Origin of the sequence: Amycolatopsis ultiminotia (genome assembly GCF_039536925.1) — a bacterium.
Taxonomy (GTDB): domain Bacteria; phylum Actinomycetota; class Actinomycetes; order Mycobacteriales; family Pseudonocardiaceae; genus Amycolatopsis; species Amycolatopsis ultiminotia.
In genome coordinates this window covers 227373-283582 of the sequence record NZ_BAAAZN010000012.1, presented here as the reverse complement: position 1 = coordinate 283582, position 56210 = coordinate 227373, and the positions used below count along the sequence as shown (strand labels likewise).

Annotated in this window: 58 protein-coding genes (2 of these 58 cut by a window edge); 30 read left to right on the top strand and 28 right to left on the bottom strand. The window is 71.1% G+C overall.

Annotated features, from left to right (window positions below):
- The 3 genes in view from ABD793_RS26790 to ABD793_RS26780 are tightly spaced (at most 23 nt apart) and all read left to right on the top strand, a layout consistent with a single transcriptional unit that may run on beyond the window.
- Positions 1-1501 carry the 3' portion of an amidohydrolase gene (locus tag ABD793_RS26790; protein WP_344864850.1) on the top strand. 107 nt of this gene lie to the left of the window's left edge, so only the last 1501 of its 1608 coding nucleotides appear in the window; the start codon falls outside the window, past its left edge; its stop codon occupies positions 1499-1501.
- Positions 1502-1511: 10 nt separating this feature from the next.
- Positions 1512-3131: an apolipoprotein N-acyltransferase gene (gene lnt / locus ABD793_RS26785; RefSeq protein WP_344864778.1), complete on the top strand. Its 1620-nt coding sequence runs from the start codon at positions 1512-1514 to the stop codon at positions 3129-3131.
- 23 nt (positions 3132-3154) lie between these two features.
- The gene (locus tag ABD793_RS26780; protein ID WP_344864776.1) at positions 3155-3919 is read left to right on the top strand and encodes a polyprenol monophosphomannose synthase; all 765 of its coding nucleotides are present in this window, start codon (positions 3155-3157) and stop codon (positions 3917-3919) included.
- A gap of 270 nt (positions 3920-4189) precedes the next feature.
- Here the strand turns inward: ABD793_RS26780 and ABD793_RS26775 are convergent, their stop codons facing one another.
- The 3 genes from ABD793_RS26775 to ABD793_RS26765 form a co-directional block, all read right to left on the bottom strand.
- Positions 4190-4537, bottom strand: a complete 348-nt coding sequence (locus ABD793_RS26775) for an RNA polymerase-binding protein RbpA (RefSeq protein WP_091613651.1) — start codon at positions 4535-4537, stop codon at positions 4190-4192.
- Positions 4538-4760: 223 nt separating this feature from the next.
- Positions 4761-5537, bottom strand: coding sequence for a thymidine kinase (locus ABD793_RS26770; protein ID WP_344864767.1), 777 nt, complete (start codon positions 5535-5537; stop codon positions 4761-4763).
- A 22-nt stretch (positions 5538-5559) separates the two neighbouring features.
- Positions 5560-6960: an MFS transporter gene (locus ABD793_RS26765; RefSeq protein ID WP_344864765.1), complete on the bottom strand. Its 1401-nt coding sequence runs from the start codon at positions 6958-6960 to the stop codon at positions 5560-5562.
- A 246-nt stretch (positions 6961-7206) separates the two neighbouring features.
- Between ABD793_RS26765 and ABD793_RS26760 the strand changes: the two genes are divergently transcribed.
- Complete coding sequence (locus tag ABD793_RS26760; RefSeq protein WP_344864763.1) at positions 7207-7908, top strand: transglycosylase family protein; 702 nt, start codon at positions 7207-7209, stop codon at positions 7906-7908.
- A gap of 230 nt (positions 7909-8138) precedes the next feature.
- On the opposite strand, the gene ABD793_RS26755 is transcribed toward ABD793_RS26760, so the two are convergent.
- Positions 8139-8924, bottom strand: a complete 786-nt coding sequence (locus ABD793_RS26755; RefSeq protein ID WP_344864761.1) for a glycerophosphodiester phosphodiesterase family protein — start codon at positions 8922-8924, stop codon at positions 8139-8141.
- Between the two features lie 66 nt (positions 8925-8990).
- On the opposite strand from ABD793_RS26755, the gene ABD793_RS26750 reads away from it, so the two are divergent.
- Positions 8991-9371, top strand: coding sequence for a hypothetical protein (locus ABD793_RS26750; protein WP_425548776.1), 381 nt, complete (start codon positions 8991-8993; stop codon positions 9369-9371).
- A gap of 1316 nt (positions 9372-10687) precedes the next feature.
- On the opposite strand, the gene ABD793_RS26745 is transcribed toward ABD793_RS26750, so the two are convergent.
- Positions 10688-11671, bottom strand: a complete 984-nt coding sequence (locus ABD793_RS26745) for a tyrosine-type recombinase/integrase (RefSeq protein ID WP_344864759.1) — start codon at positions 11669-11671, stop codon at positions 10688-10690.
- A 704-nt stretch (positions 11672-12375) separates the two neighbouring features.
- The gene (locus ABD793_RS26740; protein WP_344864757.1) at positions 12376-13251 is read right to left on the bottom strand and encodes an NmrA family NAD(P)-binding protein; all 876 of its coding nucleotides are present in this window, start codon (positions 13249-13251) and stop codon (positions 12376-12378) included.
- A 57-nt stretch (positions 13252-13308) separates the two neighbouring features.
- Here ABD793_RS26740 and ABD793_RS26735 point away from each other — a divergent pair, with 57 nt between their 5' ends.
- The 9 genes from ABD793_RS26735 (at position 13309) to ABD793_RS26695 (ending at position 20488) form a co-directional block, all read left to right on the top strand.
- Positions 13309-13605, top strand: coding sequence for an ArsR/SmtB family transcription factor (locus ABD793_RS26735; protein WP_344864755.1), 297 nt, complete (start codon positions 13309-13311; stop codon positions 13603-13605).
- Positions 13606-13870: 265 nt separating this feature from the next.
- Positions 13871-14278: a YciI family protein gene (locus tag ABD793_RS26730; protein ID WP_344864753.1), complete on the top strand. Its 408-nt coding sequence runs from the start codon at positions 13871-13873 to the stop codon at positions 14276-14278.
- A complete protein-coding gene (locus ABD793_RS26725; RefSeq protein WP_344864751.1) occupies positions 14275-15429 on the top strand; it encodes an RNA polymerase sigma factor in 1155 nt (384 codons plus the stop codon). Before ABD793_RS26730 ends, ABD793_RS26725 begins: the two co-directional genes overlap by 4 nt.
- A gap of 80 nt (positions 15430-15509) precedes the next feature.
- Entirely contained in the window at positions 15510-16133 is a 624-nt protein-coding gene (locus tag ABD793_RS26720; RefSeq protein ID WP_344864749.1) for a dihydrofolate reductase family protein, read from the top strand.
- 29 nt (positions 16134-16162) lie between these two features.
- Entirely contained in the window at positions 16163-16768 is a 606-nt protein-coding gene (locus tag ABD793_RS26715) for a TetR/AcrR family transcriptional regulator (protein WP_344864747.1), read from the top strand.
- The gene (locus tag ABD793_RS26710) at positions 16752-18368 is read left to right on the top strand and encodes an acyl-CoA dehydrogenase family protein (protein WP_344864745.1); all 1617 of its coding nucleotides are present in this window, start codon (positions 16752-16754) and stop codon (positions 18366-18368) included. The genes ABD793_RS26715 and ABD793_RS26710 overlap by 17 nt, the downstream gene beginning before the upstream one ends.
- 51 nt (positions 18369-18419) lie before the next feature.
- A complete protein-coding gene (locus ABD793_RS26705; RefSeq protein ID WP_344864743.1) occupies positions 18420-19061 on the top strand; it encodes a class I SAM-dependent DNA methyltransferase in 642 nt (213 codons plus the stop codon).
- A gap of 4 nt (positions 19062-19065) precedes the next feature.
- Complete coding sequence (locus tag ABD793_RS26700; protein ID WP_344864742.1) at positions 19066-19650, top strand: DUF4865 family protein; 585 nt, start codon at positions 19066-19068, stop codon at positions 19648-19650.
- A 73-nt stretch (positions 19651-19723) separates the two neighbouring features.
- Entirely contained in the window at positions 19724-20488 is a 765-nt protein-coding gene (locus tag ABD793_RS26695; RefSeq protein WP_344864740.1) for an SDR family NAD(P)-dependent oxidoreductase, read from the top strand.
- A 3-nt stretch (positions 20489-20491) separates the two neighbouring features.
- Here ABD793_RS26695 and ABD793_RS26690 read toward each other — a convergent pair whose 3' ends face one another.
- The 3 genes from ABD793_RS26690 to ABD793_RS26680 form a co-directional block, all read right to left on the bottom strand.
- On the bottom strand, positions 20492-21139 hold the full coding sequence (locus ABD793_RS26690) for an SWIM zinc finger family protein (RefSeq protein ID WP_344864738.1): 648 nt from the start codon (positions 21137-21139) through the stop codon (positions 20492-20494).
- Positions 21136-23607 carry a DEAD/DEAH box helicase gene (locus ABD793_RS26685; protein ID WP_344864846.1) on the bottom strand — a complete coding sequence of 824 codons (2472 nt, stop codon included), beginning with the start codon at positions 23605-23607 and terminating at the stop codon, positions 21136-21138. The genes ABD793_RS26690 and ABD793_RS26685 overlap by 4 nt, the downstream gene beginning before the upstream one ends.
- A gap of 327 nt (positions 23608-23934) precedes the next feature.
- Complete coding sequence (locus tag ABD793_RS26680; RefSeq protein ID WP_344864736.1) at positions 23935-24531, bottom strand: ClpP family protease; 597 nt, start codon at positions 24529-24531, stop codon at positions 23935-23937.
- 147 nt (positions 24532-24678) lie between these two features.
- On the opposite strand from ABD793_RS26680, the gene ABD793_RS26675 reads away from it, so the two are divergent.
- From ABD793_RS26675 to ABD793_RS26665, 3 genes are all read left to right on the top strand, one after another.
- Positions 24679-25425: a hypothetical protein gene (locus tag ABD793_RS26675; RefSeq protein ID WP_344864734.1), complete on the top strand. Its 747-nt coding sequence runs from the start codon at positions 24679-24681 to the stop codon at positions 25423-25425.
- A gap of 72 nt (positions 25426-25497) precedes the next feature.
- The gene (locus ABD793_RS26670) at positions 25498-26046 is read left to right on the top strand and encodes a Chromate resistance protein ChrB (RefSeq protein WP_344864732.1); all 549 of its coding nucleotides are present in this window, start codon (positions 25498-25500) and stop codon (positions 26044-26046) included.
- Between the two features lie 161 nt (positions 26047-26207).
- Positions 26208-27407: an MFS transporter gene (locus ABD793_RS26665; RefSeq protein WP_344864730.1), complete on the top strand. Its 1200-nt coding sequence runs from the start codon at positions 26208-26210 to the stop codon at positions 27405-27407.
- A 201-nt stretch (positions 27408-27608) separates the two neighbouring features.
- Here ABD793_RS26665 and ABD793_RS26660 read toward each other — a convergent pair whose 3' ends face one another.
- Positions 27609-28553, bottom strand: a complete 945-nt coding sequence (locus ABD793_RS26660; RefSeq protein WP_344864728.1) for an SDR family oxidoreductase — start codon at positions 28551-28553, stop codon at positions 27609-27611.
- A gap of 124 nt (positions 28554-28677) precedes the next feature.
- Here ABD793_RS26660 and ABD793_RS26655 point away from each other — a divergent pair, with 124 nt between their 5' ends.
- Positions 28678-29280 carry a TetR/AcrR family transcriptional regulator gene (locus ABD793_RS26655; protein WP_344864726.1) on the top strand — a complete coding sequence of 201 codons (603 nt, stop codon included), beginning with the start codon at positions 28678-28680 and terminating at the stop codon, positions 29278-29280.
- 208 nt (positions 29281-29488) lie between these two features.
- Here ABD793_RS26655 and ABD793_RS26650 read toward each other — a convergent pair whose 3' ends face one another.
- Complete coding sequence (locus ABD793_RS26650) at positions 29489-30340, bottom strand: hypothetical protein (protein ID WP_344864724.1); 852 nt, start codon at positions 30338-30340, stop codon at positions 29489-29491.
- Positions 30341-30955: 615 nt separating this feature from the next.
- Between ABD793_RS26650 and ABD793_RS26645 the strand changes: the two genes are divergently transcribed.
- The 3 genes from ABD793_RS26645 to ABD793_RS26635 all read left to right on the top strand — a co-directional run bounded on the left by ABD793_RS26645 (position 30956) and on the right by ABD793_RS26635 (position 32077).
- On the top strand, positions 30956-31165 hold the full coding sequence (locus tag ABD793_RS26645) for a hypothetical protein (RefSeq protein WP_344864722.1): 210 nt from the start codon (positions 30956-30958) through the stop codon (positions 31163-31165).
- A gap of 406 nt (positions 31166-31571) precedes the next feature.
- Positions 31572-31826 (top strand): hypothetical protein, encoded by a 255-nt coding sequence (locus ABD793_RS26640; RefSeq protein ID WP_344864720.1) that lies wholly within the window; start codon positions 31572-31574, stop codon positions 31824-31826.
- Positions 31814-32077 carry an ankyrin repeat domain-containing protein gene (locus ABD793_RS26635; RefSeq protein WP_344864718.1) on the top strand — a complete coding sequence of 88 codons (264 nt, stop codon included), beginning with the start codon at positions 31814-31816 and terminating at the stop codon, positions 32075-32077. The genes ABD793_RS26640 and ABD793_RS26635 overlap by 13 nt, the downstream gene beginning before the upstream one ends.
- A gap of 21 nt (positions 32078-32098) precedes the next feature.
- On the opposite strand, the gene ABD793_RS26630 is transcribed toward ABD793_RS26635, so the two are convergent.
- Positions 32099-32530, bottom strand: coding sequence for a MerR family transcriptional regulator (locus ABD793_RS26630; RefSeq protein WP_344864716.1), 432 nt, complete (start codon positions 32528-32530; stop codon positions 32099-32101).
- A 55-nt stretch (positions 32531-32585) separates the two neighbouring features.
- On the opposite strand from ABD793_RS26630, the gene ABD793_RS26625 reads away from it, so the two are divergent.
- Positions 32586-34076 (top strand): MFS transporter, encoded by a 1491-nt coding sequence (locus ABD793_RS26625; protein ID WP_344864714.1) that lies wholly within the window; start codon positions 32586-32588, stop codon positions 34074-34076.
- 88 nt (positions 34077-34164) lie between these two features.
- Here ABD793_RS26625 and ABD793_RS26620 read toward each other — a convergent pair whose 3' ends face one another.
- Positions 34165-35376 (bottom strand): tyrosine-type recombinase/integrase, encoded by a 1212-nt coding sequence (locus ABD793_RS26620; RefSeq protein WP_344864844.1) that lies wholly within the window; start codon positions 35374-35376, stop codon positions 34165-34167.
- A gap of 78 nt (positions 35377-35454) precedes the next feature.
- On the opposite strand from ABD793_RS26620, the gene ABD793_RS26615 reads away from it, so the two are divergent.
- Entirely contained in the window at positions 35455-36258 is an 804-nt protein-coding gene (locus ABD793_RS26615) for a pentapeptide repeat-containing protein (RefSeq protein ID WP_344864712.1), read from the top strand.
- 71 nt (positions 36259-36329) lie between these two features.
- Here ABD793_RS26615 and ABD793_RS26610 read toward each other — a convergent pair whose 3' ends face one another.
- Positions 36330-36506, bottom strand: coding sequence for a hypothetical protein (locus ABD793_RS26610; RefSeq protein WP_344864710.1), 177 nt, complete (start codon positions 36504-36506; stop codon positions 36330-36332).
- A 25-nt stretch (positions 36507-36531) separates the two neighbouring features.
- Here ABD793_RS26610 and ABD793_RS26605 point away from each other — a divergent pair, with 25 nt between their 5' ends.
- Entirely contained in the window at positions 36532-37056 is a 525-nt protein-coding gene (locus tag ABD793_RS26605) for a CGNR zinc finger domain-containing protein (protein WP_344864708.1), read from the top strand.
- On the opposite strand, the gene ABD793_RS26600 is transcribed toward ABD793_RS26605, so the two are convergent.
- The 3 genes from ABD793_RS26600 to ABD793_RS26590 are packed head-to-tail and all read right to left on the bottom strand — an operon-like array spanning position 37046 to position 39609.
- On the bottom strand, positions 37046-37822 hold the full coding sequence (locus tag ABD793_RS26600) for an SGNH/GDSL hydrolase family protein (protein WP_344864706.1): 777 nt from the start codon (positions 37820-37822) through the stop codon (positions 37046-37048). The two genes, ABD793_RS26605 and ABD793_RS26600, sit on opposite strands and share 11 nt — an antisense overlap.
- Positions 37823-37831: 9 nt before the next feature.
- On the bottom strand, positions 37832-38524 hold the full coding sequence (locus tag ABD793_RS26595) for an ABC transporter ATP-binding protein (protein ID WP_344864704.1): 693 nt from the start codon (positions 38522-38524) through the stop codon (positions 37832-37834).
- The gene (locus ABD793_RS26590; protein ID WP_344864702.1) at positions 38521-39609 is read right to left on the bottom strand and encodes an ABC transporter permease; all 1089 of its coding nucleotides are present in this window, start codon (positions 39607-39609) and stop codon (positions 38521-38523) included. Before ABD793_RS26590 ends, ABD793_RS26595 begins: the two co-directional genes overlap by 4 nt.
- Positions 39610-39779: 170 nt before the next feature.
- On the opposite strand from ABD793_RS26590, the gene ABD793_RS26585 reads away from it, so the two are divergent.
- Positions 39780-41006 (top strand): sensor histidine kinase, encoded by a 1227-nt coding sequence (locus ABD793_RS26585; protein ID WP_344864700.1) that lies wholly within the window; start codon positions 39780-39782, stop codon positions 41004-41006.
- The gene (locus ABD793_RS26580; RefSeq protein ID WP_344864698.1) at positions 41003-41638 is read left to right on the top strand and encodes a response regulator; all 636 of its coding nucleotides are present in this window, start codon (positions 41003-41005) and stop codon (positions 41636-41638) included. The genes ABD793_RS26585 and ABD793_RS26580 overlap by 4 nt, the downstream gene beginning before the upstream one ends.
- On the opposite strand, the gene ABD793_RS26575 is transcribed toward ABD793_RS26580, so the two are convergent.
- Positions 41625-42215: a TetR/AcrR family transcriptional regulator gene (locus ABD793_RS26575; protein ID WP_344864696.1), complete on the bottom strand. Its 591-nt coding sequence runs from the start codon at positions 42213-42215 to the stop codon at positions 41625-41627. The two genes, ABD793_RS26580 and ABD793_RS26575, sit on opposite strands and share 14 nt — an antisense overlap.
- A gap of 208 nt (positions 42216-42423) precedes the next feature.
- Here ABD793_RS26575 and ABD793_RS26570 point away from each other — a divergent pair, with 208 nt between their 5' ends.
- The gene (locus ABD793_RS26570) at positions 42424-43767 is read left to right on the top strand and encodes an MFS transporter (RefSeq protein ID WP_344864694.1); all 1344 of its coding nucleotides are present in this window, start codon (positions 42424-42426) and stop codon (positions 43765-43767) included.
- Positions 43768-43827: 60 nt separating this feature from the next.
- On the opposite strand, the gene ABD793_RS26565 is transcribed toward ABD793_RS26570, so the two are convergent.
- The 8 genes from ABD793_RS26565 to ABD793_RS26530 all read right to left on the bottom strand — a co-directional run bounded on the left by ABD793_RS26565 (position 43828) and on the right by ABD793_RS26530 (position 51286).
- Positions 43828-45192 (bottom strand): SPFH domain-containing protein, encoded by a 1365-nt coding sequence (locus tag ABD793_RS26565; protein WP_425548778.1) that lies wholly within the window; start codon positions 45190-45192, stop codon positions 43828-43830.
- 110 nt (positions 45193-45302) lie between these two features.
- The gene (locus ABD793_RS26560) at positions 45303-45737 is read right to left on the bottom strand and encodes an NfeD family protein (protein WP_344864692.1); all 435 of its coding nucleotides are present in this window, start codon (positions 45735-45737) and stop codon (positions 45303-45305) included.
- Positions 45738-45828: 91 nt separating this feature from the next.
- Positions 45829-46635 (bottom strand): DUF3097 domain-containing protein, encoded by an 807-nt coding sequence (locus ABD793_RS26555; RefSeq protein ID WP_344864690.1) that lies wholly within the window; start codon positions 46633-46635, stop codon positions 45829-45831.
- Between the two features lie 65 nt (positions 46636-46700).
- Complete coding sequence (locus ABD793_RS26550; RefSeq protein WP_344864688.1) at positions 46701-47888, bottom strand: hypothetical protein; 1188 nt, start codon at positions 47886-47888, stop codon at positions 46701-46703.
- Positions 47879-48856, bottom strand: coding sequence for a hypothetical protein (locus ABD793_RS26545; protein ID WP_344864685.1), 978 nt, complete (start codon positions 48854-48856; stop codon positions 47879-47881). Before ABD793_RS26545 ends, ABD793_RS26550 begins: the two co-directional genes overlap by 10 nt.
- Positions 48857-49019: 163 nt before the next feature.
- Complete coding sequence (locus ABD793_RS26540) at positions 49020-49898, bottom strand: aminoglycoside phosphotransferase family protein (protein ID WP_425548777.1); 879 nt, start codon at positions 49896-49898, stop codon at positions 49020-49022.
- On the bottom strand, positions 49895-50701 hold the full coding sequence (locus tag ABD793_RS26535) for an SCO1664 family protein (protein ID WP_344864681.1): 807 nt from the start codon (positions 50699-50701) through the stop codon (positions 49895-49897). Before ABD793_RS26535 ends, ABD793_RS26540 begins: the two co-directional genes overlap by 4 nt.
- Before the next feature lie 9 nt (positions 50702-50710).
- Positions 50711-51286: a DUF3090 domain-containing protein gene (locus tag ABD793_RS26530; RefSeq protein WP_344864679.1), complete on the bottom strand. Its 576-nt coding sequence runs from the start codon at positions 51284-51286 to the stop codon at positions 50711-50713.
- Positions 51287-51404: 118 nt separating this feature from the next.
- On the opposite strand from ABD793_RS26530, the gene ABD793_RS26525 reads away from it, so the two are divergent.
- The 3 genes from ABD793_RS26525 to ABD793_RS26515 are packed head-to-tail and all read left to right on the top strand — an operon-like array spanning position 51405 to position 54656.
- Positions 51405-53336 carry a S9 family peptidase gene (locus ABD793_RS26525; protein WP_344864677.1) on the top strand — a complete coding sequence of 644 codons (1932 nt, stop codon included), beginning with the start codon at positions 51405-51407 and terminating at the stop codon, positions 53334-53336.
- Positions 53333-54238, top strand: a complete 906-nt coding sequence (locus tag ABD793_RS26520) for a S66 peptidase family protein (protein WP_344864674.1) — start codon at positions 53333-53335, stop codon at positions 54236-54238. The genes ABD793_RS26525 and ABD793_RS26520 overlap by 4 nt, the downstream gene beginning before the upstream one ends.
- A gap of 4 nt (positions 54239-54242) precedes the next feature.
- Positions 54243-54656, top strand: a complete 414-nt coding sequence (locus ABD793_RS26515; RefSeq protein ID WP_344864672.1) for a TIGR03668 family PPOX class F420-dependent oxidoreductase — start codon at positions 54243-54245, stop codon at positions 54654-54656.
- 301 nt (positions 54657-54957) lie between these two features.
- Here ABD793_RS26515 and dhaL read toward each other — a convergent pair whose 3' ends face one another.
- Both dhaL and ABD793_RS26505 read right to left on the bottom strand, forming a co-directional pair.
- Positions 54958-55587 (bottom strand): dihydroxyacetone kinase subunit DhaL, encoded by a 630-nt coding sequence (dhaL, locus tag ABD793_RS26510; RefSeq protein ID WP_344864670.1) that lies wholly within the window; start codon positions 55585-55587, stop codon positions 54958-54960.
- Positions 55584-56210: the 3' portion of a dihydroxyacetone kinase subunit DhaK gene (locus tag ABD793_RS26505; RefSeq protein ID WP_344864667.1), read on the bottom strand. The gene runs 381 nt beyond the window's last position; 627 of the gene's 1008 nt are visible here — the last part of the coding sequence; its start codon lies off the right edge, out of view — the gene reads right to left on this strand; the stop codon is at positions 55584-55586. The genes dhaL and ABD793_RS26505 overlap by 4 nt, the downstream gene beginning before the upstream one ends.

Here is a 56210-nt window from a genome sequence, read left to right as displayed (position 1 = left end):
CCAGGACGCACCTGCCCGCGCCCTGCACCCGGACGCCGAAGTGGTCGACCTCGACGGTGCATTCGTCGCACCGGCGTTCGTCGACGCCCATGTGCACGCCACCGCGACCGGACTGCACCTGAGCGGCCTCGACCTCACCACCGTGCGCAGCGCCGCGGACCTGCTCACCGCGGTACGCACCGCCGTCGTGCCCGGCCAGGTGCTGCTCGCGCACGGCTGGGACGAATCCACCTGGGCCGACCCCCGGCTGCCCAGCCGGACCGAACTGGACGACGCCGCCGGTGGCAACCCGATCTACCTGAGCCGCGTCGACGTGCACTCCGCGCTGGTCACGACCGCACTCGCCGCATTGACCCCCGGCGTCGACTCGGTCCCCGGCTGGTCCGCCGACGGTCCCCTCACCAGGGACGCCCACCACCGCGTCCGCGCGGCCGCCCGCACCGCGATCACCCGCGCCCAGCGCCAGAGCGCCCAGCGCACGTTCCTCACCACTGCCGCCGCCCGCGGCGTCGTCGCGGTCCACGAATGCGGCGGCCCGGACATCGGCGGCCAGGAGGACTTCACCGACCTGCTGGCACTGGCAGCCGAACCGGGGCTGCCGGACGTCGTCGGCTACTGGGGCGAGCTCGGCCCGGACACCGCCCGTGCGCTCGGCGCCCGCGGGGCGGCAGGCGACCTGTTCGTCGACGGCGCGCTCGGCTCCCGCACTGCCGCGCTGACCGCCCCGTACACCGACGACCCGACGACCTCCGGCGCGCGTTACGCCGACGCGACCGCGATCGGCGAACACTTCGCGGCCTGCACCGAAGCCGGGTTGCAGGCCGGATTCCACGTGATCGGCGACGCCGCCGTCGCCGAGGTGGTGGAGGGATTCCGGCTCGCCGAGAAGCAGGTCGGCCAGCGCGCCCTCGTCGCCGGGCACCACCGGCTCGAGCACCTGGAGATGGTCACCGCCGAGCAGGCCCACGCCCTGGCCGAATGGGGAGTCGTCGCGTCCGTGCAGCCGTTGTTCGACCATGCCTGGGGAGGTACTTCCGGTATGTACGCCGAACGGCTCGGCACCGACCGCGCGGTCGGGCTGAACCCGTTCGCCACGCTTGCCGCCGAGGGAGTCGTGCTCGCCTTCGGCAGCGACACACCGGTGACCGCACTCGATCCGTGGGCCGCGGTCCGTGCAGCGGTGCACCACCGGAGTCCCGAAGCCCGGCTCTCCGCACGGGCGGCGTTCACCGCGCACACCCGGGCCGGATACCGTGCGGCCGGCATCAACGACGGCCGCACCGGCACCCTCGTCCCCGGCGCACCCGCGCACTACGCGATCTGGGACGCCACGGACCTCGTGGTCGCCACCGCGGACACACGCGTGCAGCGCTGGTCCACCGATCCGCGCTCCGGCGTACCCCCGCTGCCCCGGCTGGACCCGGCCGGCCGGCTGCCGCACTGCCTGCGCACTGTCCGCGCCGGGACGGTCGTCTACGACGAGTTCACACCTGCCTCCTAGAGTTCCAGGCGTGGCAGTGACGGTGGCGGACCCGGAACCCGGCGTTCCGCACGAAGCAGAAACCCCACGTGCGAAACGCGCGTGGCGAGCCTGGCTGATCCGGCTCGTCGCCGTGGCAGCGGCCGGCGTCCTCTACTACCTCAGCTTCGCGCCACGTCCACTGTGGTGGCTCGCGCCGATCGCGTTCGCGGCATTCGCCCTGGTCCTTCGTGGCCGGAAGTTCCGCGGCGCATTCGGTTACGGCTTCGTGTTCGGTCTCGCCTTCTTCCTCACCCAACTGCTGTGGATCCAGGACTTCCTCGGCCGCGAATTCGGCCCGTGGCCCTGGCTGGGCCTGAGCTTCGCGCTGGCGCTCTACTTCGGACTCGGCGGCTTCTTGATCACAGTCGTGTCCCGGCTGCCGCCGGCGCCGCTGTGGGGCGCGCTGGTCTTCGTCGCACTGGAAACCCCGCGCACCTGGTTCCCGCTCGGCGGCTTCCCGTGGGGCCGCGTCGCATTCAGCCAGCCCGAAGGTGCGTTTCTGTCGCTGGCTTCGGTCGGCGGGGCGCCGCTGGTCGGATTCGCCGTCGTGCTCACCGGCTTCGGCCTGGCCGCGCTGCTCGCCCGGCTGTACACCACCCGCCGAGTCCGCGACCGCGCGCTCGCCTGGCCGGTGGCGTTCACCCTCGTCCCGGCCATCGCCGGGCTCGCCGTGTGGCCCACCATCGGCACCGCCGCGCAGGACGGTTCGCTCACCGTGGCCACCGTGCAGGGCAACGCTCCGGACATCGGTATCGCGCTCCAGGGGCAACGCGACGTCCTGCGGAACAGCCACCTCGCCGAAAGCGCCCGGCTCCTGCAACAAGTACGCAGCGGCGCAGTGGCCCGGCCCGATCTGCTGGTCTGGCCGGAAACCGCGACCGCGATCTACGACGACGACCCCGGTCTGGACCGGATGGTGTCCGCGTTCGGGGTGCCCGCGATCATCGGCGCTCTCGTCCGGCTGCCGGACGGGCAGGACGAGAACGACGCACTGGCCTGGGATCCGCGCACCGGCCCCGGCGCGCGCTACACCAAGCAGGAGCTGGTGCCCTTCGGCGAATACGTGCCCGCCCGTGCGCTCGCCCGTCTGGTCACGCCGTTCGTGGACAACACCCCGGAGATCCGCGCGGGCGACGGCACGAACGCGGCGCTGTCGGTGGCAGGCACAAAGGTCGGCGTCTTCATCTGCTACGAGACCGCCTTCGACGGCCCCGCCCGCGACGCCGTGGACCAGGGCGGCGAACTGCTCGTCGTCCCCACGAACAACGCCTGGTACGGGCCGGGGGAGATGAGCTACCAGCAGCTGGCGATGTCGCGGCTGCGGGCGGTCGAGCACGGCCGCGCGGTGGTGGTCTCGGCCACCACCGGGGTGAGCGCACTCGTCGCCCCGGACGGGACGATCACCAGCTCAACCGGACTTTTCACGGCGGACGCCCTGGTCGGGCGCGTGCCGCTGCGCACGCAGACTACGCTGTCGGATCGACTCGGTGCGTGGACGGAGTACGGCCTGCTGGCACTGGCGATCGCGGGTGTCGCCGGCGGGGCCGTGCTCCGTTTTCGCACCCGGCGCGCCAGCGCCGGCACGACAGCAGGGGAACCGGCGGGCTGAACCCGCGGATTCGGAGGAGACGGATGGCGCAGGCGCCGCGGGGGGCCGAAACGATCGAGCCGGTGCTGGTGGTGGTCCCGACCTACAACGAACGGGACAACCTCGGCCCGGTGCTGGACCGGCTCCACAAGGCACTTCCGGACGCGCACGTCCTCGTCGTCGACGACGGCAGCCCGGACGGCACCGGGGAGCTGGCCGACGAGCGTGCGGCCGCGGACGAGCGCGTGCACGTTCTCCACCGGACCGAGAAGGCCGGACTCGGCAAGGCTTACATCGCCGGCTTCCGCTGGGGGCTGGCCCGCGGCTACGCCTCGCTGGTCGAGATGGACGCGGACGGCTCGCACGCACCGGAGGACCTGCCCCGGCTGCTGGACGCGGCCGGTGACGCGGACCTGTCGATCGGCTCGCGCTACGTGCCCGGCGGCAGCACCGTCAACTGGCCGCTGCGGCGCCGGGTGCTCTCCCGCGGCGCGAACCTCTACTCCCGGTTCGCACTAGGGCTCAAGATCTCGGACATGACCGCCGGCTACCGCGTCTACCGCCGCGCGGTGCTGGAGAAGCTGGAACTCGACGGGATCGCCTCACACGGCTACTGCTTCCAGATCGACCTCACCCGCCGCACCGCAGACGCCGGCTTCGACATCGTCGAGGTGCCCATCACGTTCACCGACCGCGAGATCGGCCAGTCCAAGATGAGCGGCTCGATCATGCAGGAGGCGTTCTTCCGCGTCGCGGAATGGGGCGCACAACGACGGCTCGGCCAGCTGCGCAAGCTGCTCGGCCGCTGACCCGGTCCCGTGCTCTTCCGGCGGGCAGGCCTCGCGCCGCCGGGATGACCTGTCGGTGCGGGGATCCCGCGCCGGACGTGAACTGTGGCGCCGGAGGCGACTGTGGCCGCCGGACGGCACCTTGGCGTGCGTGCGGGCCCGGCGGACCCACGGCAGCCGCGTTCGGCGTCCCAAGCGCGCAACAAGCCTTGAAACGCGGAACGGCCCCCGTGGAGCAAAGCTCACGGGGGCCGTTCCGATCGGTGGTGGGAGCCAGCTACGGGCCGAGGTTCAGGCGGACCGGCTGGTCCGGCGTCCCTTGAGCTCGGCGAGACGTTCGTTCAGCAGATCCTCGAGCTCCGGAATGGAGCGGCGCTCCAGCAGCATGTCCCAGTGCGTCCGGGGTGGCTTGGTCTTCTTCTGCTCGGGTTGCCCGCCGTCGACGATCTCGGACTCGCTGCCGTGCAGCCTGCACTCCCAGACCGTGGGGATCTCGGCGTCGTCGGAGAACGGCACCTCGAACTCGTGGTTCTTGGGGCAGGCGTAGCGCACGGTCCGGCGCGGGGCGAGGTCGTGATTGCGGTCGGTCTCGTAGCTGACCGCCCCCAGCCGGCTTCCACGGAGAACACGGTCGGCCATGTTGGGTCCTTTCAGTCAGCTCCGGGTGGAGCCAGGGTGATGCTCACCCTATGCAACGAACGAGGCGCCCGGGGGATTCCCGATACACCATGTCTCTGCTCACGATGAGCTGCGTCACCCCTGGTCTTCAGCTTCCTCCAGTGGGACGCATTTCGCGCTTTGTCGTGACGCGGATACCGCCTTCTTAGTGCGGATATCCCCCAGTTGGGCTACCGGCGCCCTCCTACGACAACCGTAACTGACCGTGCTGCGCGGTCGCAGGCCCCAGGTCCCCCGCGCGGAAATGTCGTCGGCACAGTACCTGATAACGGAACGTAGCCAAATCACCATCGGAACGTGCTGAAGATGAAGTTTCAACTACGGAGTGTTCGGCGTGTTGGCCCAGCGTGTCCGCGACGACCACGGTGTCCCCCTCCCGGATGATCTCGTCATCCCGTACCCGCGCGTTGAACCGCCCCGGCAGCCCGCACCAGCACAGCACCTCCACCTGCACCGGCTGCAGCTCGTCGGCCAGCTCGAACAGCCGCCCCGCACCGGGGAACAGCCTGCTGCGGAAATCGGTCGCGATGCCGAAGCAGTACACGTCGACGCCCACCTCGTCGGCCAGCTCGGCAAGCTGGTCCACCTGTGCGGGGGAGAGGAACTGCGCCTCGTCCACGATCACGTAGTCCACGTGCCTGCCCTGCGCCCACTCCTCGCGCACCAGGTCCCGCACATCGGTGGCGGTGCCCACCTCGGTGGCCAGGCGGGTGATCCCGATCCGGCTGGTGATCTGCGGCGCGCCCGAGCGGTCGTGCCGCACCAGCACCAGCCCGCGCCTGCCCTGGCGCGCGTGGTTGTGGTCGATCTGCAATGCGAGCGTCGACTTCCCGCAGTCCATCGGGCCGTAGCAGAACTTCAGCCTGCCGTGCGGGGCGACACTCCGCCGCATCCCGGCCGGTGGGGCCGCGGAAAGCGCATCGGTGGGGTCGCCGGGCACGGCGTCGTCGAGTGCGGTCACGACGCCCGACCCTATCGGGACCTCACAGCAGCTCCGGCGGACGGTTCCCGGCGGCCACGATCGCCCGCCGCACCGGCACCATTGCCACGAACACGAAACCGAGCACGAAGAACACCACCAGCGCCACGATCGCCAGCCGGAACGATCCGGTCGCCTGCCCCACTCCGGCGAACACCAGCGGGCCGAGCCACGACGTGCCCTTCTCGCCGACCACGTAGAGCGAGTAGTACTGCGCGTCCTTGCCTGCCGGGATCATCTGGCTGAACAGCGAACGCGAGAGCGCGTTCGTCCCGCCCAGCACCAGCCCGATGCCGACGGCGACCGCGTAGAACTGCAGCGCCTGCGCCGGCTGCACGAAATAGGCGCCGCCGAGTACCACCACCCACAGCACCAGGCTGCCCAGGATCGTCCGCTTCGCACCCACCCGCCGCGCGACCAGACCGTGCAGCACCCCGCCCGCATAAGCAACGAACTGGATCACCAGCACGGTGATGATCAGCACCTCGTCGGAAAACCGGAGCTCGTCCTTCCCGTACTGCGCCGACACGGTGACCACCGTGTTGATCCCGTCCGCGAACAGCAGGTAGCTGCCGAGGAAGGCCAGCGTCAGCGGGTACTGGCGGGCCGCGGCCACCGTCTGCCCCAGCTCGCGGAATCCGGCCCGCAGCGGGGAGCCACCCGGTCGCGCGGCGGCAGGCACGTGCACCCGGGGGAGTGCGCGCAACGTGGGGATCGTGAAGACCGCCCACCACAGGCCCGAGGTGAGAAAGCAGATCCGCACCGCCGTCCCGGTGTCCACCCCCAGCGCGTCGCGGCTGAGGTAGAACGCCAGCTGCAGGGCGAGCGCGAGACCACCGCCGAGATACCCGAACGCCCAGCCCTTCGCCGACACGTCGTCGCGCTCGTCCGGACCGGCGATATCCGCCAGAAACGAGTAGTACACGACCAGCGAACCGCCGTAGCCGATGTTCGCCACCACGAACAGCGCGGCACCCAGCTGCCAGTCCGAGCCTGCCATGAAGAACATCAGCGCCGAGGCGAGCGCGCCCAGCGCGGCGAACCAGCCCAGGATCCGCCGCTTGTTCCGGCTGCGGTCGGCGACCGCCCCGGCGATCGGCAGCACCAGCACCTGCACCACGGTCGCCACCGCGAGCAGATACCCCCACAGCGAACCGGCCGGGAAATGCAGCCCGAACAGCGACACGTCGCAGTGATTCAGCTTGTCGTCGATTCCGGATGCGTCCCGGCACGCGCCGTCCCCGTTAAGGGTGATGTTCTGCTTGGCGTCGGCGGCCGCAACGGTGCTCATGTACAGCGCACCGAACACCGTCGTCACCGACGAATAGAACGGCGAATTCGCCCAATCGTAGAAGTACCAGCCCCGCCGTTCGCGCTTGCTGTCTCTGGCCGGCGCCAGCGTCATCCGGTGCTCCTCGTCGGTCCCGAACCTCCAGGTCAGGACGCACGTTACTGTGCCACCCGAACCCGGTGCCGCAAGCTCGGCCGACCGTGTCCGGTTCGTCTCCTCCTTCCGGTGCGCACTGTTTCCGGCTGCCCTCCGACGGCATTGCCGGGCGTGTCGTTACGGCGAATTCAAGCCGTTTCATGTGAGACTGATGTGCGTCGTGTGACTCTTGTGGTCAAAGGGTCGCGTGCTTAGTGTGCAGCCATGACCAACCGCGTTCGCACCGTCCGGCGCGCGGCCACCAGGGCCCTGCTCCTCGTGGTCGCCGTATTGGGCTTGGAGCTCGTCGTGACCGGGGCCGCGTCCGCGGACCCCAGCTCCGGCGCCTGGACGAAACTGCGGATGTGCGAGTCCAGCGGCCGCTACACGATCAACACCGGCAACGGCTACTACGGCGCCTACCAGTTCAACCTGCCCACCTGGCGCAGCGTCGGCGGCCAGGGCCGGCCGGACCAGGCCAGCCCTCGCGAACAGGACTACCGGGCGCTCTACCTGTACCGGATGCGTGGCTGGCAACCCTGGGAATGCGGCGGCAAGCTGAACCTCACGGCCGACGGCGACGCCCGCAGCAAGCGGGTCCCGTCCTACGACGACTCCGCCTACATGGGCGGCGGCGGCCTGCCCACACCGCCGGCACCGAAACCCACCCCACCGCCGGCACCCCCGTCCGGCGCGATGCCCGCCTGGCCCGGCCTCGTCTACGCCTACGGCGACTGCGCACCCGCGCTGCGAACCTTCCAGCTGCGGATGAACGCTTACGGCTACGGCTTCAGCGGCACCGGCTGCTACTACGACAAAACCCGCACCGCCGTACTCGACCTGCAACGCGCCAACGGCATCAACGACTCCGGCCGCCTCGGCCCGAAAACCTGGAAGGCCGCCTGGCAGGGCAAAGCGCCACGATGACCGGGCCGCGCGGCGGTGCCGAGCTGGAACGCACCCGGTGTGGTCCGCAGCGCCCGTCGCGTGCTTGATGCACGTCATCGCCGAAACCGCCCAGCACGCCGGGCATCCCCCGCGAAACGATCGGAGGACAGAAGACGGGCTGACCACCCCGGTGTGATACCGGAGCACGGATTGGCACTACACCGCGCGGGCCCGGCCTGTTGTCCGCCGAGCGTGTGCTGACCTGCCGGTCAGCCGTCCCGGCCCCAGCTGCCGCGCTCCCGCAGCACCGCACGCAGCAGATCCGGCCGGTCCGTGACGATCCCGTGCACCCCGAGGTCCAGCAGCACCCGCATCTGGTCCGGATCGTCGATCGTCCACGTGTGCACCTCGAACCCACCACGCACCGCGGACTTCACGAACGAACGATCCACCACCGTCAACGGCCCCTGCCGCACCGGCACCTGCGCCAGCCACCCCCGCGCGAACCGGCTCACCGGCAGCAACGGCACCCATCCGTTCATCCACAGCAGCAACGCCGACCGCGGCCCCATCGCGGTCAGCAGCTTCGGCCCGGCCAGCCGGCGCAACCGCGCGAGCCGCGCGTCCGAAAACGAAGCCGCCGCCACCCGGTCGAACGCACCCGCGCGCTCCAGCACCCGCACGAACGGGGCCACCGCCGGATCGGCCTTCACATCGACGTTGAAGCACGCCTCCGGCAGCTCCTCGAGCACGTCCTCCAGCCGCGACACGGTCGCCCGTCCGCCGATCTTCGCGTGCTTGATCTGCTCCCAGGTCTGCGCCGCGATCGATCCGCCGCCGTCGGTGGTGCGGTCGAGCGTGTCGTCGTGGTGCACGACCACCACGCCGTCCGAGGTCGCGTGCACATCCGTCTCCACGTACCGGTAGCCCTCGGCGACCGCCTGCCGGAACGCAGGCAACGAGTTCTCCATCCCCTCCAGATCGCCGAGATGCCATCCGCGATGGGCGAACGCACGGGGGAGCGGGTCGGCGAGGTACGGAAACGGCGGGCGCATGACCCCAGTCTGCCTCTCCGGCATGGCCCCGGCAGGAAAACACGATGGACAGCTAGAGTCCGGCGGGTGAGGGAACTGGCCGAACACCCCCCGACCGGCGACGAACGCGTGGTGCCGCGCCGCACCAACGCCCCGAAACACTGCGGCTGGTGCGGCCGCCGCCTGCCCGAAGCAGGCAACGTCGGCCGCCGTCGCCGCTACTGCGGGCAGTCCTGCCGCCAGCGCGCCTACGAACGCCGCACCGCACTCCAGCGCAGCGGACTCCCGGAAGACGCGGTCGTCCTGTCCGACACCGAGATCGCCGCCCTGCAAGACCGACTCTTCCAGCTGCGGTGCGCTGCCGAAGACATCGTGACCGCCGCAGAAGACGGCGCCGAAACCGCGGAACTGCACCGCCTGGCCGAGGAAATCGCGCACGCGGCCAAGGACCTCGAACAACTCCGCTGACAAGCCGGCCGGCAAAACCCCGCTGGGCAACCCCAGGGACCAACCGGACTGACGAACCCGGCCGGCACACTCTGCGGACCCGACCGTGCCGCCCCGGTACACCGCTCAACGGCCGGCAGCTCCCGACGCCCGCCGTGGAGGCGTCCACTCGACCAGCCGGCCCCGCACAAGGCAACACCCGCGCAGCGCCCACGGCCGACGCGGACTTCACCCAGCCCACCGCCCGACGCCGCAGCGCGCTGTTCTCGCCACTGACACCCGGCCACCTCGTACGCGGAGCGTGCCACGGCAAGGAACGCGGGCGTACCGACACCAGGCCCACCGGTCTCGCCCGCCACTCCACCTGCGCCCGCCACTCCACCTGCGCCCCGCTATGTCGCCCGCCGCGCCACCTGCGCCCCGCTGCGTCGCCCGCCGCGCGATCAAGCGCCCGGGACCCGAGGCCTCGCGCGACCCGGACGTCGCGCGACCCGGACACCGCGCAACCCGGCACGCTCCGCGTACAAGAAGGCCTCCCGCTATCCGAGGCGCCGCGACGGTGCTGGCCGGCGCCAGACGGTTCCGTCTGGCGTGCACCGCTGGCTGGCGGGCCGCGCCCCACAGCCGAGGCGGTCGCGACATTGCCCAGCCTCGGTCTTGGGCACGCTCCGCGTACAGGACCTCGCGGACGACCACGCTGGCTCGGTTAACTGCGCACGCTCCGGACACAAGAGTGCTTCCTCGACTGCCGCAGGCCCTCACGGCACCCGTCGCCGGGACCCATCCGTCATCAGACGGACGGCCCCACCGGGTCACCTTTCGCTGCGGTGAGTCGGCCTTGGCGAGTTCCGCCAGGTTGTCCGGCGAAGCACACAGGTGATCGGGTGTCATCGCGCGCGTTTGAGGCGGACGGTTTCCTCTCCGGGCAGGGCGGTCCAGTCGTAGGTGTGCGTCACTCGCGTGCGCGCGACACCGAGCGGTCCGAGTTCCCAGCGCCACAGATGTCCCAGCGCCACAGATGTCCCAGCGCCACAGATGTCCCGGCGAGGCACTGTCCGGTTCGGACGGACGCCAGGCGATCCAGCGGGCCACCTCGGACTCCGCACGTGGTTCGCCCGCAGTGGCACCGATGGTCGGCACCGTGGCGAACACGCCGCAGACCCGCTCTATGTCGCGACGGAGAGGTCCGTCGCCGCGCCACCGCGGTCGCCACACCACCGCGGTGGCTGGGCGGGATCCGCGCTCAGCTCGAAGATCCGTGCCCGCGGAGTTTTCCCGGTCGGCCGCACCATCCGGATCGTCTCGTTGCCGTCCGCTCGCTCAGGCCAGCACAACTCTCACCCCTCTCGTGCCAGACCGTCGAGCGCGCGGTAAGTGCGGTTGCTCGCTACCGCGGCGCGTTGCTCACGGCCGGTCGCCTCGATGTAGTTCTGGCTCGTGGCGAGGCTCGCGTGTCCCAGGAGCGCCATGATTTCCGAGGCGGTCGCGCCGTCCTCGGCCAGCCGCGTGGCGAAGGTGTGCCGGAGCGCGTGCAGATTGGCCCCGGACGGTACCCGGTCGTGCAGACCAGCCCACCGGTAACACGACTTCACCAGGTACTCCAGCGCGCCGCGTCCGATCGGATTCCCTGCACGGTCCCGCAGAAGCGGTTGCCCGGCCGGAAACCGCTGCCCGGGGAACCGCCGCCGGCAGGACGCGAGGTAGTCCGCGATCAGCCGTTCCACCGCAGGCTGCACCGGGATGGAACGGTCCCGGCTGCCCTTGCCGTGCACGTGCAACCGCAGCTCGCCGGAGCGTCCCACCACCGACCGCCGCGTGAGCGCCCGGATCTCCGCTGCCCGCAACCCGGCGACCAGCCCGAGCGCGAGCACCAGCACGTCCCGCTCGGGCCACGGATCCCGCGTGCGCCGAGCGCCCTCCGCGGCCGCGGCGAGCAACCGCTCCGGCGTTTCCTCGCCCCGCAACGGTTTCGGGGTGAGCGGGGGAGTACGGGGCCGCGCGATCGCGCCCATCGGGTTGCCCGCCAGCAACCCGTCCGCCACGCAGAAAGTGAGGAACTGGTTCCACGTCGACCACGCGCGCAGCACCGAACTCTTGGCGTGCGTATCGGCGAACACCCCGAAGGCCGCGCGCAACGCGGGTGCGGTGAGCTCTTCGACGACCAGCTCGGCACCGGCCGACTCGGCGACCAGGAGAGTGGTGATCCCGGCAAGATCGCGCCGATAAGCGGCGGTGGTGTGCGGCGAGTCCTTACGCGGCCGCCGTGCCGCGAAGAACGCTTGCTGCGCCTCGGAAACAAGCATGAGAATCTTGTACCGCACAGCACCGACAGTTTCGCCGCACGCCGGTTCTTGCGCTACTGTCATGCATAATAGCAATTATGCATGACAAGGCCGCGCGAAAGGAGATGAACCCGTTGGGGGACAACAGCTTCCGCCTACCATGCCCACCGTCGAACCAGTCGATGCTGCCAGTCCGGATGCATCCCGCAGGCACGCGCGGCAGGGCTTCAGCGGCGACCGTTCATCTGTTCGAGTGGTGATCCCAGGCAGGCCGGACGACTGCCGACGCGGTGAGGTGCCGACAGAAGCCCTCCAACAGCCAGATCTCGACACCCGGACGGTCTCGGTAGTTACGTCACGGTGACGAAATGACCGAGACCGTCCGGGTCGACCACTCGGGGATCTCCGGCCCGGTGACGGACTTGCCGACTCGATCCGTGATGGGCGACGGCTGCCACCAAGCCGGTCACGTCGCACGTAGTCCCGCCGAAGACGGCACACGGCGGATCGTCCGGCCGGGTTGGATGCACAACACCCGGCGCTGTGCCCGTCGTCCGACCAGGCTGCACTCCAGAAGTCCCGACTCGGACCGCCTGACGAGGTTCCATGGCCTGTCCGGTCGTCTTCGGCGGCCATCGAACCGCTCTTCGAGCCCCTGGCCAGCGCGGCGGCATTACACCGATAATGTACATTATGTCAAGTAACGGACAGGAGGCCGCCTGCGCGTAGAGACCGCGCTCTCCCTACGCCCAAAACGAACGTGCCGGACTCCCGCGTAGCTGGTCGCGATGCTCGGCGATGAACGCTTCGATCGAGCGCGGCGAGTTGCCGGTGAGGTCGGTGACCGCGGTCGTGACGTCGGCGAGTGCGCCGGCGGTGACAAGCCTGGTGAGCTCGACGAAGTGCTTGATGTACGACTCCGGCATCCCCTGGTCGGCAAGGATCGGCTCGAGCTCGTCGACAGCAGGCTGAACCAGTCCGATCTCGCGATCGAGTCCGGCGGACAGGGCCGCCGCCAGCTCCGCGGCCGTCAACGCCCCAGGCCCGGTGAGGTCGTGCGCCCCGCCCCGGGGTGCCGACCCGGTGAGCACTGCGTAGGCGCAGTCCGCGACGTCCCGCGCATCGACATAGGCGATCTTCCCGCCGAAGGCCTCGAAAAGATCGCCTTCGGGCGTGAATCTGGTGATCGCGCGAACCAGGTTCTGCATGACGGTGTTCGGCCGCAGCACGGTTCCGGCAAGTCCCGAGTCTGCAAGGTAGGCCTCGATCTTCGCGTGCGTCCCGAACGGCATCGGCCCGCCCGTCCTCGCCCCCACGGCGGACACCTTGACGATATGCTCGGCTCCGGCCGCCACCGCGGCGTCGATCGCGGCAAGCTGCTGAGTGATCACCGGTCGCTCGTCCGGGTAAGGCCCGGCGGTGTTCAGAAAGAACTGGTCGACATCCGCGAATGCCTCCGGCAGCGTCGCCGGATCGTCGAGGTCGCCGACGATCACCTCCGCACCGGGGATCGCGACGCTCCCCCGGCGCACCAGTGCGCGGAACGGAATACCGTCCGCCGCGAGACGGCGCGCCAGTGCCCCACCGATCGTCCCGGTCGCGCCCGTAAGCAGGATCATCGGCAACCCACCTTCATTGATGAACGTCGATCATCAATGAACGGTACGCTGTTTCCTGTGCGCCGCCTCGACCACCCGAATCTCGACGAAGTCGCCCTGGCCCAAGCCCTCTCGGCGCTCGGGGACCCAGTCCGCCTCGCGATCGTGCGGATGCTCAGCGACGGCGAGGAGCACCAGGGATCGAAGTTCGCGGTGAAGGTCTCGCAGTCGACCTTGAGCCACCATTTCAGCACTCTCCGCAACGCCTGCGTGGTGTTCATCCGGCCGGAAGGCACCCGCTGCCGGCACTCGCTCCGCCCGGAGTTCGACCACCGATTCCCCGGTCTGCTGGGCACCGTTCTCGCCTTGAGGTGAGCCGTGACCGGCGGGAAGCGCCGGAGCTCGACCACGGCCTGCTCCCCCGTCGGCCAACCGCGAGCCGGAACGTGCGCGAGGCCCTGAACTGCGAGACTATCTAGCGGTTCCGCTGCGTCCGCGGTCCGGACGGGCTGCTTGTCGCGGCGGGGCGGGACTCGATCGGAAATTCCTGCCGCGATGATGTCGAGAACGCGGGAACGGCTCCGTCCCTGTCGTGAATCGCGGCCGACCGGGCCGCACCGCATCAAGGAGAACACCCATCATGGCCAAGTACCTGCTGCTCAAGCACTACCGTGGCGCGCCGGTTCCGGCTGGTTTCATCCCGATGGACCAGTGGACGCCGGAGGAGGTCTCGGCGCACGTGCAGTACATGAACGACTTCGCGGACCGGCTCAAGGAGACGGGTGAGTTCGTGGACGCCCAGGCGCTTTCCCCGGAGGGGACGTTCGTCCGGTACGACGGCGAGGGGCGGCCGCCGGTCACCGACGGGCCGTTCGCGGAGACGAAGGACGTGATCGCCGGGTGGATGGCGATCGATGTGGACAGTTACGAGCGCGCGCTCGAGCTGGCGGGCGAACTGTCCGCGGCGCCGGGCGCGGGTGGTACGCCGATCCACGAGTGGCTGGAGCTGCGTCCGTTCCTGACCGAGCCGCCCACCGTCACGGAATGACCGCAGTGCTGGACGAGGCGCTGCTGCGGAGCCTCACGCCGCAGGTGCTCGGGATCCTCGTCCGCCGCGGGGCCGATTTCGCGGCGGCCGAGGACGCCGTGCAGGAGGCGCTGGTCGAAGCGTGGCGGGTCTGGAGGGATGACCCGCCACGCGATCCGAAGGGCTGGCTGGTGACGGTCGCCTGGCGCAAGTTCCTCGATGTGGCGCGGGCGGACGCCGCACGTCGTCGTCGTGAGGATGTTCTGGACGACGAGCCGGCGCCGGAGCCCGCGGCAGCGGTGGACGACACGCTTCAGCTGTATTTCCTGTGTGCGCACCCGTCGTTGACGGCTTCCTCGGCGGTCGCGCTGACGTTGCGTGCAGTCGGCGGGTTGACGACGCGGCAGATTGCGCAGGCGTATCTGGTGCCGGAATCGACCATGGCGCAACGGATCAGCCGGGCCAAGCGGACCGTCTCGGAGGTGCGGTTCGATCAGCCGGGTGATGTCGCGACTGTCGTGCGGGTCCTGTATCTGGTCTTCAACGAGGGGTACTCGGGCGACGTCGACCTCGCCGCGGAGGCGATCCGGCTCACGCGGCAGCTGGCGGGGGTGATCGACCATCCGGAGGTGGCAGGGCTGCTCGCCCTGATGTTGCTGCACCACGCGCGGCGCGCGGCCAGGACGACGTCGGACGGACGTCTCGTGCCGCTCGCCGAACAGGACCGCGGCCGGTGGGACACCCGGCTGATCGCCGAGGGGGTGGAGGTCCTGCAGGCCGCACTCGCGCGTGATCGGCTGGGTGAGTTTCAGGCGCAGGCCGCTATTGCGGCGTTGCACGCCGACGCGCCCGTTGCCGAGGAGACGGACTGGGTGCAGATCGTCGAGTGGTACGACGAGCTGGTGCAGCTGACCGGAAGTCCGGTCGTCCGGCTCAACCGCGCGGTGGCCGTCGGTGCGGCCGACGGTCCGCGGGCCGGTCTCGCCGCTCTCGCGGAGCTGGAGGATTCCCTGCCTCGGCACACCGCGGTCGCGGCCTATCTCCACGAACGCGACGGCGATCTGAGCACGGCCGCGCGTCTCTACGCCGAAGCGGCCCTGCATGCGCCGAATCTCCCGGAACGCGAACACCTCATGCGGCAGGCCGCCCGGCTCAACACCGAGCTGGGTTGACGAAGTTCCGACTGTACGTTGTGTCATGCGGTCCGATGACCGCAGCGCAACCCGCAACTACTACTTTCGGAGAGAAGCCCTTGTCCGACACCACCTGCCACATGTCGATCTCGCTCGACGGCTTCGTCGCTGGACCCGGGCAGAGCCGGGACCATCCGCTGGGCAAGCGCGGTCAGGAGCTGCACGGCTGGCATATCGGCGACCCACGCGCGACCGAAGCCGACGAGACGGCGGACAGCTGGCTGATGCGCCCGCGCGGCGCCTACGTCATGGGCCGAAACATGTTCGGGCCGATCCGAGGTGAGTGGAACGAGACGTGGGACGGATGGTGGGGACCCGAGCCTCCTTATCACGCCCCGGTCTTCGTGCTCACTCACTACGCCCACGAACCGATCGAGATGGCGGGCGGGACTACTTTCCACTTCGTCACCGAGGGCTTCGACGCCGCTTATGCGCAGGCGCTCGAGACCGCCGACGGCAAGGGCGTGGACATCGCCGGTGGCGCTTCGACGGTGCGACAGGCACTCGACTCCGGCGTGATCGATGAACTCACCCTCGACATCGCCCCCGTCCTGCTCGGCAGCGGCGAGCGCCTGTTCGACGGCGTCGAGACTTTCGGTTTCGAGCCCGTCGAGGTGCTCCACTCACCGCTGACCACCCATATCCGCTACCGCAGACGCGACGACGCCGGTGCGGTTGACTGAAGTTGTGAATCGGTGCTTCACTTCTTGGTATGCCGTATCGCCGGACTCCGCGGGTGCAGCAGCGCCTGGACTCCTCACGGGAGTCGATCGTCGCTGCCGCGGTGGCGCAGCTTGCCGAATGCGGTTATGGCGGATGTTCGGTGGCCGCGGTCGCCGAACGGGCCGAGGTGGCGGTGGGCACGGTGTACCGCCACTTCCCCACCAAGGCCGAGTTGATCGTGCGGGTGTTCCGTCAGGTCGTATCCCGCGAGGTGGAGGCGGTGCGGGAGGCCGCGGCCGGGATCGGGGATCCGGCGGAGCGGGTGGTGGCGGTCTTCGAAACGTTCGCGGAGCGGGCGTTGAAGGCGCCACGGCTGGCGTACGCATTGCTGGCCGAGCCCGTCGACGCCGCGATCGACGCGGAACGGCTGCAGTTCCGGCGGGTGTTCCGGGATGTGGTGGCCGAGCACGTCGCCACCGGGGTACGGGCCGGGGTGCTGCCCGCACAGGACGCCGCGGTGACCGCGGCCGCTCTCGTCGGTGCCGCGGCCGAGGTGCTGATCGGCCCGCTGACCAGTGGCGGGTCCGCCGATGTCGTCGAATTGGGCACGTTCGTCGTGCGCTCGCTGGGAGGTTCGGATGTCCGCAACGCATGAGGTCACCAATCAGGTTCCGCCGCTGGTCTACGACGTCGCCGACGATCCGGCGCTGCTGGACGCGGTGCAGCGGGCGGATGCGTCGTGGGCGGTCGGCGAGTTGCACGAGCTGGGCGGGCTGGCCGGTGGCGAGCAGGCACAGGAGTGGGGCAGGCTGGTCAACGAGAACGAGCCGGTGCTGCGTACCCACGACCGGTACGGGCACCGGATCGACGAGGTCGAGTTCCACCCGCATTGGCACGATTTGATGCAGGTCGCAGTTGAGCACGGGCTGCAGGCCGCGCCGTGGCGGGACGGCCGGCCGGGGGCGCATGCCGCGCGTGCGGCGAAGCTGTACGTGTGGGGTCAGGTGGAGTCGGGGCATACGTGCCCGATTTCGATGACGTATGCGGCGGTTCCGGCGTTGCGGGCGAATCCGGAGCTGGCCGCGGAGTACGAACCGCTGCTGGCGTCCACCGAATACGATTTCGGGCTCCGCGTGCCGGGCACGAAGCGGGGACTGATCGCGGGCATGTCGATGACCGAGAAGCAGGGCGGTTCGGATGTCCGGGCGAACACCACGACCGCGCGGCCTGCCGGCGACGGCAGCTACCGGCTGGTGGGGCACAAGTGGTTCACCAGCGCGCCGATGTCGGACGTGTTCCTCACGCTGGCGCAGGCGCCGGGCGGGCTGTCCTGTTTCCTGCTCCCCCGCGTGTTGCCGGACGGCAGCCGGAACGCGATCCGGTTGCAGCGGCTCAAGGACAAGCTGGGCAACCGGTCGAACGCCTCGTCGGAGGTCGAATACGACGACGCGGTGGGCTGGCTGGTCGGCGAGCAGGGCCGTGGGGTCCGCACGATCATCGAGATGGTGAACAACACGCGGCAGGACTGTGCGCTCGGCAGTGCGTCGGGGATGCGGCTGGGTGCGGTGCGGGCGGTGCACCACGCGACGCATCGGCGGGCGTTCGGTAAGGCGCTGCTGGACCAGCCGCTGATGGCGAACGTGCTGGCGGATCTGGTGGTCGAGGCGGATGCGGCGACGACGGTGTCGTTGCGGCTGGCAGCTGCCGGGGATCGGCCTGGTGACGAGCAGGAGCAGGCGTTCCGGCGGCTCGGCCTGGCGGTGACGAAGTACTGGGTGTGCAAACGGGCGCCGATGCACGCGGCGGAGGCACTGGAGTGCTTCGGCGGCAACGGGTACGTCGAGGAGTCCGGGATGCCGCGGTTGTACCGGGAGGCGCCGCTGATGTCCATCTGGGAGGGGTCGGGCAATGTCGCGGCGCTGGACGCGTTGCGGGCGATGGCCCGTCAGCCGGAGTCGGTGGCGGCGTTCTTCGCCGAGGCGGAGCAGGCCGCCGGGGCGGATTCGCGGCTGGACGACGCGGTGGCAGGGCTGAAGAAGGAACTGTCCGATGTGGACGGTATCGAGTTCAGGGCACGCCGCGTCGTGGAGTCGATGGCGCTGGTGCTGCAGGGCTCGCTGCTGGTGCGTTACGGGGCGCCGGCGGTGTCGGATGCCTTCTGTGCCACCAGGTTGGGTGGCGACGGTGGGAATGCGTTCGGCACGTTGCCGCCCGGCACGGACACGTCCGCGATCATCGAGCGTGCCCGCGTCTGATTCGCGTGTTCTGCGGGCGTGGCGGGTGGGATACCGATACCGTCCCGGCTCATGACCGAACCGGCTTATGTGTCCGCGACGCGGACCGCTTATGACACTGTTGCCGAGTCCTACGCCGAGCTGTTGCGGGATGCGCTGGCGGAGAGCACCTGGGACCGGGCGGTGCTGGGCGCGTTCGCCGAGCTGGCCGGTCCGGGGCCGGTGGGTGATCTCGGCTGTGGTCCGGGGCGGTTGACCGGGTACCTGGCCTCGCTGGGGCTGGACGTGTTCGGAGTGGACCTCTCCCCCGGCATGGTCGAGGTGGCCCGGCGCACGCATCCGGACCTGCGGTTCGAGGTGGGTTCGCTGGCCGCGCTGGACATCGCCGACGGTGCGCTGGCCGGTGCGCTGGCGTGGTACTCGCTGATCCACACTCCGCGGCCGGACCTCCCGGTGCTGGCTGCGGAACTGGCGCGGGTCGTCGCGCCGGGCGGCTGGTTGCTGACCGCGTTCCAGGTCGGCGACGAGGTGCGGCACATCGAGAACGCCTACGGCCACGACATTCGCGCCGATGCGTACCGTCTGCCGGTGGATCTGGTGAGCGGGGTCCTCACGGATGCGGGATTCGTGGTGCAGGCGCGGCTCGTGCGAGAGCCGGAGCCGCCGCACGAGAAGACCCCGCAGGCGTACCTGACAGCGCGAAAGGTGGCGTGAGCCCATGCACGCAATGCACTACGAGATCACTCTGCCCGCCGATTACGATATGGAGATCATCCATCGCCGGGTGCGGGAACGCGGGCCGCTGCTGGACGAAATGCCCGGTCTCGGGCTGAAGGCGTACGGCGTGCGCGAGCGTGGCGTAGATGGTTCTGCGCGCAATCAGTACTCCCCGTTCTACCTGTGGCACGACCCGGCGGGCATGCACTCGTTCCTCTGGGAGGGCGGATTCCGCGGCATTGTGGACGATTTCGGGCGTCCGGCGGTGCCGCACTGGATCGTGCTGGCCTTCGAGCCGGGCCCGGAGTTCAGCGCGGTGCCGCGAGCGGCGGGGAAACGTGTCGAACGGCTTCCCGGCGAGGTGGTTCCAGGTGAACCGATCGCCGCCGCGGTCGCGGAGCTGGCCGGGCACGCGCGGCGGGAGGGAGTGCATTCGGCGGCGCTGGTCGTGGATCCGCGGTCGTGGGAACTGGTGCGGTACACGTTGTGGGCAGAGCTCGCGCCGGACGAGGATCCGGTGCGGTACCGCGTGGAGCACGTCTCGATGCCAGGGCTGGCGCACCTGCGCCACGGCAGGCAGTGGTGAGCTCGCCCCAGGCGGCCGCGTGACACGCGAAGCTCTTCTCCCATACCGTGACACGCACAAAAGAAGGAGGACCATGACGCGTCTACGCGATCGCCGGATCCTGGTCACCGGTGCGGCTTCCGGGATCGGCCGGGCCACGGTGCAGCGGCTGCTGGCGGAAGGTGCGCGGGTGGTCGCTACCGACGTCTCCCCCGTCGAGCTCGAGGATCCCGCGCTGAAGACCGCGGCGCTGGACGTGTCCGAGGAGGCGTCCGTGGTCGCCGGCGTCGCCGCCGCGGTGGAGCATCTCGGCGGGCTGGACGTGCTGGTGAACGCCGCGGGCATCCTGCTCGCCGCGCACACCCACGAGACTCCGCTGGAGCTGTGGAACCGGGTGCTCTCGGTGAACCTGACCGGGACGTTCCTGGTGACCCGCGAGGCGTTACCCGCGTTGATCGAGTCCGGGCACAGTGTGGTGGTGAACTTCAGCTCGACTTCCGCGTCGTTCGCGCATCCGTACATGGCGGCTTACGCGGCCAGCAAAGGCGGGATCCAGGCGATGACGCACTCGCTCGCGCTGGAGTACAGCAAGCGCGGGGTGCGGGTGGTCAGTGTCGCGCCGGGCAGTGTGAAGAGCGGGATCACCGACAACGCCGGCAGCTGGATGCCCCCGGCGGACGTGGATTTCGCGTTGTTCGGCAAGCTGATGCCGATCCTGCCGACCGGTCTCAGCACGCCGGTGGGCAATCCGGTCGGTCCGCCGGAGGCGGTCGCCGGGGTGGTGGCGATGCTGGCCTCCGACGACGGCGAGTTCATCACCGGCACCGAAATCCGGATCGACGGCGGGACGCACGCCTGAGCGTCAGCGCCGCCGCGGGGTGAACGCGGCCGGATCGGGCAGCGGCGGGAGTTCCCGTGCGTAGGCCTCCGCGGCCGATACGCCGACGCTGACCCTGGGCGCAGTGCGCCGGCCGAGGTCGTCGAGCACTTCGGCTTCGGTGCGGCCGCGGGCGAGCAGCAACAGGAACGGGTCTGCGTCGAGCAGCCAGGCGACCTGGAACGACAGCGCCGCGGCGTGCCGGCAGGGCAGCTCCCAGCCGGGGCAGTCGCAGTCCGGGTCGAGGTCGCCGATCCCGGGCAGCAGTGGCACGAGGTCGGCCAGTTCCGGGGGCAGGTGCCGGTCGAGCAGTGCGGCGAGGTGACCGGCGTGGTCGGCGGCCCGGTCGAGCAGCAGCTCCCAGTCCGTGGTGGACAGTTCGGCCAGGTGCAGCACGGCGTGGAACGGGCCGTCGTCGGCGTCTTCGGCGGTCGCGGAGATCCGGCCCGGACTGACGGTGATCGGGCCGACGAGCCCGGCCGCGGCGTACTGCCGGCCCCGGCGCAGCTGGCGCAGGTCGAGGGCGGTGTCCTCCATTGCCTGGACCCACGCGCGGCCCCACCAGGTGCGGGCGAACGGGCCACGTCCGCTGCGGCCGGGGAACGCGGGGAATCCGCGGACGCGGTCGGTCATGCGTTCCTCCGCAGTGTGACGAGGTCGGCCAGTTCGGCGTCGGTGAGTTCGCTCAGCGCGGCCTCCCCCGCGGTGAGCACCGAGTCGGCGAGAGCGCGTTTCTCGCGCAGCATCACGGCGATGCGGTCCTCCACGGTGCCCTCGGTGACGAGCCGGTGCACCTGTACCGGCTTGGTCTGGCCGATCCGGTACGCGCGGTCGGTCGCCTGGTCCTCGACCGCCGGGTTCCACCAGCGGTCGTAGTGCACGACGTGGTCCGCGCGGGTGAGGGTGAGCCCGGTGCCCGCGGCCTTGAGCGACAACAGGAACACCGGCACCTCACCGGACTGGAACCGGCGGACCTGTTCCTCGCGCCGGGTCACCGGGGTGCCGCCGTGCAGCAGCTGCGACCGGATGCCGCGGCCGGTCAGATGCCGTTCCAGCAGCCGGGCCAGCGTCACGTACTGGGTGAACACCAGCACCGCACCGTCCTCGGCGAGGATGGTGTCCAGCAGGTCGTCGAGCAGTTCGAGTTTGCCGGAACGCCCGGCGAGCGGGCTGTCGTCCGGTTCCCCGAGGTACTGCGCGGGGTGGTTGCAGATCTGTTTGAGCGCGGTCAGCAGCTTCACGACCCGGCCACGGCGGGCGATGCCGTCGCTCGCGGCGACCTCGGCCATCAGCTCCCGCACGGTGGCCTCGTACAGCACGGCCTGTTCGGTGGTGAGCGAGACCGGCCGGTCGGTCTCGGTCTTGGCAGGCAGCTCCGGCGCGATGCCGGGGTCGGATTTGCGGCGGCGCAACAGGAAGGGGCGCAGCAACCGGGAAAGCTGTTCGGCCGCCGCCGGATCACCGGATTCGACGGGTTTCCCCCAGCGCGTGCGGAATTCCGCGAGCGGGCCGAGCAGTCCTGGCGTGGTCCAGTCGAGGATCGCCCACAGTTCGGTGAGGGTGTTCTCCACCGGCGTCCCGGTGAGTGCGATCCGGGCGGTGGAGCCGAGGCTGCGCAGTGCTTTTGCGGTCTCCGACCGGTGGTTCTTCACGTGCTGTGCTTCGTCGGCGACCAGCAGGTCCCAGGCCACCGCGGCGAGCGGCGCGGGATCGGCGCGCACCGTGCCGTAGGTGGTGAGTACGAAACCGCCGTCGAGGTCTGCCAGCGAACGGGAACTGCCATGGAAACGGCGCACCGGCACGCCGGGCGCGAACCGGCGGATCTCGCTTTCCCAGGTGCCGAGCAGTGAAGCGGGGCAGACCACCAGGGTCGGACCGGTGCCGCGGTGCAGATGCAGCGCGATCAGCGTGATGGTCTTGCCGAGGCCCATGTCGTCGGCAAGGCAGCCACCGAGGCCGGGCCCGGTGATGGTGTCCAGCCACTGCAGCCCGCGCAGCTGGTAGTCACGCAGGTGCGCGGCCAGCCCGGCGGGTTGCGGCACCGGTTCCGGATCGGCGGACAGCCGTGCACGCAGGTCTTCCAGCCAGCCGTCCGTGCGGACCTCGACGTGGTCGCCGCCGACCTCGGCCCGGCCGGTGAGCGCGACGCCGAGCGCTTCGATCGCGGTCAGCGGTTTGAGCTCCCGGTCGCGGGCGCGGTCCGCGGTCTTCCGGTCGAGCAGCACCCACCGGTCCCGCAGCCGCACCACCGGCCGTCGCGCCTCGGCCAGTGCGTCGAGTTCCTCTTTGGTGAGCTCGACGTCGCCGAGCGCGAGCTGCCAGTCGAACTGCAGGACGCGATCACCGCCGAAGAACGTCCGCACGTCACCGGGTTCGATCCCGGGACGGACGACAGCGCGTGCGGTGAGCCCGGTCAGCTCGGCGGGCCAGTGCACCGCGACACCGGTCCCGTCCAGTGCGCCGCCCAGCAGCTCGGCCACCTCCTCGTCGCCGAGCGGGAGCGACGACGGGATCGCCGCGGACAGCAGCGGAGCCAGCGGTGGCCAGAGTTCCGCGGCATGCCGGAGCGCCAGCAGGACCTCGTGCCGGGTGTCCTGTTCGCCCGAACACCACAGCTGCTCGGCGTCGACCAGTGGTTCCGCTCCGCCGTGCACCTGCACCACCGCACGGAACCGGCCTGCGGCCAGATCGCCGGATTCCAGCCGCAGCGACACCCGCACGTCCGGTTCCAGCCCGGCGACGTCGCCGAGGAACCGCAGCAGCAGCGGATAGCGCTCGGGTAGCCGGTCCGGATGGCCCGGCACCGGTGAGGCATGGGCCTGTGGCGGCATCGCGTCGGCCAGCTCGCGCAGCCACTCCTGCTCGTCCGGATCGAGCGGACCGGTCCAGCCCGCGTCGGCCAGCCGGACACCCGCCTCCGCGGCGAGCGCCCAGAACACCGCCGAGGGCTGTCCGCCCGGCGCCTCCCGCAGCAACGCGACCGCTTCCGCGGTCGGCACGCGCCGCGCGGGCACCGTGCGAGCCCCCTCGGGCAGCACGACTTCGACCGTGCCGAGCCGGCCCGGTCCTGCCGGTTCACCCCCGTCCGGCCGCCAGAACACGACCCCGCCCGGCTCCACGACTACCGCGTCCAGCGTTTCCACCCTCCCGATACGACTCCCGAAACGGTAGTGTACCGGGATATTCCGTACTGTGTACGGGAACAGCGGAGCCGGACAGGCAAACCGGGCCGGGACGCGCCGTCGCACGTCAAGCGGCGATCAGCGTGCCGACAGCGGCATTCGGCGGACGTGGCACTTCCTCAGCCGACCCGGCCTGTCCGCTGCCGCACCGCCCGGTCCGGAACGAGCGGCTCCCGGCCGGACCGGATCCAGCACTGATTGCGCCGGGGTGTCCACCCGGGACCGCTCGCCGGAAAGCGCTGCCGGTCAGCCGGCCGCGGTGCGTTCCTGGGTCACCACGTGGTCCACGAACCCGTATGCCAGCGCCTCCTCGGCGTCGAACCAGCGGTCGCGGTCGGCGTCTTCGGTGATCCGCTCCACCGGCTGTCCGGTCTGGCGGGCGGTGATCTCGGCGATCCGGCGCTTCATCTTCCCGAAGACCTCCGCCTGGATCGCGATATCGCTCGCCGCGCCGGAGATGCCTGCCGACGGCTGGTGCATCACCACCCGGGTGCTCGGCAGCAGGTACCGCTTGCCGGGTGCGCCGGACGACAGCAGGAACTGCCCCATCGACGCGACGAACCCGAGCCCCCAGGTGGACACCGCCGGTTTCACCAGCTGCATCGTGTCGTAGATCGCCATGCCCGCGGTGACCGAGCCGCCGGGCGAATTGATGTAGAACGTGATGTCGCGATCCGGGTCGTCCGCGGCGAGCAGCAGCAGCTGCGCGGTGATCCGGTTGGCCACCTCGTCGTTCACCTCGCTGCCCAGGAACACGATCCGGTCCCGCAACAGCTGTTCGTAGACCGGATCGTGCGTCCCCTCGGCCGGTGTCCGCATGTCCGGCACCATCGTGAGCGTCATGGTTTTCCTCCTGCCTGTCCGTCGGTTCCGACAGTAGGGTCGGCCACCGTGTGCACGGAGTGCCGTTCGCTCACGGCGTGCGCAGTTCGCTCGCGGCGATCAGCCGGTCGGTGACACGGATTGCCGCTTAAGCGGGAAGATGGCCGGGTGGACACCACCCGGCTCGGCCCCACCACCCGCGTGATGCATGCGATGGAACAACTCTGGACGGAGATCCGCCGCCGGCACGCGGACGTTCCGGACGCGATCCTCGTGCTGGCGTCCGGAACCATGGGGACCACCACCGAGATCCACGGTCACTTCGCACGCGCACGCTGGCACGTCGGCGAGGGTGTCGAGCCACGCGCGGAGTTCTTCCTCGGCGCGGAAGGCCTGCGGCGCAGTCCGGCCGAACTCCTGTCCACCACACTCCACGAAGCCGCGCACGGGCTCGCCGCGACCCGCGACATCGTCGACGTCAGTGACGGGCGCTATCACAACAAGCGCTTCGCCGCGCTCGCCGCGGAAGTCGGACTGCGCGCCGAACAGGCCGACCGCATCGGCTGGTCTGCCACCACCGCATTGCCTGCGACGGTCGCCGCCTACCGAGCCGAACTCGCCGGCCTGGAAACCGCGCTCACCGTCTGGCGGCACACCGAACAGGAGGTCGCCCTCCGTGCGTCCGCGCCTCCGCCGGAGCCGCCGGAGACCCCGGAGACCCCGGACGGCCCCGACCTGCCGCCGCCGATCGTCATCGCCCCGGTCGACGGCCGTGGCGCGCACCGCGGGGGTCCCAACTACGTCGCCGCGATCTGCCGCTGCGAGCCCCCACGCCGTATCCGGGCGGCGCGGTCCAGTCTCGAACTCGGCCCGATCACGTGCGCTCTGTGCGATCAGCCGTTCCTCGAAGCCTGACCGGTGCCGCGGGACTCATCGATCGAGCAGACCGATACGCGCGAACTTGTAACAGATGCTACATTCACCTTCGTGACGGACCGGACAGACGGAAAATGGCTGGTGCTGGTGGTGCGGGTGCCGGCGGAGCCGTCGCGGCATCGGGTGGCGGTGTGGCGGGAGCTGCGTCGCATCGGGGCACTGTCGCTGGGCCAGGGCACCTGGGCGGTGCCCGACGTACCGGCGTTCGCCGCGGGCGTGACCCGCGTGATCGAGCTCGCGCAGCGCGGTGAGGGCGAGGTGATGGTGCTCGACGCCGTGGGGCGGGACGAGCGGGACGGTGCACGGCTGGAGGCGCTGTTCACCGCGGACCGGGAAGAGGAACTGGCCGAGTTCCTGGCCGACTGCGGCAAGTTCGACGCCGAGATCGACAAGGAATTCCGCAACAGCAAGTTCACGATGGCCGAGCTGGAAGAGGAAGAGCACAGCCTGGAACGGCTGCGCCGCTGGCATCGCGAGCTCAAGATCCGCGACGTGTTCGGCGCCCCCTCGGCCGAACAGGCCGAGCAGCGGCTCAAGCACTGCACCGACCGCCTCGCCGACTACACCCAGCAGGTTTTCCAGGCCCTGCACCAAATGTGACGCGCCTGCCGTGCGACCAGCCGACGCAAGGACCACGTTCGTGCCCTTCGATACCCAGCTGTTGCCCCCGACCGACGACTTCGCGAGGCCGACGCCGCGGCCCCTTCTCGCCGCTGCGCTGCACCCGCCGGCGCCGACCGATGTCCGGGTGGGCTGAAGCCGTGAGCGGTCCCGCCAAACCGGCAACGGGCACACCGACCGGCTCGCTCCGGCAGCTGCGGCCGCTGTACGCAGCCGGGTTCGTCACGGCGTTCGGCGCGCACAGCATCGCCGCCAGCCTCGGTGTCTACACTCACGGCGAACAGGCTTCCCTGCTCACCCTCGGCTTGCTGCTCGCGGTCTACGACGGCGCCGAAGTCGTCCTCAAACCGGTGTTCGGATCTCTGGCCGACCGTGTCGGACCCCGGCCCGTGCTGCTGGGCGGACTGCTCGCGTTCACCGTTGCTTCCGCCGCGTTCGTGCTGGCGGGCAACCCGGCCGCGGTCGGGTTGGCACGGCTCGGGCAAGGTGCCGCCGCGGCAGCCTTCTCCCCCGCCGCGGGCGCCATGGTCGCCCGGTTGTCGCCGAGTACCGGGCACGGCCGCGCGTTCGGCGGCTACGGCGCCTGGAAAGGCCTCGGCTACACGCTCGGCCCGCTGCTTGGCGGCGTCCTGATCACCTTCGGCGGCTTCACCCTGCTGTTCTCCGTCCTCGCCGGACTGTCCCTTGCCGTGTGCGTGTGGGCCACCGCCGTCGTTCCGACGGCGTCACCACTGCCCCGCGCCCGTCAGACGGTGCTGGACCTGGCGCGACGGCTGACCCATCCCCGGTTTCTTCGTCCGACCGCGGCGCTGGCCGGCTCGACCGCCGCGCTGGCGGCCGGCGTGGGGTTCCTGCCCGTCCTGGGTGCCACGAGCGGGCTGACACCGCTGGTCACCGGGGCGGCGGTGTCCCTGCTCGCCGCGTGCGGCGCGCTGGTCCAGCCGTGGACCGGACGCGCCCGCGACGCCGGGCGGCTCCGCGACGGTGCCGGCATGGCCGCCGGACTGGGGCTGGCCGCGGCCGGGATGATCGTCGCGGCGCTGCTGCCCGGCGTGGTCGCCGTCGTGGCCGCCGCGGTGTTGATCGGCATCGGGACCGGGGTGGTGAGCCCGCTCGCGTTCGCCCACCTGGCCGGCACCACCCCGAAGGAACGAGTGGGCCAGACCATGGGCTCGGCCGAGGTCGGACGCGAGCTCGGCGACGCCGGCGGACCGCTGCTCGTCGGCGCCATCGCCACCGTCGCCACTCTCGGCGCGGGGCTGCTCGGCCTGGCCGCGGCGCTGGCCGTGACCGGCCTCGCCGTCACCAGAGCGAAAACCCCGGCCGCGCACGACGGCTAGCGGATGGGCCACGGCGGCGGATCGAGGACGCCCAACGCGCCGCACGCGCGTCCGGTGGGGTGAACCAGGATGGCCGTCACGCGATCGCCACCAGGGCAGCGGTTCGGCGAATTCCGGTGAGCGGTTCCTGACCAGTGCTTTGAGGGCTTCGACGAGGTGAATGATCGCCCGCGGCGATGTCTTGGCGGAGACGCCCGTCGATCAGGCGCGCGTCGGCCAGACCTCCTCGGCACGGACGCTGGCCTGCGGGGTGAAGTAGTCGCCGGTCGCGAGGTCCTCCAGCAACGTCGCGTGCTTCGGTGCCCAACCCAGCAGCGCTTGGGTGTGCTCGCTGGAGACCGGTACGTCGAGGGAGAAGAACTTCGCCAGGAAAGGGTTTCCGAGGTGTTCGGCGGCCTGCTCGAGATTCAGCGAGACGGTGGGGATGTCGAGTGTCCGCGCGATCTGCTCCGCGACACTCTTGATCGTCACGGCACTTTCGCCGACAGCATGCAGTGCGCTTCCGGTGGGCGCTTTCTCCAAAGCCAACCGGAAGAGGCCGGCGGCGTCCGACCGGTGAACCGCCGGCCACCGGTTGGCGCCGTGCTCGATGTAGGCCGAAACGCCCGCCCGGCGCGCGGCCGCGATGAGAGCCGGGATGAACCCGTAGTCGCCCGGACCGTGCACGGTCGGGGCGAGCCGCACGACACTGGCTCGCACACCCTGATCCGCGAAGTCCAGGCAGGCCCGCTCGCCCGCGATACGCACGGCGACGACCGAATCGGGATCTGGCTCGTCCTGCTCGGTGCTGATCCGGCCACCTCGCATCACCAACGTGCCCGACGTGATGACCAGCGGCTTGCCGGACCCGGCCAGCCCGCGGCCCAGTGCATCGATCGCACCGCAGTCGCGACGGGCGAGCGCGGCCGGATCGCCGTAATCGCCGCCGTAGGCCATGTGCAGGACTCCGTCGGCGGCTGCGGCGCCGTCGTACAGGCTGTCGAGGTCTTCCAGGGAGCCGCGGTGCGGTGTGGCGCCCAGTGCTGCCAGCCGAGCGGATGAGGCAGCCGAGCGTGCCAGTCCGGTGACGGTGTGGCCGGCCGCGATGAGCTCGGTGACGACGGTGGGGCCGGTCTGGCCGGAACCACCGGTGACGAAGACATGCATGGACATTCTCCCGTTTAACGCCAGTGACTGGCACTACTTAGCGCCAGTCGCCGACATTACGCGTTATGCCAGTGACTGGCGCAACGTGACGCCAGTCACTGGCATAACGCGGTAGGGTCAGGACATGCCACGAAGCGGATTGGATGCGCGCCGCCGTCTCCGGCAGGCGGCACTGGAGCTGTTCCGGGAACGCGGGTTCGACCACACCACCACGGCTGAGATCGCGGCCCGTGCCGGCGTCAACGAGCGCACCTACTTCCGGCACTTCGCGGACAAGCGCGAGGCGCTTTTCGACGGCGAGGACGAGCTGCGCGCGTCGCTGATGCAGGCGATTGCCGAAGCGCCGGACGGCCTGCAGCCGTTCCAGATCCTGCTCTGCGCTTTCCGGAAAACGGCCCGAGCCCTCGAGGCCAACCGCGCATTCGCCGAACCACGTTTCGAAGTCATCGCCGCGACACCGGCACTACGCGAACGTGAACTGGCCAAGCACGCATTGCTCGCCGACGTGGTAGCCGAGGCACTGCGGCAGCGGGGGGTCCCCGGCCGGCTGGCCGGGCTGGCAGCTCGGACCGGCTGGGCCACCTACCGCCACGCAGTCCAAGCCTGGACCGACGACCCCGAACAGAGCTTGGACGCGCATCTTTCCGAAGCTTTTGCCGATCTGCGCACCCTCTCCGCACCTGCCCCACCGACGACGGCGGACGCCGAAAGCAGCTCCGGAGCCTAGCCACGTTCTGCTACCCCGGACAGACGGTTCCTCAAGCCGTCGGAACAGGCGCCGCGCACGCGCCGCAGGCGGCCGGTGCCGGCTGCGCGAGTTCGCCTTGTCGGTGACCAGAGTGCGGAACGGCGTGCTGCTCGAGTGCCACCGCAGACGGTGCTTTCATGGGGCGTAGCGCAGGTCCCGCTTCAGCGCGTGCAGCCGGGAAGTCCGGTCAGTCGAGGAGTTCGGTGAGCAGATCGGCGCGAAGCGCACTGTCGTCCGCGGCTACGGCCAGCCGGTGGATCCGTGCCACCCTTCCGGTCTCCGCGGCGAACCGTGTCCGGGCGTCCTCGAGCCGGCTCGTCAGCACCGCTACCTCCTGCCGCTCACCGGCGACCGTCACCTCCAGCTCGCCGATCCGGTCCTGACCGGCGGTGACCGCTTCACCGAGTTCCACGAGCCTCGCCTGCGCGGCGTCACGTTCTGCGGTGCGCGCCGCGACCTGTTCTCCCCGGGCGGTGACGTCCGCAGCCAGACCGTCCGCCCGCCGCCGTTCCGCGCGTGCCTCCAGGGCCGCCCGCTCGGCGCGTTCCCGCTCGGTGCGAACGTCTTCCGCAGCCCGCGCGCGTTCCGCATGGACGTCCTCGATGGCGCGGTCCGCCCTCGCCCGCTCGGCCAGGGCTTCCTCCTTCGCCTGATCCCGCTCGGCCCGGCTCTGTGCGATCGCCTTTTCTGCACTGACCCGCTCCACACGGGCATCTTCGACTGCGCGATCCGCGCGCTCCCCTGCGGCGAAACTCGCTGCTTCGGCACGTTCCTGACGGTGCTCGGCCGCCCGGCGGGCCTGTTCCGCCTCAGTTGCCCGCGCCTCCGCGCCGGTTGCCAGTTCCTGGTGCTGGCGCGCGGAATCCTCCGCTTCGCGCACGGCCGCTTCCGCTTCGGCCGCTTGGGCTTCCGCGACCTGCCGCAGCTCCTCCGCTTCGGCCGCGCGCGTTTCGGCTGCCTCGGCCTTGGCGAGCGCGGCGATCACCTCGTCCTGCGCCCGCGCTGCGACGCTGTCGAGCGCGTTCCGCAAGGTTTGCAACGGCTCCCCGAGATCAGCTGCCGCCCTAACGAACTCCGCCGCTGCGTCCTTCAACCCCGCATGTGGCGCCGAGTCGCCCAGTGCCTCCCGCAACGCCTGATCCGCCGCCGCCAGCTGCTTGCACGTCCGGCCCCCGGGCCACTCCCGTTCCGGACAGAACTCGAACGGCCGCCCACCCCGAGGCCCCGGCGGCGGCAACGGCGCCCGGCATCGACGAAACCCACACAACGCGACAGCGCGTCCGTCAGCAGCTTCTTCCAGCACACCGTGAGCCTACCTCAGAGGTTATATAACTTCTAACCTTGGTTGTAGTTATTAATACTAAAGCTCCGCTTGGCTACAGAATTGGGATTCTGTAGCCAAGCGGGAGATCAGCCAGCCCAGCCACGGAATGTGCTCGTGGTTTCACCGCGAGTGGTAACGCTGTGTCCCTGACGGCCGCCGCAGTGCCGCCGAAAACGCGGCTGCAAGAAGCTGGTCCGGATGCTCGCGTGTAATCGCGGGCGCCATCGCGCCGCTGACCGGGCGCATCCCACCTGATCAGGTGGGATGCGGCTTCCAGCGCACCTCTTCGTGCCGGCGGCGCGGACCTCGGATCCGGCGGAGGAGGCTGTCGTGCCCCCTCCGCCGCGCTGGTCGCTTCCGGACAATCCGGAACTCGACTGGCTGCGTATTCGCGCCAAGCAGCTCCGTGACGCCGCCGCGGAGGTCCGCCTGGATGCGCTCGAGCTGGTTGATTCCTACGACCCGCCCGGCAGCGGACCGGTGACGTTGGCTCGTGCGCAACGAGTCGTGGCCAGGGCGTACGGCTCCGCCGGGTGGTAGAAGCTTCGCGAGCACCTGGCAACGATCGTCGCGTACGGGCGTCCGATGAAAGCGAGCGACGGGGACGCTCCGGTCGACCGGTTCTTGCGGCCGGGGTGCCTGAGTTACCCGGAGTTCAACCGCGCCGGCGAGGCTGAGCTGCTCCGCACGGCCGATCCCGGCCCGGCGAGCGCGACGGTCCACACCCTGGCCGCATGTGGCCGGGCGAACGACCTCGCCGCGCTCGTGGCCGCATCCCCGGCGGCGGTGTCCACCGATGGCGGGCCGCACAGGTGGCCGCCGCTCCTGTATCTGTGCTGCTCCCGGCTGCGCCAAGAGGACGACCTCGGCAGTTTGACTGTGCTGCGAACCGGCGCGGATCCGAACGCCGGATTCCTGTGGCAGGGCCTACCCCAGCCCGGAGGAGATGGTCGGCGAACACCTGCGCTCCGCCGCCGGGCGCGGATACACCGAGCGCGTCCGGCTGCTGCTGGCGTGCGGTGTGGATCCGGACACGCCGGGATACCACCCGATCCTCGGTGACCGGAGCGCGTACGAGGTCGCGGTGGGCAACGGGCAGGAACCCGTTGCCCGGCTGCTCGCCGATGCCGGCGCGAGCAGCATCCGGTTGGACGACGTCGATCGGGTTGTATCGGTGCCCGGGGTGCGGTGGCCGAGGTGACGCCCGCCCTTCGCGCTCAGGCCGTTGCCCGACGTCCGGATGCGATGCGGGTGGCTGCCGAGTTTCTCGGCGTTGCTGGCTTGGAACGGCTGATCGAGGCCGGCTTCGAGGTCAATTCGGCCGGCCTGGACGGTCGCACGGTACTGCACCAGGCCGCCCTCGACGGGGACGCCGCCATCTGCCAGTGGCTGCTCACCCACGGCGCCGACCGCTCCATTCGCGGCAGGTGTGCCATCTCGACCAGCGGTTGACCCCGCGCGCCCCTCGACGGGTCAACCGCGCGGCGCCCACACCCGGTCGGCGTCGCCTGCCGCCATCCGGCCGCGGTAGACGTCGATCTTGTGGTCGATGAGCTCGAGGTTTTCCTCCAGCTGCGCGAGCTGTTCCAGTACCCCGGCGCGGTGGGCCTCCAGCAGCGCGAGCCGGTCCTTTTCGTTGCCGCGTCCTTCGGTGACCAGCTCGGCGTAGCGGCGGATGGTCCTGATCGGCATCCCGGTGGCACGCAGTTTGGTGCAGACGAGGATCCAGTGCAGATCCCGTTCGCGGTAGCGGCGCCGGCCGCCGGTGGTGCGGCCGACGTCGGTGACGACCAGGCCGGCACGCTCGTAGTAGCGCAGCGTGTGTGCGCTGACCCCGGTGCGGCGGGCGGCCTCGGCGATCGTCACGCCGGTCTCCGGCACAGGCGGCGAGTTGACTTCGAGCACGCTCTCAATCCTAGCGTGATGACCGACGTTCCCGAACCGCTGCGAGGGGAGCCCCATGCCCGACCTCAGCCGCCGCAGGCGAGTTCTGGTGCTCGCGATCTGCTGCGCCGGCATGATCGTTACGACGATGGACATCTCCATCGTCACCGTCGCGCTGCCCTCGATCCGTGCGGACCTGCAGGCAACCGAGTCGGGTCTGCAGTGGACAGTGGACGCATACACCCTGGTACTGGCCGGTTTCCTGGTACTGGCCGGATCGAGCGCCGACCGCCACGGCCGCAAACGGATCTTCCGGACCGGTCTTGCCGTCTTCGGGCTCGGTTCGCTGCTGTGCGGGCTCGCGCCCGGCGTCGGCTGGCTGATCGGGGCGCGGGCCGTGCAGGCCGTGGGCGGCACGATGCTCAACCCGGTCGCGATGGCGATCATCGCGACGACCTTCCCGGCACCCGCCCAGCGGGCCAAGGCAATCGGGGTCTTCGGCGCGACCTCGGGCCTGGCGCTGGCACTGGGGCCGATCCTCGGTGGCGCGCTGGTCGACGACCTCGGCTGGCGGTCGGTGTTCTGGATCAACGTGCCGATCGTGGCCGGCGCGATCGTGTGCACCGCCCGGTTCGTCCCGGAATCCCGCGCCGAGCGCGCGCGGCGGTTCGACCCGGTGGGGCAGCTGCTGGTCGTCCTCCTCCTGGGCGCCGTGGTGTCCGCGATCATCGAGTCCGGACGGCTCGGCTGGACCTCCCCCGTCATCCTGGCGTTGCTCGTCGGCGCCGTGTCGGTGCTGGCAGGCCTGATCGGCTACGAACGCCGCCGCAGCGACCCGCTGCTGGAGCTGCGGTTGTTCCGCAGTGTGCCGTTCGCCTCGGCGCTCGTGATCGCGATTGCCGCGCTGTGCGGGTTCGGCTCATTCCTTTTCCTGACCACGCAGTACCTGCAAGAGATCCGCGGTATGCCGGCGGTCACGGCAGGCTTGGCCTTGCTTCCGGCGGGCGCCGTGATCGTCGTGGTATCACCGATCTGTGGCCGGCTCGTCGGTGCGCGCGGACCGCGGCTGCCGCTGCTGGTCTCCGGCGCCGCGTTGGCGCTCGGGGGCCTGGCTTCGCTCCGGCTGTCCCCGACCACCCCGCTGCCGCTCGTACTGGCGATCTACCTGCTGTTCGGCTTGGCGCTGGCGACGAGCGCGGCACCGATCACCAACACCGCGGTCTCCGGGATGCCGCCCTCGATGGCCGGAGTGGCCGCATCGGTGACTTCAGCGGGACGGCAGACCGGCACGACGCTGGGAGTCGCGATCGCGGGCGCCGCCGTGAGCGCTGCGGTCGGCAGCGACGGGAGCGCTTTCACCACTGCCGAACACGGGGTGTGGTGGCTTTCCGCCGGACTCGGCATCGGTGTGGTGTTGCTCGGACTGCTCAGCACCACGCCGTGGGCGGGCAAGACCGCCGCCGGCGCCGCCGCCCTGTTCGACGACCTCGATGCAGGGAAGGGAGCCCGGGTGCCGAACCATCGTGAATCGACTGGCGCGCAGGCGGATTCCCTTGCCAAGCAGTAGCGACTCCCCTGTTCTTGCCGCTCCCGGCAACGCTATTTGTGCGCACACCTCGACAGGCGCGAAGGATGTCGGCCCATGAGGCAGACGGTCAGCCCGGGTACCAGGTGTCGGCAACGAGATCGACGGCGCTGCGCTCCGGGTCGCGGGCGGCGTGGTCGTAGACGTTGCGGGTGGTGTCGATGCTGCTGTGTCCCACGTCGGCTTGCACGTGGTCGAGCTGCGCGCCGGCCTCGACCGCGGTGGTGACGTAGAAGTGGCGTAGTGCGTGCGGGTGCATGACGTCGGCGACGGAGGCCAGCTCGTCCCCGCTGCCGGCCGCGACGCGGCGCAGCAGCTGCCAGATCGCCTGTCGCTGGAATCGTCGTCCGGAACGGGTGCGCAGCAGCGGCCGGTCCTCCCCCGCCGGTGCGCCACGGCGGGCCACTTCCGCCGCCGGGTTTCCGGTGCGCGCCTGGTACGTGGCGAGGGCATCTTCGGCGGGACGGCTCAGGTACACGACGCGGGTTTTGCCGCCCTTGCCGTGCACGCGCAGTGCGCGGCGGCCGCGGGTGACGTGCAGGTCGCGTTCGTCCAATCCGCACAGTTCGCTGACCCGCAGCCCGAGGGTGAACAGGGTGACGATCGCCGCGGCGCGTGCGGTGTCCACCGGGCCCGCTCCACGGCGTGGTGCCGCGGCAGCGGTGTGCAGCGCAGCGACCTGCCGTGCGGTGAGCGTGATGGTGGCCGAGGTGCTGCGGGCGGCGGCGGTGAGGCCCAGCCGCCGCCTGCTGAGTGCGGCGGGGTTGGCGGCGGCGAGACCGCAGCCGGCGAGATGGCTGTAGAGCGCCTTGACGGTGGCGAGCATCCGGTCCCGCGTCGCGGGTGCGGCACCGGCCTCGGCGAGTGCGTCCAGCCAGGCTTTCACGTGGCTGGTGGTGGCACGGCCGGGATCGAGCTGCCGGGCGGCGCACCAGCGGAACCAGTGCAGGTGCCGCAACCGGCCCGGCGCGGCAGGCGGAGGTCCGGGGCGAACGGGAGCGGCGGTCGAAACGCGCAGCGCGGCGGCGTAGGCGGCCAGCGCCGAGTTCCACGCCCCGGCGGCTTCGCCGGGCTGTTGCCAGGTCCGGATCGCGCCCGCGGTGACCGGCAGGCCGAGCCCCTCGCCGTAGGTCCGCCGGGTCAGCGGATTGCCGTACCCACTCAGCCAGTCCGCGATCCCGGCCAGCAGCCCGGCCGGATCGGCGACGCCGGGCCACGGGTCGAGTCCGGCGGAAACGGCACCGGCTGCCGTGGTCCCGACGGCCGCACCGGGGCCGGACATGATCACCACCGGCCGAGGTTAGCAGCCGGGCGGCCGTGACTACCCTGGGAAACGTTCCCGACCGCCCGAGGAGAGAGCGTGCCCGATCATCCCGAGCTGACCGCCGACTGCGCGAGCTGTTTCGGGCTCTGCTGTGTCGCGCTGACCTTCACCCGCTCCGCCGATTTCGCCATCGACAAGGACGCCGGCGATCCGTGTCCCCATCTGCAGCCGGATTTCCGCTGCGGCATCCACGATCGGTTGCAGTCACAGGGCTTCTCGGGCTGCACCGGCTATGACTGTTTCGGCGCCGGGCAGCAGGTCTCCCAGGTGACGTTCGGCGGCCGCGACTGGCGGAGCACGCCGGAGGTCCGCGAAGCGATGTTCGCCGCGCTCCCGGTGATGCGGCAGCTGCACGAATTCCTTTGGTACCTGACCGAAGCGCGTGCCCTCGACGCCACCCGGGAAATCCACGCCGCCCTCGACCGCGCGATCACCACCACACGCACGCACGCCGCGGCAGCACCTGACGAGCTGCTGGCGACCGAGGTGGCCGGTGAACGTGCGAAGGTCGACGTGTTGCTCACCCGCAGCAGCGAACTCGTCCGCGCGCAGGTCCGCGGCAGGAAGAAGGATCGGCGTGGCGCCGACCTGATGGGCGCGAAGCTGTCCGGCGCCGACCTCCGCGGGACGAATCTGCGCGGGGCGTACCTCATCGCCGCCGAACTCCGCGGTGCGGACCTGCGCCACGCTGACCTGCTCGGCGCCGACCTTCGTGCCGCGGACATCCGCGGCACCGACTTCACCACCAGCCTGTTCCTCACCCAGACCCAGGTGAACACCGCCCGCGGCGACGACGGCACGCGGCTGCCGGCGCGGCTTGCCCGGCCGGCGCACTGGTGATCAACGCCCGGACGGGACAGCTCGGCGTTGCAGTCCGGCCGAGCGAGGCTGTCCACTGAGGACTCGGGCGGTCAGCCCCATTCTCGTGACGCAGTGGCGCCGACGACGGTGCCGCCGAAGCGGACCACCCAGCTGCCGCACAGGCAGTGCACGTACTCGGCGCGGCTGCGCGGGGATGGCGAGACGACTGCGGAACACGGCAGCTCGGCCAGTGGCCAGCCGCATCGGGGGCAACGGTTTTCATCCATGCCCCGATCGTGCTGTAATGGTTCTATGCACTTCAACCCTTACGGTGGTCCGGGCGCTCAGGTGGCCGCGGCGGTGGCGACGCTCGCCGGACACGGCGGCGCCACCGCCGCGGACGTCCTGGCCACCGGACTCGCCCACGGTATGGCCCTGACCGAGATCGACGACGAAGAAACGGCCCGGATTCTCGCCTGGGGCCGTCGGCTCCACGACGTTTTCGCGGCACCGGAAGACGCCCGCGTCGACTTGGTCAACGAGCTGCTCGCCGCGGCCGCGTGCCGCCCGTACATCGCCCGGCACGACGGGAAACCACCGCACCTGCACTACGCGAGCGAAGGGGCCGGCGTGGTCGAGCGCGTGCGCGCCTACACCGCAGGCGGACTCGCACATCTCGTGTGTGAAGAGTCCGGACGGCTCGGCATCTGCGCGCGCGAAGGGTGTGGTGTTGCGTTCGTCGACACCTCGCGTAACGGCAGGCGCCGGTTCTGCTCCACCCGTTGCGGTACGCGGGTGAACGTCGCCGACCACCGCGCCCGCCAGCTCACCCCTTGATCGCGGTTCCCTCCATCGGTGCGAGGGCCGGGCGCTTCGGCTTGATCGTGTCCCCCGACGACTCACCACGCAGCCGCCTGCCGACCCACGGCAACGCGTGCTCACGACCCCAGCGCAGGTTCTCCGCCCGCTGCTCCCGCACCGAGAGCCGGGGACGTGGTCCCAACGTGGCCGGCGACAGGTCGTGCGCGATGCCGAGCGCGTCCAGCGCGGCGATGGCGATCTCGTTGTGCCCCAAGGCGTTCAGGTGCAGCCGGTCGGCCGACCACAGCCGCCGGTCGCGCAGCTGCCGCATCGCCCACATGTCCACGAGCAGCGTGCCGTGCCGCGCGGCGATCCCGCGTACGTGCTCGTTGTAGATCGCGACCCGGCCACGGATCGTCCGGAACAGTGCATCTTCCACCCCGTCGACGCCGGTGAACAGCATCACTTGCGCACCCGCGGCGCGCAGCCGGGACACGGCCCGCTCGTAGGCGCCGGTGAGCGCGTCGATGTCGACCCTGGGCCGCATCAGGTCGTTGCCGCCGGCGTAGAGCGTGACCAGATCCGGTTCCATTGCCAGCGCGGGTTCCAGCTGCTCGGCGAGCACCTGCGGAAGCAGCTTCCCGCGCACGGCGAGGTTGGCGTAGCGGAACCCGGGTTCGGCGGTGGCCAGCACCGAGGCGAGCCGGTCGGCCCACCCGCGCACCCGGTTCGGCGCGGACGGATCGTCGTCGCCGACCCCTTCGGTGAACGAATCGCCGAGGCAGACTAAGCGGTTGGTCATGGCCGCAGTCTAAACGGGACCCGACCCGGGCTCCGGCACGCGGAGGCGCCCGTCACGGACCTCGGCGATCCGGTCGACGGCGGTGAGGTGGCTGCGGTCGTGGGTGACCAGCACGGTGGCGGTGGCCTGCTGGTGGGTGAGCCGGACGAGCAGGTCGAGGACGACGGCCCCGCGTTCCCGGTCGAGTGCGCTGGTGGGTTCGTCGACCAGCAGGACGGTGGGCTCGTTCAGCAGCGCGCGGGCAATGGCGACGCGCTGGCGCTGTCCACCGGAGAGCTGGTGCGGGCGGCGTTCTGCCTGGGGCGCCAGTCCCACCGCATCGAGCAGGTCCATCGCCCGGCCGCGGGCCGCACCCGGCGAGCGGCCGTCGATCCGGGCCATCAGCTGCAGTTGTTCGACGGCGGTCAGCGACGGCAGCAGATTCGGTTGCTGGAAAACGATGCCGATCGCGTGCCTGCGCAGATCGGTGCGGGCACGGCGGGTCAGGCCGGTGGTGCAGGTGCCGTCGACGGTGACGGTGCCGGCGTCCGGGGTGACCAGGGTGGCGGCGACGGCCAGCAGGCTGGACTTGCCGGATCCGGAGGGGCCGGCCACCGCGGTGAGAGTGCCTCGCGGGACGTCCAGGGTGACCTCGTCGAGCGCGGTCAGCCGAGCGTCGCCGTCGGGGTAGGTGAGGGTGATGCCGGTCAGGTTCAGGCTCATCGGAGGGTCCCCAGTGCGGTCAGCGGGTCGACGGAGGTGATACGGCGGATGGACAGCGCGGCACCGAGCGCGCCGAGCAGGATGATCACCGCGGCGGGAACCAGGACGGTGGCGGGGGTCAGCACGAACGGCACGGCCGAGCCGGTGATCGCGGCGCCGATCCCGGCCGCGAGGCCGGTGCCGGCGAGGGTGCCGCCGACGAGCAGGACGACGGCTTGGCCGAGTGCGTCCTTCAGCAGGTCGGCCGTGGTGGCGCCCAGCGCCTTGAGCACCGCGAGGTCGCCGCTGCGCTGGATGGTCCACACCGTGAAGAAGGCACCGATCACCAAGGCGGAGATGGCGAACAGGAAGCCGCGCATCAACTGCAGGGAGCCGTTTTCCGAGCGGTAGGAACCGATCGCGGACAGCGAATCGTCCTTGGTGACGGTCGTGGTGCCGGCCGCCCGGTCGGTGGCCGCGAGGTCGGCTCCGGAGGTCGTGGTCAGTGCGAGCACGGTGGCGGCCGGACCGGGGCGGCCGCCGGCCGGAGGTGCGGTCTTCCGCCAGACGTCGAGGCTGGTCCAGACCACCGGCAGGTGGCTGAAGGACGCGTCGCCGGCCACCGCGGCCACGCTCAGCTGCTGCCCGGCCAAGGCGAACGCGTCGCCCGGGTGGAGATCGAGGTCGGCGGCGGCGGTGGTGGACAGCACCACCGAGCGTTCGGTCACCGCACCGCCTTCGGGAGCAAGGGGGGAGCCGGGCTGGACGCCGAAGGCGGAGACCGCGGCGCTCCGGTTCCCGGCAGCGGCCCTGGTGGTGCTGATACCCAATCGCTGTGCGCCGGCGGCACCGACCTCCGCGGTCCAGTGCCGCCACTGCGTCTCGGTGACGGCCGAGTCGGCGTACGAGAGCGACTGCCCCTCGCCGGGCGCGGCGAACGCGATCCGGTCGGCGGGCAGACCGGTGATCGCGGAGGTGTTCTGCCTGCCCAGCCCGGCGGTCAGCCCGGACAACAGGCCGACCAGCAGGGTGATCAGCACGATGACGGTGGCCATCAGGGCGAAGCGCCCTTTGGCGAACTTCAGATCTCTCCAAGCGACGAACACTGCTCGGGACGTCCTCTCCGGTGGCTGGGTCGGTACTCCTCCACCGTCGCCGCCAGGCCCCCGTTCGGCATCGCACCGGGGATGGCAACTCCCGGGCCGGAAGGGTGCCGGCGGCTTCCACCTTTCGACAGAGGCGTCGTGGTGGACCGGCTCCGTACCCTGGACATACCGTGACCACTGCCGCGCCCGCCCTGACTCCGACCAGCCGGACCCTGACCTGGTGCCTGCACCTGCTGATCGCCGGTCTGCTCGCGCTGGCCGCCGTCCGCGCGGTGACCGGCCGCAGCCCCCAGGCCGCGCTGGTCGTGGCCGTCGCGGCGGTGTGCGGGCTGGTGTACGCGGCCGGGCCGCTGCTCCCCCGCGTCCGCGGTTCCCGGCGGGCCGCCGCCGGATGGCTGGCCGCGGTCGGCGGGATGTGGCTGGTTCTGGTGGTGCTCACCGCCGACGGGGTGTGGGTCGCGTTCCCGCTGTACTTCCTCCAGCTTCACCTGTTGCCGCGGCGCTACGGGCCGGCTGCGGTGGCGGCGACCGCGATCGCAGCCATCACCGCGTTCGCCGCCCACCAGGGTTCGTTCAGCCCCGCGATCGCGATCGGGCCCGCGCTCGGTGCCGCTGTCGCGGTCGCCGTGGTGTGGGGTTATCAGGCCCTCTACCGGGAAAGCGACCACCGCAGGCGGCTGATCGAGGAGCTCACCGCCACCCGCGCGGACCTGGCCGAGGCCCAGCACACCGCCGGGGTGCTCGCCGAACGCGAGCGGCTGGCGCGGGAAATCCACGACACCCTCGCCCAGGGGCTCTCGAGTATCCAGCTGCTGCTGCGCGCCGCCGAACGGGCGCTGCCCGGCACCTCCGGGAACGCCACCCGCTACCTCGGCCAGGCCCGCCAGGCCGCGGCGGACAACCTCGCCGAAGCCCGCCGGTTCGTCGCCGGCCTCACCCCGCCGGCCCTGGACGGTGCCACACCGGCCGACGCACTGCAGCAGCTGTGCGCCACGGTCGGTACCCGCGACCGGATCACCGCGCGCTTCCACCTCACCGGTGACCCCGTGCCGCTGCCTGCCGCCCACGAGGTAGCCCTCCTGCGCATCGCGCAGGCAGCCCTGGCCAACACGATCCGGCATGCTCGGGCGAGCAAGGTGGAGGTGACCCTCAGCTACCTCGGCGACCACATCGCTCTCGACGTCGTCGACGACGGCGTCGGCTTCGACCTTGCCCGGACGGGCGGGCCCGACCCCGTCACGGGTGGTTTCGGCCTGGCTGCCATGCGCGCCCGCACCCAGGCCCTCAGTGGCACGCTCACCGTCGAGACCGCGCCGGGGCAGGGCACTGCGCTGGCCGCGCAGCTCCCCCTCGCGCTGAGCGCCGATCCGAGATCCGAGCCGGAGGCCCGCCCGTGACCGATACCCCGATCCGCCTGTTGCTGGCCGACGACCATCCCGTGGTCCGGGCCGGGCTCCGCGCCGTGCTGGAGACCGAACCGGGTCTCGTCATCCGCGCCGAGGCCGCCACCGCCGAAGCCGCCGTCGCCCGGTCCGCACAAGGCGACATCGACGTGGTGCTGATGGATCTGCAGTTCGGCGGAGGGATGACCGGTGCCGAGGCGACCGCCGCGATCACCGCCCGTCCGGACGGACCCCGCGTGCTGGTCGTCACGACCTACGGCACCGACGCCGACACCCTGCCCGCCATCGAGGCCGGTGCCACCGGCTATCTGCTCAAGGACGCCCCGCCGGAAGACCTGGCTGCCGCCGTGCGCACCGCGGCGGCAGGGCGCGCCACGCTGGCCCCGACCGTCGCCGACCGGCTGGTGAACCGGCTGCGCACCCCCGGCACCGCGCTGACCCTGCGCGAGATCGAAGTCCTCACGCTCGTCGCCGACGGCCTGTCCAACCGGGCCGTCGCCGGCAGGCTCCACCTGACCGAGGGCACCGTCAAATCGCATCTGGCCCGCATCTACCCCAAACTCGGCGTCGATTCCCGGACCTCGGCGGTCGCCGCAGCCGGAAACCTCGGACTCATCCGCCGCTGACCCGGCCGCTCTCCCGGAGCCCGTCGAACAGGATCGAGATGATCCGTTCCCGGCGGGCGGGTTCGGTGCCGGCGTGCTCGGCCGCCTTGGCGGTGCCGATGATCACCGAGACCAGTTCCGTGACGGTCAGGTCGGCTCGGACCGCGCCGTGCGCCTGTGCGCGCCGCAGCAGCACGCCCAACGAGTCCAGCAGCCGTGCGCCGACGGCCGAACGAGCGCTCGGCACGCGCACCCCGGCTGCGCTGAGCGCCTCGAAGTAGGCGTTCTTGGCACTGGACATCTCGATCCAGCTGGCGAGAAAGGTGAAGAAGGCAGCACCGGGGTCGGCCGAGTCGTGCGCCACGACCGTCTCCGCCTCGCCCGCGAACCGGTCCAGCCGGGCGAACAGCACCGCCTCCAACAGCGCTTCCTTGGTCGGGAAATGCCGGAACACAGTGCCGACTCCGACTCTGGCCGCCCGCGCGACCTCCTCGGTCGGCGCACCGGTGCCCTTCGCCGCGAACACCGACTCCGCGGCTTCGAGGACTCTCGCCCGGTTGCGGCGTGCGTCGGCACGCAGCGGCTTTTGCTCCGTCACGGCCCCCGATGGTAGTGCCGCCGTGGCGGGCAGCGAGCCGGGCACGGCCCGGCGCCGCGCAGCGGACTCCACTGTGGACGACGGTGGCCGGCCACGGCCACCGCGCACCGGGGCGAAACCACCGAACCGGAAACCCGGTCAGGAATCGTCAAACCGCGTCCGATCCTTCACACTATGGCGTGACGCCCGTCACGAGAGGTGTGCGAATATGGTTCTAGGCGACAACGAGGTAGCCCAGTCGGTCGATGCGTCCTCGCGGGACCGTCGGGTGCAGGTACGGCGAGCAGCACTCGCCGGTTCGATCGGCACCACCATCGAGTGGTACGACTTCTTCCTCTACAACACCGCCGCGGCACTCGTCTTCCCCCATCTGTTCTTCCCCGCGTCGTCCGGGTACGCGGGCGCGATGCAGTCCTTCGCCACCTACGCGGTCGGGTTCGCCGCGCGCCCGATCGGCGCGGCGATCTTCGGGCATTGGGGTGACCGGCTCGGCCGCAAGACGACGCTGATCGTCACGCTGCTGTTGATGGGCCTGTCCTCGGCGGTTGTCGGGGTGCTGCCCGGGACCGATTCGATCGGCTTCGCCGCACCGCTGATCCTGGTGCTGCTGCGGCTGGTCCAGGGCGTCGCGATCGGCGGCGAGTGGAGCGGATCGGTGCTGCTGGCCATGGAATGGGGCGATCAGCGCAGGCGTGGGCTGCTGGCAAGTTTCGCGCAGGTCGGGGTGCCGGTCGGGCTGGTGCTCGGCACCGGCGGGGTGACGCTGCTGTCGGCGACGCTGTCCACCGAGGCGTTCGATTCCTGGGGCTGGCGCATCCCGTTCCTGCTCAGCCTGGTGCTGGTGGGGATCGGGCTGGTGATCCGGCTGCGGATCCTGGAGACGCCGATGTTCGCCGCGGTGGTCGCGGAGAAGAAGACGTCGAAGGCGCCGGTGACGGACGCGGTGCGCCACCACTGGCGGGAGATCCTGCTCTCGGCCGGACTGCGCTTCAGCGAGCAGATGCCGTTCTACCTGTTCACCAGCTACGTGCTCGTGTACGTGGTGGAGCGGCCGGAGTTCAGCAAGACCTTCATCCTCAACGCGGTGCTCGTCGGGGCCGCCGCGGAACTGGTGCTGATCCCGCTGTTCTCGCAGTTCTCCGACCGGATCGGGCGCAAGCAGATCTACCTTGCCGGGGTGGTGCTCACCGGGGCGATCGCGTTCCCGTATTTCACGGTTCTCTCGCACGGCGGGCACGCGCTGATCTTCGTCGCGGTCTTCGTTTCGCTGGTCGCGCACGCGATGCAGTACGGGCCGCAGGCCGCGCTGATCGGCGAAAGCTTCCCGACGCATCTGCGCTACGGCGGCGCCGGCCTCGGCTACCAGCTCGCGTCGGTGTTCGCCGGTGGCCCGGCCCCGCTGCTGGCGACCTGGCTGCTGCACCTCACCGGCACGCCGTATTCGATTTCGATCTACATCGTGCTGTCCGTGGTGGTCACGGCGGTGTGCGTGATCGCCCTGCCGGACCGGTCGAAGGCGGACATCGGCGACGTCCGGACCTACGCCCGCTGAACACGGCTGAGGCCGCCCCCGGATCGGTATGGGGGCGGCCTCAGCCGTGGTGGTGCGGTGCTAGCGCTGCGGCGGCGGGCCGCCCTGCGGGCCACCGAACGGGCCCTGCTGCGGGAACGGGCCACTGCCCGGCGGCTGCTGCTGCGGTCCGCCGAACTGCTGCGGCGGACCCTGGTACGGCCCGCCCTGCGGACCGGCCGGGGGCTGCGCCTGCGGAAGTGCCTGCGGCGGCTGCTGCGGTGCCTGTTGCTGCTGCGCGCCCGGCGGTGGCGAGCTGGGCCGAGGACGCTCGGGGGCAGGCGGCTGCTCCTCGGTCTCCGCGGGGGCCGCGGACTTCTTCGGCTGCGCGGGCCCGCCGATGGCGCGGCGCGGGGTTTCCCCGGATCCGCCCAACGGGCCGTCGACCTCCTTGCGTGCCACGGCTTCCGCGGCGGCGACGGCTTCGGCCACCTTCGGGTCGCTGGTGGTGTCGAACCAGGCGGCGACTTCCTCGTCCTCGAGGTCGGGCCGCTCCGGGGTGTCGTCCTTCGGCGGCTCGTAGCGGAACACGCCGTCGTCGCCGGGGGCGCCGAGCGCGCGGGCGAAGCCTTCCAGCGCCTTGCCGTAGTCGCTGGGGATCATCCAGACCTTGTTCGCGTCGCCCTGCGCCAGCTGCGGCAGCGTCTGCAGGTACTGGTAGGCCAGCACCTCGGGGGTCGGGCGGCCCGCCTTGATCGCGGCGAACACCTTCTCGATCGCCTTCGCCTGGCCCTGCGCCTGCAGGTACCGGGCGGCCCGTTCACCCTGGGCGCGCAGGATCCGCGACTGCCGTTCCGCCTCGGCGGCGAGGATCGCGGCTTGCTTCTGCCCTTCCGCGGCGAGGATCTGGCTCTGTTTCTGGCCTTCCGCGGTCTTGATGGAGGACTCCCGCTGGCCTTCCGCGGTGAGGATCATCGCGCGCTTCTCCCGGTCGGCGCGCATCTGCTTCTCCATCGAGTCCTGAATGGACGGCGGCGGCTCGATTGCCTTCAGCTCGACCCTGGCGACCCGGATGCCCCAGCGGCCGGTCGCCTCGTCCAGCACACCGCGCAGCTGGCTGTTGATCGCGTCGCGGGAGGTCAGCGTCTCCTCGAGGCTCATACCGCCGACCACGTTGCGCAGCGTGGTGGTGGTCAGCTGCTCGACACCGATGATGTAGTTGGAGATCTCGTACACCGCCGCGCGCGAGTCGGTGACCTGGAAGTACACCACGGTGTCGATGTTCACCGTCAGGTTGTCCTCGGTGATCACCGGCTGCGGCGGGAACGACACGACCTGCTCGCGCAGGTCGATCCGCGCGCGGACCTTGTCCAGGAACGGCACCAGGAACGTCAGGCCGGGCGAGGCGACCGTGCGGAACCGCCCGAGCCGCTCGATGACCGCCGACTGTGCCTGCGGTACCACCATGATCGCCTTGACCACGGTGATGATGACGAACAGGGCCAGTAGCGCGACCACGACGATCGCTATTGTCGACAAGAGCTTTTCCCCTTACCTAGTACCGTTTTCCGGGATGTTCACGACAGTGGGTCCACGACCGCGGTGGCCCCGGAGATCTCCACGACGGTGACCTTGGTGCCCGGTGCGATCGGCGGCTGCGCCTCGTGCACCGCGCGCGCCGACCACACCTCGCCGCCGATCTTCACCTGGCCCGCATCGTAGTCCACTGTGGACACGACGACGGCGCGGGCGCCGATCAGCGCGTCGGTGCCGGTGGACACGCCGGAACCACCGAGGAAACGGCGTTTGAGCGCGGGGCGCGCGAGCGCGACGAGACCGACCGAGCTGACCGCGAACACCGCCAGGTCGATCAGGATGCTTCCGGTCAGTGCGTCGGAACCGGCCGCGAGCAGCGCCCCGATGCCGAGCATGATCAGCACGAAGTCGCCGGAAAGCACTTCGGCGATCATCAGGACGATGCCGATGATCAGCCAGATCAGAGCCGCTGCCATGTCCTCATGCTCCCAGATCGGTCCGGTTCACACCGGGTAAGTGACTCGACGTGACCGACGCGTGATCTCGGCGGACCCGGCATACCGGACATTACCCGGCCGGTTCGGTGACGAAATCGATGAGTCGTTCGACCGCGCCGATCAGCGGTGTCTCGAGATCGCGGAAGCTGCGCACGCCCGCCAGCACGCGCTGCCAGCCCTGGTAGGTCTCACCCCAGCCCAGCGCCTCGCAGATACCGTCCTTCCATTCCACGCCGCGCGGGATCTCCGGCCACGCGCGGATGCCGACCGCGGCCGGTTTCACCGCCTGCCAGACGTCGATGTACGGATGGCCGGTGACCAGCACCTGCTCGTCCCGGATCTGCCCGACCAGCCGGGATTCCTTGCTGCCGGGCACGAGGTGGTCGACCAGCACGCCGAGCCGCCGTCCCGGTCCGGTGCCGAACTCGGCGATCCGGTCGGCCAGCACGTCCACGCCGTCGAGTGGTTCCACCACCACGCCCTCGACGCGCAGGTCGTGGCCCCAGACCCGTTCGACCAGCTCGGCGTCGTGCTTGCCCTCGACCCAGATCCGGGAGTCGCGCGCGACCCTGGCCGACAGTCCCTGCACGCGAACCGAACCGGACGCGGACACCTGCCGGGTGGTGGCGGGTGCCTTCTTCACCGGGACGAGCGTGACCGGTTTGCCCTCCAGCAGGAATGCCGCGGGGCCGAGCGGGAACACGCGGTGGCGACCTTTCGCGTCCTCGAGCACGACGTTGCCGTACTCGATCTTCACCACCGCGCCGCAGTAGCCGCTGGCCGGGTCCTCGACCACCAGACCGGGTTCGGCGGGCACCTCCGGCACCTTCCGCTTGCGCGGGCCGGACAGTACATCGTCATACGAACGGGAGCGCACGGTCGGCCACGCTAGTGCGGTCGGCGGGGTCGCGTCGCCACGCCACGCCGTTGCCGCGGGAGCCGTCAGGACCGGTTCTTCCAGAGCTTCACCGCGCCGCTGCCCGAGCGCGGGGCGGCGACGAGCAGCACGGTGGTGTCATTAGCGAGCGTGACCATGTTCGCGGCGGTGTCCAGGCCATTGGCCTTGACCGGGACGCGGTCCCAACGCACCGCGTCGCGCGACAGCCATACGCCTGCGGCACCGGCGGAGTCACCGGTCGCGATGAACCAGCCTCGCCACGCGGTCAGGTTCAAGACGTGCTGTTTCGCGGGCCTGTCGACGTTGCTGTCCGGCAGTGTCCCGGGTGACACGTCGTGGGAGGCGGTCCAGTCGTCGTCGCCGCTCTTGTGCCACGCCGTCGGCCCGGAGCCCTCGCCGCCGGTTTCGGTGAAGACGGCCGTCAGATCGTTCTGCCGGGCCAGCGCCTGCGGCCGTCCGGTCATCGAGCCGGCGTCGTCCTCGGTCCAGCCGGTGCCGTCGGCCGAGGAGAACGTGCGCTGGTCGAAGGAATCCTTGCCGATGCCGAAGAGGGTGAATCCGTCGTCGGTGGCCGTGACTTTCGGCAGGTAGCCGTTGTAGAGGCCGCTGGCTTCGACGGTCTCCGGTCCGGTGAACGTCTTCCCGTCGGCCGAATGCCAGACACGCAGGGCGTTGAAGCGCCGGTTGTCGATGGAGTCGTTGTCCAGCACCGGGATCGGACGGTCGAAGCCGACCACCACCACCCCGTGCGGGCCTGCGGCCACCGCGGTCAGCGCCTCCCCCATCCGGCTCCTGGCAAGCAGCGTCCGCCGCCACGACTTTCCGTCCTCGGTGCGCCAGATCGCTGCGTTGAAGGCGGTGGAGCCCAGGACGTAGGCGGCGTTGCGGTATCCCGCGACCGGGATGCTGTGCCCCAGCTGGTGCAGGCCCGGCGGCTTCGCCTCGGTCCACTGCGCGCCGTCCCGGGAGAAGTAGACGTCGCTGACCAAGTCGTTCACCTGGCCACGGTCGTTCGGGGCCGCGGGGACGGTGTGCCGTCCGGCGAGCACGAACCCGTTGTTCCACCCGGCGCCGCCTTCCGGTTCCGTCAGCCGGCCGGACAGGATGCCGGCCGGCTGGATCGCGGTCCAGTGCGGGGCCGGCGCGGCGGGCGGCGGGCTCGGCCGGTCGGCGCCGCACGCGGTGGCCAGGGTGAGCAGCAGGACCGCCGGGACGAGCCGGGTCAGGCGCACGGCGTGGCTCCGTCCGGTTTGCCCCACACGGCGGATCCGTCCGCGGGGTACTGGGTGCACCACTTCTTCGCCGCGGTGGCCGCGGTCGTGCGGAACGGCCGGTCGCCGTCGCCGATGCGGAGGTCCCCCTGCGAGTTCCCGGAACTCCACTTCACGTGCAAGTACCACTCGACCGATCCCTTGGCCACGTTCGGCACCACGATGGCCTTCTCGACGTCGCTCTTGCCCACCTGGAAACTGAACTGCCGGGCGGGGACGGACACTCCCCCTTCTTCGCCCGCGGCCGGCACCACGACCGGCCGCGGCGCGTCGAGGTCAGTGGCGTAGAAGTGCGGACGGACGTCGCTGCCGCACAACCCGGGCAGGTAGATCCCGGGCAACGCCGGCGCCCGGCGGACGACCTCGACCGAGATCGAGTGCAGGACCGCGGCTTCGTCGCGCACGCCCTGGAAGGTCACCTCGACCCGGCCGCCCGAGGTGAGCACCGCACCCTCCGGCCCGCCGCTGTCGGGTACCGGGATCGACGACTGTCCGTGGTCGGGCACGACCCAGCCGGTGTCGCACTGTTCGGGTTGCATCGTCATCGCCCACGCGGGTGCGGCGGCACCGCTGCCGGTCGGTCCGGCGGCGGCAGGCTCGGCGCGGGGAATCAGCCAGGCACCGGCGGCCATCCCGGCGAGGGTGGCGACGATGACCAGCACGCCGAGTGTCACACCGGCCGTGCCCGAGCGCGATTTCACGGTGATCTGCTCGCTGGATCCGCCGACGTGCACCTGGACCCCGTGCTCGGCGTAGTTCGCCTGGTTCACGGCCTCGGCGACGGGCGCGGCACGGCTCGGGGAGCCCGGCGCCGGCGGGGAACGGCGTTCCGCGGCCCAGCCGGTCACCGCACCCGCTCCGACCAGTACGCCGACGGCCAGCCAGGCCCAGACATTCGTCTTGAGGTCGGTCGCGACGTTGATGATCACGCCCAGCGCGGCCGAGACGGCGCTTCCGGCGAGGGCTTTGCCCCATCCTGCTCGCTGCCTGTCGATCGGAGTCTCCTCGGCGCCGGTGTGTCTCAGCGGGGTCGAGGCATGAAGTTACCGAACAAACCGGGAATCTCGTACCTGCCGGGAGCAACCACGCCGATCAGCGCGCCATCTCCAGTACCGCGTCGGTGAACGCCGTCGGCCCGCCTCGGTGCAACGGGCCCATCGCCACCAGCGGTGCGAGTGCGACGCACCACGCGCGGACCCGGTCGCGGTCTTCGCGGGGCATGCGATCCAGCCCGTCGTTCAACGTGGCGCCGCCGGTCATCGGCAGTACCGCCCAGTCGACCGCGTCGAACGCCGGATCTCCGGTGCACGGCCGCGGGTCGATCGCGACGATGCCGCGCGCGGGGCCGGCGTCGAGCACGTTGCCCGGGTGCAGGTCGCCGTGCACCAGCGCGACCGGACCGCTGACCGCGAGCTCTTCGGCGCGCGCGAGCCCGGTGTGCAGGGTGTCGAGCGGCAGCCGGGCCTCGGCGGGAGAGCCGCGCAGCCGGCGTTCGGCGAGCGCGAACATCGACCGGACCCGCTCCAGCTGGGTGGGAAACGGCCCGGCGGCCGGGACGCTGTGCAGGTCCGCGAGCAGGTCGGAGACCTCGGTCCACGGCACGTCCGCGCCGCGGGCGGTCAGGGTGCTGCCGGGTTCGAGGCCTTCGAGCAGCACCGCCCCGTGGTCCAGGTCGGTCTTCAGTACCTGCACGACGCGGGACAGCCCGGCCCAGGAGCCGAGCGCGGTCGCCTCCGCCGTCGCGATCGCCCGGTCCGGGCACAGCTTCAGCACTCGCAGTGTGCCGGCGGCGTTGCGGCACAACAGGGTGCGCCCGCTGTTGCCGGGGCGGGTGTCGTGCACGGTCAGTCCCCAGCGCCGGCAGAGCCGTTCGACGAGGTCCGGCAGCGCCGTGCACCACGCTTCGACCGACGGGCCGAAGCGGTCGACCAGCCGTGCCCGTGCCTCGTCGTCGAGCAGCGCGACCATCAGAACAGCGGCCAGGGAATCGCGCGCCAGTCGTCGCCGGGTTCCGGGTAGACGGCTTCCGCGAGCAGCACGTCGGTGCGCCGGCCGAGCGCGCGGATCTCGAAGGTGGTCAGGTGCTCGCCCAGCGCGGCACCGAGGCGGCCGTCGAGATCGGCACGGAGCTTGCGCAGCTTCTCCACCACGTCGGCGGGCAGCGGTTCGCCGATCCAGCCCCACAGCACGGTCCGCAGCTTCGGATCGGTGTGCAGGCAGATGCCGTGGTCCACGCCGTAGACCCGGCCGTCGGCGGCGGCGAGCAGATGCCCGCCCTTGCGGTCGGTGTTGTTCACGATCACGTCGAGCGCGGCCAGTTCCCGCAGGCTCGGGTGGTCGGCGTGGGCGAGGACCGCCGGATCGCCGAGCCGGTCGTGTGCGTGCAGGACGGTGCGCCAGCCGTCCGGGACCTCGTCCGGCGCGCACACGTCGACCACCTCTTCGTCGGTCGTCTCGACCCACAGCTGCACCATGCCGGGGCCGAACGGGCCTTCCCGCAGCACGGTGGGCGGGATCGAGCCGAGCCCGCACGCGGTGGAGACCATCGCGGTGGCGACTTCCCGCCCGGCGAGAGTGCCGTCCGGGAAGTCCCACAGCGGCCGCTCCCCGGACACCGGCTTGTAGACCACGCGGCCGGTCACGCCGTCGAGTTCGATGGCGCAGAACAGGGTGACGTTGGAGGCGTCGACCAGGCGGCCCTCGACATCGAGGCGGCCACGGGTGACGAACTCGTGGGCGCCGGGATCGCCGGGCCCCGGCGGTGTGCTCGCCACGGCGGCCCCTCAGTCCTCGGTCACGTCGACGTCGCGGCGGTACCCGTTCTGCCGTGGGCAGATGTGACCGGCCGGGTCGAGCGGCTCCCCGCACAGCGGGCACGGCTTGCGTCCGGCGTTGACCACGCGGTCGGCGCGTTCGGCGAACGCGCGCGCGGTCACCGGGGTGAGGAACACGCGGACCGCGTCCGGGCCCTCCTCGGTGTCGTCGAGCACCACCGTCTCGTCGACCTCGCCCTCGGTCATCGCGAGCAGTTCCACGACCACCGCGCCGGAGTCGGCGTCCCAGCCGAGGCCCATGGTGCCCACCCGGAACTCCTCCTCGACGGGCACCGTGAGCGGTTCCACGTCGACGAGTTCGTCGGGCACCTCGTCGGGCACGTCGGCGCCGAACCGGCTGGCGACCTCTTCCAGCAGCGACCCGAGGCGCTCGGCGAGGACGACGACCTGCTGCTTCTCGATCGTGACGCTGATCGTCCGGACGTCCTCCGACGCCTGGAGGTAGAACGTGCGATCGCCGGGCTCGCCGACCGTGCCGGCAACGAACCGGTCGGGCTTGCGGAAGACGTGGATTACGCGTGACATAACACCTTCGACCCTAGGCCACCGCGGCATGATCGGCATCCGCCGCCCCTGGTTGACCGGCTTCCGACGCGGACCGTGCGGGACCGGACACGCAGCGGATCGCCGGTACGCTCGCCGGGTGCCTCGGATCTCTTCATACGGAACATGGACCTCTCCCGTTTCCGCGGGTGCCGCGGCGGCCGCCGGGCGCAGCGCGCAGTGGCTCGCGGAGGTCGACGGCGCGCTCTGGTGGGCCGAAACGCGCCCGGACGAGGGTGGCCGGGTCGCGCTCGTGCGGGCACTGCCCGATGGTGGCACCGAAGACGTGCTGCCCACTCCGTGGAACGTGCGCAACCGGGTGCACGAGTACGGCGGGCGGCCGTGGGTCGCGGCGGGCCCGGCGGTCGTGTTCACGCACTGGGCCGACCAGCGGGTCTACGCGCTGACCGGCGGCGAGGTGTCCCCGCTGACGCCGGAACCCGCCACCCCGCAGGGTGTCCGGTACGGCGATCTGCGGCGCGGGCTCGACGGCGAGGTGTGGGCGGTGCGGGAGCGCAGCACCGGGTCGCGGCGCACGGACATCGCGCGGGAGCTCGTGGCGATCCGGCTGGACGGCGGCGGTGAACGCGTGCTCGTGGCGGGGCACCGGTTCTTCACCGCGCCGCAGCTGTCGCCGGACGGCGGGCACGCGGCGTGGCTGGCGTGGGATCACCCGGCGATGCCGTGGGACGGCACCGAGCTGTTCGTGGCACCGGTGGCCGCGGACGGGTCGTTCGGTGCGGCGCGGGTGCTGGCCGGCGGCCCGGCGGTCGCGGTGTGCCAGCTGGAATGGGAATCCGCCGACCGGCTGCTGATGCTGGCGGACCCGGACGGCTGGTGGAACCTGCACCGGATCGGGCTGGACGGGGTGGCGGTGAACCTCGCGCCGGTGCAGCGGGAGCTGGGCGGACCGATGTGGAAGCTCGGTGTCAGCTGGTTCGCCCCGCTCGGGTCCGGGCGGTTCGCGGTCCTCGACTCGGGCAGGCTGGCGGTGCTGGACGAGCACGCCGGCTCGGTCACCCCGGTGGACACGGACCTGACCGTGTGGTCGTCGGCGGGGCTGGTCCCGGTGCCGGGCGGGATCGCCGGCATCGCGGCGGGCGCGCGGCGGGAAAGTGCGGTGGTGCGGCTGGATCCGGCCACCGGCGAGGCGACCGCGCTCAGCCCGCAACCGGACGAACTGCCGCCACCGGAGTACCTGCCGGTGGCCGAGGAACGGATCTTCACCGCGGCCGACGGGGCGGAGATCCCGGCATACGTCTTTCCGCCGTCGAACCCGGACTTCACCGCACCCGAGGGTGAGCTGCCGCCGTATCTGGTCCATGTGCACGGCGGGCCCACCGGCCACAGCGACGGGGCGCTGAGCCTGGACTTCGCGTACTTCACCAGCCGCGGCATCGGGGTGGTCGCGGTGAACTACGGCGGGTCGACCGGGTACGGGCGGGCGTTCCGGGAGCGGCTGCGGGAGCAGTGGGGCGTGGTGGACGTGCGCGACTGCGTTTCGGTCGCCGAGGCGCTGGTGGCCGAAGGGCTGGCCGATCCGCAGCGGCTGGCGGTGCGCGGTGGCAGCGCGGGCGGGTTCACCTCCGCCGCGTCGATCACCATGACCCGGACCTACGCGGCGGCGACGGTGAAGTTCCCGATCCTGGACTTCACCGGGTGGACCGGGGCCGGCGGCGAGACGCACGATTTCGAATCGCAGTACCTGGTCGGGCTGGTCGGCCCGTATCCGGAGACCGAGCAGCGGTACCGGGAGCGCTCGCCGATCACACACGTGCAGAGCCTGGCCGGTCCGGTGCTGTTCCTGCAGGGGCTGGAGGACGAGATCTGCCCGCCGGACCAGGCCGACCGGTTCGTGGCCGGGCTGGCCGGACGCGGTGTCCCGCACGCCTACCTGCGGTTCGAGGGCGAGCAGCACGGCTTCCGCAGGGCGGAGACGATCATCGCGGCGCTGGAGGCGGAGCTGTCCTTCTACGGCCAGGTGCTCGGGTTCACGCCGCCGGATGTGCCGGTGCTGGAGCTGGCCAGATGAGACCGGCCCGGCTCCGCGCCGGAGACACCGTCGCACTCGTCGCACCGTCCGGGCCGGTGCCCCGCGACCTGCTGGACGCGGCGCTGCCCGTGCTGCGCGGCTGGGGGGTGAAGGTGCGCGTCGGCGCCGGAGTGCGGGCCGAGGTGGCGGATCCGGGGTATCTGGCCGCACCGGACGAGGTCCGGGCCGCGGAGTTCGCCGAGGCGTGGCTGGATCCGGAGGTGCGGTGCGTGCTCGCCGCGCGCGGTGGTTACGGCGCCCAGCGGATGGTGGATCTGGTGGACTGGCCCGCGTTGGCGGCCGCGGAGCCGAAGGTGCTGGCGGGTTCGAGTGACGTGACCGCGCTGCACCGCGCGGTGGCGGCGCATCTCGGGCTGGGCACGCTGTTCTCGCCGATGCCGGCGAGTGTGCTGTTCGACGAAGCCGCGGCGGAGCACCTGCGGCGGACGTTGTTCGAGCCGGGGCACACCCGGGTGCTGCGGGCCGCCGAGCCGGACGTGCTGGTGGCCGGGCGTGCGTCGGGCCTGCTGGTGGGCGGGAACCTGTCGCTGCTGGCGGCCGGGATCGGTACCGCGGAGCAGGGGTCGGCGCGGGACGGGATCGTGCTGCTGGAGGACGTGACCGAGAGCGTCTACCGGATCGATCGGATGCTCACCCAGCTGCTGCGGTCCGGCTGGTTCGCCGGGGTCCGCGGGATCGTGCTGGGTTCGTGGGCCGCGTGCGGGGATCCGGCGGAGATCCGGGAGCTGCTGCAGGAACGGCTGGCTCCGTTGCGCGTGCCTGTGCTGAGCGGGTTCGGTTTCGGGCACGTCGCGTCGTCGCCGACGGTTCCGCTGGGCGTGCCCGCGTCGCTGGACACCGAACTCGGCACGCTCAGCCTCGACTCCCCCGCGCTGGCGTGATCGCATGCGCCTGTCCCCGGAGGAAGCCCGCACCCGCCTCGCCGACGCACGCGTGGCGCGCCTGGCGACCGCGGACGCGCGTGGTGTACCGCATCTGGTGCCGGTGACCTTCGCCGTACGCGACGACACAATCGTGTTCGCGGTCGACCACAAACCCAAGAGCAGCACGGCATTGCGGCGGCTGGCGAACATCGCGGAGAACCCGGCGGTGTGCTTCCTGTCCGACGAGTACGACGAGAACTGGTCCCGGCTGTGGTGGGCGCGGGCAGACGGCCTGGCGCGAGTGGTCCCCGACGCGGAACGCGACCCGTTCGTCGGATGGCTGGTGGAGAAGTACCCGCAGTACGCGGAACACCCGCCGGAACACGCAGTGGTCGCGACCGAGGTCCACGCCTGGCGTGGCTGGTCGGGTTCGTGACGGTGCGACTTGCTGCACAGGGCAGCAAACCCAGGATGCAGTTACCCGACGCCGAAGCTGCCCAGCACGGACGCGAGCGGCCGCCCCGCCCGGCCAGGGAGCTACGCGGCGGCTACTGCGGTTCGGCGGTACCTGCCTCGCGCACCGCAAGGTCGCGGTACTCGGCTTCTTCCGTCAGCACGGCCTAGCGGATCTCGGGACCCGCGAGATCGCACAGCCACCCGAACCGTGGAACGGTTCGCTTCCTCCTTGCCCGGAGACCGTCGGGGCGGCCTCGCTCACACCACATCCGGGGACCGGGTCAGGAGACGTTGCCCGTGTCGACGGTGTCCCGGGCGGGTCCGCCGAAGAGCAGCGCGATGGTCACCGCACCGGGGTCGGGCACTCCGACTGCGTGGTCTCCGACGTAGCTCGCCCGGCCGCGGCGGGCGCGGATGTCTTCTGTGCTGTGCGCGCCGCGCTCCGCGGCTTCCACAGCGGCCTTGAACGCGTCGGTCAGCGAGGCGTCCGGTGCCAGCGCACGCAACGCGTCGACGGCCGGCGACAAGGCATCCACCAGCGTCTTGTCGCCCACCTCCGCTTCGCCGACGCGCTGGATCGCCGCGAGGCCCGCTGCGGTGCCTTCCGCCAGCGCGGCTGCGGTCAGCTCGGCGCCGGCGCTCCTGGCCAGCGCTTGGAACAGCAGCCCGAACAACGGGCCGCTCGTGCCGCCGACGCGGTCCAGGAAGACGCCGGCGGTCGCGGACAGGACGTCGGTGGCCGACGCGTCCGCAGGCAGTCCGGCGAGTTCTGTCCGGACGAGCCGCACCGCGCCTGCGATGTTGGCACCGAAGTCGCCGTCGCCGGCGGCCTGGTCATAGGAGGTCAGCCGCGGTTCGGCGGCCAGCGCCCGATCGGCGAATGCCAGGATCCAGCCGGACGTCGTGCTCATGCGCGCTCCTCGTTGATCCAGGCGGCGGTGTGCGCCGGTGTGTCCCACAGTGCGGTCAGTTCGTCGTCGGTGCGGGTGAGGGAAAGGGAGAAGCCGCGCATGTCCAGTGCGGTCACCAGCGCGCCGACCCGCTGCCGCTCCAGCACCACGCCCCGTGCGGACAACGCGCGGGCGACGCGGTCGTAGATGCCGTAGAGCTCCAGGGGCGTGACCGAGCCGAGGCCGTTGACCAATGCGATCACCCGCGCCCCGGTTTCCAGGGACAGCGCGGAAACGACCGTCCCGGCGAGGTCGGTGACCAGTGCGTCGATCTGTGCGTTCTCCCGGATCCGGCCGGAACGCTCGCCGTGGATGCCGACGCCGTATTCGACCGCGCCGGAGGGCAGTTCGAACGCCGGGCTGCCGGTACTCGGCGAGGTCTGCGCACCGGCGGCGACCGCGATGCTGCGGCTCGCGTCGACGATCCGCTTGCCGAGGTCCGCGAGCTCGTCCAGCGACCGGCCTTCGTCGGCCGCGGCGCCGAGCAGCTTCTCCACGATCACTGTCGCCCCGGTACCGCGCCGGCCGACGGCGATGTCCTCGGAATCGGTCGCCACGTCGTCGTCCACGAGCACCCGCGCGCA

Excerpts from the sequence above, each read along its gene's own strand:
- ABD793_RS26705 (WP_344864743.1), top strand. The coding sequence starts at position 18,420 with ATGACCGAACCGGCTTATGTGTCCGCGACGCGGACCGCTTATGACACT.
- ABD793_RS26715 (WP_344864747.1), top strand. The coding sequence starts at position 16,163 with ATGCCGTATCGCCGGACTCCGCGGGTGCAGCAGCGCCTGGACTCCTCA.
- ABD793_RS26695 (WP_344864740.1), top strand. The coding sequence starts at position 19,724 with ATGACGCGTCTACGCGATCGCCGGATCCTGGTCACCGGTGCGGCTTCC.
- ABD793_RS26775 (WP_091613651.1), bottom strand. The coding sequence starts at position 4,537 with ATGGCCGACCGTGTTCTCCGTGGAAGCCGGCTGGGGGCGGTCAGCTAC.
- ABD793_RS26740 (WP_344864757.1), bottom strand. The coding sequence starts at position 13,251 with ATGATCCTGCTTACGGGCGCGACCGGGACGATCGGTGGGGCACTGGCG.
- ABD793_RS26610 (WP_344864710.1), bottom strand. The coding sequence starts at position 36,506 with ATGGATGAAAACCGTTGCCCCCGATGCGGCTGGCCACTGGCCGAGCTG.
- ABD793_RS26700 (WP_344864742.1), top strand. The coding sequence starts at position 19,066 with ATGCACGCAATGCACTACGAGATCACTCTGCCCGCCGATTACGATATG.
- ABD793_RS26625 (WP_344864714.1), top strand. The coding sequence starts at position 32,586 with ATGCCCGACCTCAGCCGCCGCAGGCGAGTTCTGGTGCTCGCGATCTGC.
- ABD793_RS26620 (WP_344864844.1), bottom strand. The coding sequence starts at position 35,376 with ATGTCCGGCCCCGGTGCGGCCGTCGGGACCACGGCAGCCGGTGCCGTT.
- ABD793_RS26730 (WP_344864753.1), top strand. The coding sequence starts at position 13,871 with ATGGCCAAGTACCTGCTGCTCAAGCACTACCGTGGCGCGCCGGTTCCG.
- ABD793_RS26560 (WP_344864692.1), bottom strand. The coding sequence starts at position 45,737 with ATGGCAGCGGCTCTGATCTGGCTGATCATCGGCATCGTCCTGATGATC.
- ABD793_RS26565 (WP_425548778.1), bottom strand. The coding sequence starts at position 45,192 with ATGGTGGTACCGCAGGCACAGTCGGCGGTCATCGAGCGGCTCGGGCGG.
- ABD793_RS26765 (WP_344864765.1), bottom strand. The coding sequence starts at position 6,960 with ATGACGCTGGCGCCGGCCAGAGACAGCAAGCGCGAACGGCGGGGCTGG.
- ABD793_RS26725 (WP_344864751.1), top strand. The coding sequence starts at position 14,275 with ATGACCGCAGTGCTGGACGAGGCGCTGCTGCGGAGCCTCACGCCGCAG.
- ABD793_RS26595 (WP_344864704.1), bottom strand. The coding sequence starts at position 38,524 with ATGAGCCTGAACCTGACCGGCATCACCCTCACCTACCCCGACGGCGAC.
- ABD793_RS26520 (WP_344864674.1), top strand. The coding sequence starts at position 53,333 with ATGAGACCGGCCCGGCTCCGCGCCGGAGACACCGTCGCACTCGTCGCA.
- ABD793_RS26780 (WP_344864776.1), top strand. The coding sequence starts at position 3,155 with ATGGCGCAGGCGCCGCGGGGGGCCGAAACGATCGAGCCGGTGCTGGTG.
- dhaL (WP_344864670.1), bottom strand. The coding sequence starts at position 55,587 with ATGAGCACGACGTCCGGCTGGATCCTGGCATTCGCCGATCGGGCGCTG.
- ABD793_RS26680 (WP_344864736.1), bottom strand. The coding sequence starts at position 24,531 with ATGACGCTCACGATGGTGCCGGACATGCGGACACCGGCCGAGGGGACG.
- ABD793_RS26710 (WP_344864745.1), top strand. The coding sequence starts at position 16,752 with ATGTCCGCAACGCATGAGGTCACCAATCAGGTTCCGCCGCTGGTCTAC.
- ABD793_RS26530 (WP_344864679.1), bottom strand. The coding sequence starts at position 51,286 with ATGTCACGCGTAATCCACGTCTTCCGCAAGCCCGACCGGTTCGTTGCC.
- ABD793_RS26605 (WP_344864708.1), top strand. The coding sequence starts at position 36,532 with ATGCACTTCAACCCTTACGGTGGTCCGGGCGCTCAGGTGGCCGCGGCG.
- ABD793_RS26660 (WP_344864728.1), bottom strand. The coding sequence starts at position 28,553 with ATGCATGTCTTCGTCACCGGTGGTTCCGGCCAGACCGGCCCCACCGTC.
- ABD793_RS26655 (WP_344864726.1), top strand. The coding sequence starts at position 28,678 with ATGCCACGAAGCGGATTGGATGCGCGCCGCCGTCTCCGGCAGGCGGCA.
- ABD793_RS26640 (WP_344864720.1), top strand. The coding sequence starts at position 31,572 with ATGGTCGGCGAACACCTGCGCTCCGCCGCCGGGCGCGGATACACCGAG.
- ABD793_RS26760 (WP_344864763.1), top strand. The coding sequence starts at position 7,207 with ATGACCAACCGCGTTCGCACCGTCCGGCGCGCGGCCACCAGGGCCCTG.
- ABD793_RS26755 (WP_344864761.1), bottom strand. The coding sequence starts at position 8,924 with ATGCGCCCGCCGTTTCCGTACCTCGCCGACCCGCTCCCCCGTGCGTTC.
- ABD793_RS26515 (WP_344864672.1), top strand. The coding sequence starts at position 54,243 with ATGCGCCTGTCCCCGGAGGAAGCCCGCACCCGCCTCGCCGACGCACGC.
- ABD793_RS26690 (WP_344864738.1), bottom strand. The coding sequence starts at position 21,139 with ATGACCGACCGCGTCCGCGGATTCCCCGCGTTCCCCGGCCGCAGCGGA.
- ABD793_RS26600 (WP_344864706.1), bottom strand. The coding sequence starts at position 37,822 with ATGACCAACCGCTTAGTCTGCCTCGGCGATTCGTTCACCGAAGGGGTC.
- ABD793_RS26570 (WP_344864694.1), top strand. The coding sequence starts at position 42,424 with ATGGTTCTAGGCGACAACGAGGTAGCCCAGTCGGTCGATGCGTCCTCG.